The 40,742-nt window shown below is 66.5% G+C and carries 36 protein-coding genes and 1 tRNA gene; 13 read left to right on the top strand and 24 right to left on the bottom strand.

What is annotated here, in order from left to right:
- On the bottom strand, positions 1-410 hold a 410-nt coding region (locus B4L36_RS09155; protein ID WP_292955767.1), incomplete at its 3' end, for an SAM-dependent methyltransferase.
- Entirely contained in the window at positions 407-1,285 is an 879-nt protein-coding gene (gene lgt / locus B4L36_RS09160; RefSeq protein ID WP_292955770.1) for a prolipoprotein diacylglyceryl transferase, read from the bottom strand. The genes B4L36_RS09155 and lgt, both read right to left, overlap by 4 nt.
- Positions 1,286-1,416: 131 nt before the next feature.
- Here lgt and B4L36_RS09165 point away from each other — a divergent pair, with 131 nt between their 5' ends.
- Positions 1,417-1,665, top strand: a complete 249-nt coding sequence (locus B4L36_RS09165) for an accessory factor UbiK family protein (protein WP_292955773.1) — start codon at positions 1,417-1,419, stop codon at positions 1,663-1,665.
- Here the strand turns inward: B4L36_RS09165 and B4L36_RS09170 are convergent.
- Entirely contained in the window at positions 1,656-1,961 is a 306-nt protein-coding gene (locus B4L36_RS09170; RefSeq protein WP_292955776.1) for a DUF6476 family protein, read from the bottom strand. The two genes, B4L36_RS09165 and B4L36_RS09170, sit on opposite strands and share 10 nt — an antisense overlap.
- Between B4L36_RS09170 and B4L36_RS09175 the strand changes: the two genes are divergently transcribed.
- The 4 genes from B4L36_RS09175 to B4L36_RS09190 all read left to right on the top strand — a co-directional run bounded on the left by B4L36_RS09175 (position 1,960) and on the right by B4L36_RS09190 (position 6,611).
- On the top strand, positions 1,960-2,985 hold the full coding sequence (locus B4L36_RS09175) for an RluA family pseudouridine synthase (RefSeq protein WP_292955779.1): 1,026 nt from the start codon (positions 1,960-1,962) through the stop codon (positions 2,983-2,985). The genes B4L36_RS09170 and B4L36_RS09175 overlap by 2 nt on opposite strands.
- A 149-nt stretch (positions 2,986-3,134) precedes the next feature.
- Positions 3,135-4,043: an RNA polymerase sigma factor RpoH gene (rpoH, locus tag B4L36_RS09180; protein WP_292955782.1), complete on the top strand. Its 909-nt coding sequence runs from the start codon at positions 3,135-3,137 to the stop codon at positions 4,041-4,043.
- Between the two features lie 122 nt (positions 4,044-4,165).
- Positions 4,166-5,191, top strand: coding sequence for a hypothetical protein (locus B4L36_RS09185; protein WP_292955785.1), 1,026 nt, complete (start codon positions 4,166-4,168; stop codon positions 5,189-5,191).
- Between the two features lie 16 nt (positions 5,192-5,207).
- The gene (locus B4L36_RS09190) at positions 5,208-6,611 is read left to right on the top strand and encodes an amidase (protein ID WP_292955788.1); all 1,404 of its coding nucleotides are present in this window, start codon (positions 5,208-5,210) and stop codon (positions 6,609-6,611) included.
- An 85-nt stretch (positions 6,612-6,696) separates the two neighbouring features.
- On the opposite strand, the gene B4L36_RS09195 is transcribed toward B4L36_RS09190, so the two are convergent.
- The 3 genes from B4L36_RS09195 to B4L36_RS09205 form a co-directional block, all read right to left on the bottom strand.
- A complete protein-coding gene (locus B4L36_RS09195) occupies positions 6,697-7,362 on the bottom strand; it encodes a thiamine diphosphokinase (protein ID WP_292955791.1) in 666 nt (221 codons plus the stop codon).
- A complete protein-coding gene (locus tag B4L36_RS09200) occupies positions 7,359-7,571 on the bottom strand; it encodes a DUF2842 domain-containing protein (protein WP_292955794.1) in 213 nt (70 codons plus the stop codon). Before B4L36_RS09200 ends, B4L36_RS09195 begins: the two co-directional genes overlap by 4 nt.
- Positions 7,572-7,689: 118 nt before the next feature.
- Positions 7,690-8,982 carry an adenylosuccinate synthase gene (locus B4L36_RS09205; protein ID WP_292955797.1) on the bottom strand — a complete coding sequence of 431 codons (1,293 nt, stop codon included), beginning with the start codon at positions 8,980-8,982 and terminating at the stop codon, positions 7,690-7,692.
- A 137-nt stretch (positions 8,983-9,119) separates the two neighbouring features.
- On the opposite strand from B4L36_RS09205, the gene B4L36_RS09210 reads away from it, so the two are divergent.
- The gene (locus tag B4L36_RS09210) at positions 9,120-9,932 is read left to right on the top strand and encodes a cyclase family protein (RefSeq protein ID WP_292955800.1); all 813 of its coding nucleotides are present in this window, start codon (positions 9,120-9,122) and stop codon (positions 9,930-9,932) included.
- A 67-nt stretch (positions 9,933-9,999) separates the two neighbouring features.
- Here B4L36_RS09210 and B4L36_RS09215 read toward each other — a convergent pair whose 3' ends face one another.
- Positions 10,000-10,218 (bottom strand): SlyX family protein, encoded by a 219-nt coding sequence (locus B4L36_RS09215; protein ID WP_292955803.1) that lies wholly within the window; start codon positions 10,216-10,218, stop codon positions 10,000-10,002.
- Between the two features lie 53 nt (positions 10,219-10,271).
- Here B4L36_RS09215 and hisS point away from each other — a divergent pair, with 53 nt between their 5' ends.
- From hisS to hisG, 3 genes are read left to right on the top strand one after another with little or no spacing between them, the layout of a single operon-like run.
- Positions 10,272-11,753, top strand: coding sequence for a histidine--tRNA ligase (gene hisS, locus B4L36_RS09220; protein ID WP_292955806.1), 1,482 nt, complete (start codon positions 10,272-10,274; stop codon positions 11,751-11,753).
- Positions 11,753-12,808, top strand: coding sequence for an ATP phosphoribosyltransferase regulatory subunit (locus B4L36_RS09225; protein ID WP_414692166.1), 1,056 nt, complete (start codon positions 11,753-11,755; stop codon positions 12,806-12,808). The genes hisS and B4L36_RS09225 overlap by 1 nt, the downstream gene beginning before the upstream one ends.
- The gene (gene hisG, locus B4L36_RS09230; protein ID WP_292955812.1) at positions 12,805-13,512 is read left to right on the top strand and encodes an ATP phosphoribosyltransferase; all 708 of its coding nucleotides are present in this window, start codon (positions 12,805-12,807) and stop codon (positions 13,510-13,512) included. Before B4L36_RS09225 ends, hisG begins: the two co-directional genes overlap by 4 nt.
- A 75-nt stretch (positions 13,513-13,587) precedes the next feature.
- On the opposite strand, the gene B4L36_RS09235 is transcribed toward hisG, so the two are convergent.
- The 7 genes from B4L36_RS09235 to dusB form a co-directional block, all read right to left on the bottom strand.
- A complete protein-coding gene (locus tag B4L36_RS09235) occupies positions 13,588-15,216 on the bottom strand; it encodes a TrkH family potassium uptake protein (RefSeq protein WP_292955815.1) in 1,629 nt (542 codons plus the stop codon).
- 12 nt (positions 15,217-15,228) lie between these two features.
- Complete coding sequence (trkA, locus tag B4L36_RS09240) at positions 15,229-16,605, bottom strand: Trk system potassium transporter TrkA (protein WP_292955818.1); 1,377 nt, start codon at positions 16,603-16,605, stop codon at positions 15,229-15,231.
- A 618-nt stretch (positions 16,606-17,223) separates the two neighbouring features.
- Entirely contained in the window at positions 17,224-18,615 is a 1,392-nt protein-coding gene (locus tag B4L36_RS09245; protein WP_292955821.1) for a sigma-54-dependent transcriptional regulator, read from the bottom strand.
- On the bottom strand, positions 18,612-20,888 hold the full coding sequence (locus B4L36_RS09250) for a sensor histidine kinase NtrY-like (protein ID WP_292955824.1): 2,277 nt from the start codon (positions 20,886-20,888) through the stop codon (positions 18,612-18,614). Before B4L36_RS09250 ends, B4L36_RS09245 begins: the two co-directional genes overlap by 4 nt.
- A gap of 73 nt (positions 20,889-20,961) precedes the next feature.
- Complete coding sequence (locus B4L36_RS09255; protein WP_292955827.1) at positions 20,962-22,416, bottom strand: sigma-54-dependent transcriptional regulator; 1,455 nt, start codon at positions 22,414-22,416, stop codon at positions 20,962-20,964.
- 11 nt (positions 22,417-22,427) lie between these two features.
- Complete coding sequence (locus B4L36_RS09260; protein ID WP_292955830.1) at positions 22,428-23,546, bottom strand: two-component system sensor histidine kinase NtrB; 1,119 nt, start codon at positions 23,544-23,546, stop codon at positions 22,428-22,430.
- On the bottom strand, positions 23,543-24,574 hold the full coding sequence (gene dusB / locus B4L36_RS09265; RefSeq protein WP_292955833.1) for a tRNA dihydrouridine synthase DusB: 1,032 nt from the start codon (positions 24,572-24,574) through the stop codon (positions 23,543-23,545). The genes B4L36_RS09260 and dusB overlap by 4 nt, the downstream gene beginning before the upstream one ends.
- A 230-nt stretch (positions 24,575-24,804) precedes the next feature.
- Between dusB and B4L36_RS09270 the strand changes: the two genes are divergently transcribed.
- Positions 24,805-26,187 (top strand): L-serine ammonia-lyase, encoded by a 1,383-nt coding sequence (locus tag B4L36_RS09270; protein ID WP_292955836.1) that lies wholly within the window; start codon positions 24,805-24,807, stop codon positions 26,185-26,187.
- A 134-nt stretch (positions 26,188-26,321) separates the two neighbouring features.
- On the opposite strand, the gene B4L36_RS09275 is transcribed toward B4L36_RS09270, so the two are convergent.
- The 5 genes from B4L36_RS09275 to B4L36_RS09295 all read right to left on the bottom strand — a co-directional run bounded on the left by B4L36_RS09275 (position 26,322) and on the right by B4L36_RS09295 (position 31,249).
- The gene (locus B4L36_RS09275) at positions 26,322-26,609 is read right to left on the bottom strand and encodes a DUF2484 family protein (protein ID WP_292955839.1); all 288 of its coding nucleotides are present in this window, start codon (positions 26,607-26,609) and stop codon (positions 26,322-26,324) included.
- Positions 26,606-28,033 (bottom strand): UDP-N-acetylmuramate--L-alanine ligase, encoded by a 1,428-nt coding sequence (murC, locus tag B4L36_RS09280; RefSeq protein WP_292955842.1) that lies wholly within the window; start codon positions 28,031-28,033, stop codon positions 26,606-26,608. Before murC ends, B4L36_RS09275 begins: the two co-directional genes overlap by 4 nt.
- Positions 28,033-29,115: a UDP-N-acetylglucosamine--N-acetylmuramyl-(pentapeptide) pyrophosphoryl-undecaprenol N-acetylglucosamine transferase gene (locus B4L36_RS09285; protein ID WP_292955845.1), complete on the bottom strand. Its 1,083-nt coding sequence runs from the start codon at positions 29,113-29,115 to the stop codon at positions 28,033-28,035. The genes murC and B4L36_RS09285 overlap by 1 nt, the downstream gene beginning before the upstream one ends.
- Positions 29,115-30,278 (bottom strand): putative lipid II flippase FtsW, encoded by a 1,164-nt coding sequence (ftsW, locus tag B4L36_RS09290; protein ID WP_292955848.1) that lies wholly within the window; start codon positions 30,276-30,278, stop codon positions 29,115-29,117. The genes B4L36_RS09285 and ftsW overlap by 1 nt, the downstream gene beginning before the upstream one ends.
- 128 nt (positions 30,279-30,406) lie before the next feature.
- The gene (locus B4L36_RS09295) at positions 30,407-31,249 is read right to left on the bottom strand and encodes an urea carboxylase-associated family protein (RefSeq protein ID WP_292955851.1); all 843 of its coding nucleotides are present in this window, start codon (positions 31,247-31,249) and stop codon (positions 30,407-30,409) included.
- Positions 31,250-31,345: 96 nt separating this feature from the next.
- Between B4L36_RS09295 and chrA the strand changes: the two genes are divergently transcribed.
- Positions 31,346-32,527 carry a chromate efflux transporter gene (gene chrA, locus B4L36_RS09300; RefSeq protein ID WP_292955854.1) on the top strand — a complete coding sequence of 394 codons (1,182 nt, stop codon included), beginning with the start codon at positions 31,346-31,348 and terminating at the stop codon, positions 32,525-32,527.
- Between the two features lie 226 nt (positions 32,528-32,753).
- Here the strand turns inward: chrA and B4L36_RS09305 are convergent, their stop codons facing one another.
- Positions 32,754-36,392 carry a vitamin B12-dependent ribonucleotide reductase gene (locus tag B4L36_RS09305; RefSeq protein ID WP_292955857.1) on the bottom strand — a complete coding sequence of 1,213 codons (3,639 nt, stop codon included), beginning with the start codon at positions 36,390-36,392 and terminating at the stop codon, positions 32,754-32,756.
- 807 nt (positions 36,393-37,199) lie between these two features.
- Here B4L36_RS09305 and B4L36_RS09310 point away from each other — a divergent pair.
- Positions 37,200-37,919 (top strand): MauE/DoxX family redox-associated membrane protein, encoded by a 720-nt coding sequence (locus B4L36_RS09310; RefSeq protein WP_088663459.1) that lies wholly within the window; start codon positions 37,200-37,202, stop codon positions 37,917-37,919.
- 18 nt (positions 37,920-37,937) lie between these two features.
- On the opposite strand, the gene B4L36_RS09315 is transcribed toward B4L36_RS09310, so the two are convergent.
- The 4 genes from B4L36_RS09315 to pdxH form a co-directional block, all read right to left on the bottom strand.
- Positions 37,938-38,014, bottom strand: a tRNA-Pro gene (locus B4L36_RS09315).
- Between the two features lie 61 nt (positions 38,015-38,075).
- Positions 38,076-38,591, bottom strand: coding sequence for a DUF192 domain-containing protein (locus B4L36_RS09320; RefSeq protein WP_292955860.1), 516 nt, complete (start codon positions 38,589-38,591; stop codon positions 38,076-38,078).
- Between the two features lie 3 nt (positions 38,592-38,594).
- Positions 38,595-39,122: a cold-shock protein gene (locus B4L36_RS09325; protein ID WP_292955863.1), complete on the bottom strand. Its 528-nt coding sequence runs from the start codon at positions 39,120-39,122 to the stop codon at positions 38,595-38,597.
- Between the two features lie 166 nt (positions 39,123-39,288).
- Entirely contained in the window at positions 39,289-39,930 is a 642-nt protein-coding gene (gene pdxH, locus B4L36_RS09330; RefSeq protein WP_292955866.1) for a pyridoxamine 5'-phosphate oxidase, read from the bottom strand.
- A 330-nt stretch (positions 39,931-40,260) separates the two neighbouring features.
- Here pdxH and B4L36_RS09335 point away from each other — a divergent pair.
- Positions 40,261-40,742: SDR family oxidoreductase (locus tag B4L36_RS09335; protein WP_292955869.1), on the top strand; the 482-nt coding region annotated here is incomplete at its 3' end.

Consider the following 40,742-nt stretch of genomic DNA (forward strand, 5'->3'; position numbering starts at 1 on the left):
ACGTGATCGAGATGCCGGATCGCGCCCAGCCGGTCTTTCTGGACCTGGCGTAGAAAGGGCGATGCCTCGATCAGCGCCACCTCGGCCGCGTCCGACATGCCGGGCACGGCCCGGATCGCACGCAGCATGTCCGCCATCAGCGTCCCGCGTCCCGGCCCCGGCTCGGCCAGGGTAAAGGGCGCGGGGCGGCCCTGATCCATCCAGGCCTGCGCCAGGGCGAGCCCGCATAACTCGCCGAAGATCTGAGAGATTTCCGGGGCGGTGGTGAAATCGCCCGCGGCCCCGAAGGGATCGCGGCTGGCATAATAGCCATGACGCGGATGCATCAGGCACAATTCCATGTAATCGGCCAGCGTCATCGGCCCGGCGACGCGGATACGCTGTGCGATCACGCGCGCCAGCGGCGTCATGCGATGGCGGGGCGACGTCTGGCCCAGAGGACGAAGAACAGACCCACCAGCAGCATTGGCAGCGACAGAAGCTGACCCATGCTCAGCCCGATCACCGGCCCGCCGATCACATGGCCCAGCGGATTGTCGGGCGTGATGAATTGCGGATCGGCGACCCGGAAAAATTCCACGAAGAAGCGGGCCAGGCTGTATCCGACAAGGAACACCCCGAACAACAGGCCGGGCCGCCGCAGGCCGCCGGCGCGCAGCACGGCCCAGAGGATCAGACCCAGCAGCAAGCCCTCCAGCCCGGCCTCGTAGAGCTGGCTGGGATGGCGGGCGCAGATCCCTTCGACGCCCGGACAGGATTGCGCGGCCTCGCCGGGAAAGATCACGCCCCACGGCATGTCGGTCGGCCGGCCCCAGAGTTCGGCGTTGATGAAATTCGCGATGCGGCCGAAGAACAGCCCGATCGGGGCCACGACCGACATCGCGTCGGCCACGCGCAGAGGCGGGATGTCGTGGCGCCTGCAGAAGATCCACGTGGCCAGGATGACGCCCGCGAAGCCTCCGTGAAAGCTCATCCCGCCCTCCCAGACCTTGAGGATCTCGGCGGGGTTCGAAAGATAATAGCCCGGCTGATAGAACAGCACGAAGCCCAGGCGGCCGCCCAGGATCACGCCCAGGATGACCCAGGTCAGCAGATCGTCGACCGCCTCCGGTCGCATCGGCGCCCGGTCGCCCCAGACCGCGTCGTTGCGCATCATGCGTATCAGCAGCCGCCAGCCCAGCAGCAGCCCCGCCAGATAGGCCAGCGCATACCAGCGCAGCGACAGCGAAAGGCCGCCCAGATCGATGGTGAAGATCTCGGGCGAAATGTCGGGAAAGGGAATCATGGGGGCCTCGCGGAATGCGGGGCGCACGCTAGCGGCGCAGGATGCGGTGTCAACCGGCGCTTCGCCGCACCCCGCGGCGTTGAAGCCCGCGCCGCCACGCCCATATAAGGTCGCAAAGGCAGGAGCGATTCATGACCACGCAGAACAAGTTCTTCGACGATATCTCCAAGATGATGACCAACGCGATGGGCGTGGCCCAGGGTGCGAAATCCGAGGCCGAGACCGCGATGAAGGGCTGGGTCGATCGCTGGCTGGCGGATCGCGACTTCGTGACACGGGAAGAATTCGATGCCGTGCGGGAAATGGCGATCAAGGCACGGACCGAGAACGCCGCGCTGAAGGCGCGCCTGGATGCGCTGGAAAAGACGGTTCAGGGCTGAACCCGATCGCGCAACGCGCCCATCCGGTCATAGAGCAGCACCTCGCCCGTCTGGGTGACGACGACGATCCAGTCGCGGGCGAAGGTGACGGCCTCGGCGCGCGCATCCTCGGGCAGCGAGATGGTGGCAGGCAGGTCCGGCAGCACGGGTTGGCCAAGGCGCAGCCAGAGCAGTCCGACCAGCGCGATCACGCCCAGGCCCATGACCACCGCCAGTCCGGTGACCAGTCGTTTCAGGAAGCGCAGTTCCGGAACCGCTTCCGCAGCGTCGCTCCATTGCCTATCATCGTTGCCCATGTCGACCCTTCTGATCACCATCCCGGCCAATCCGCCCGACCGGCTTGATAAGGCGCTTGCGCTGGCAGTGCCAGAGGCCGCTGCTCTGTCGCGGTCCCGTCTGGCGCGCCTGATCGCCGAGGGCGCCGTCAGCGGCCCCGGCGGCGTTGCCCGCGACGGCAAGGCGCGGGTGGCCGAGGGTCAGCAATACCGCATCGCCCTGCCCCAGATCGCCGCGGTCGAGACGCGGCCGGAACCCATTCCTTTGACCATCGTTCACGAGGATGCCGATCTGATCGTCATCGACAAGCCGCCGGGCATGGTCGTGCATCCCGCGCCGGGCAGCCCCTCGGGCACCCTGGTCAATGCCTTGCTGGCGCATTGCGGCGACAGCCTGTCCGGGATCGGCGGGGAAAGACGGCCCGGCATCGTCCACCGCATCGACAAGGACACATCGGGGCTGCTGGTTGTCGCCAAGTCCGACCGCGCCCATCACGGGCTTGCCGCGCAGTTCGAGGCGCATACGGCGCAGCGCCGCTATCTGGCGCTGGCCCATGGCGTGATCGACGCCGCCGACCCGCGTCTGCGCGGCACGCCCGGCCTGACCTTCGAGGATGGCGGCGTGCTGAAGATCGCCTCGCGGCTGGCGCGCCATGCAACCGACCGGCAGCGGCAAGCGGTCTGGTTCGACAAGGGCCGCCATGCCGTCACCCGCGCCAGAATGATCGAAAGCTTTGGCCGGCCTCCCTCGGCGATGCTGGTCGAATGCCGGCTGGAGACCGGCCGCACGCACCAGATCCGCGTCCATATGTCTCATGCCGGGCTGGGGCTGATCGGCGATCCGGTCTATGGCGGTGCGCGCCGGGCCTCGATCCGGTCCCTCGGAGAGGCGGCGGCAGAGGTTCAGGCCTTTCCCCGGCAGGCCCTGCACGCGGCGCATCTGGGCTTTGACCATCCCGTCAGCCAGCAGGCGCTGGCCTTTGACAGCCCTCTGCCGCAGGACATGCAAAGATTGCTGGACCGTCTGCGCGGCGCGCCCTCTTGACGGCAACGTGAACCGCGCCCAGATTGCATTGCACGAAATACCCGACAGATTGTGTCACGACCTCGTCTGTTCCCAGGCTGCGCGGCCCGGCGCCCGGAACCGCAATCGCGCCGCCTGCGTTTCCCGGACTCTGCGAAAGGCCCTTTGCGATGGCGACTTATGCGAATTTACCGGCCCCCTCACCCGAACAGGGTCTGAACCGCTATCTTCAGGAAATCCGCAAGTTTCCGCTGCTGGAACCCGAAGAAGAATACATGCTGGCCAAGGCGTGGGTGGATCATGAGGACAGCGAGGCCGCCCACAAGATGGTGACCAGTCACCTGCGGCTGGCCGCCAAGATCGCCATGGGCTATCGCGGCTATGGTTTGCCGCAGGCCGAGGTGATCAGCGAGGCCAATGTCGGGCTGATGCAGGCGGTCAAACGATTTGATCCCGAAAAGGGCTTTCGCCTCGCGACCTATGCGATGTGGTGGATCCGCGCCTCGATTCAGGAATATATCCTGCGCTCGTGGTCGCTGGTGAAGATGGGCACGACCAGCGCGCAGAAGAAACTGTTTTTCAACCTGCGCAAGGCCAAATCCAAGATCGGCGCGCTGGAAGAGGGCGATCTGCGCCCCGAGAACGTGGCCCAGATCGCAACCGACCTGAACGTGACCGAACAGGAGGTCATCGACATGAACCGGCGCATGTCGGGTGGCGATGCCTCGCTGAACGCGACCGTCGGCTCGGCCGATGGGGATTCGACGGCGCAGTGGCAGGACTGGCTAGAGGACGAGGATGCCAATCAGGCCGACGCCTATGCCGAAAGCGAGGAACTGGACACCCGCCGGCAGATGCTGATCGCCGCGATGGATGTGCTGAACGATCGCGAGAAGGACATCCTGATGGAGCGTCGCCTGCGCGACGATCCCATGACGCTGGAAGACCTGTCCGGCCGCTATGATGTCAGCCGCGAGCGGATCCGCCAGATCGAGGTTCGCGCCTTCGAGAAGTTGCAGGATCGGATGCGGGTCCTGGCACGAGAGAAGGGGATGCGGGTGCCGGAAGGGGCCGAATAGCCTCGGCCTCGGGCCGGTTTGGCGCTGCGGCGGAAAGCATGGCGCGGCGATCCGCGCTTCGCGCCGATTGACCTGAAATCCCATCGCGCTATGGTCATCGCGAGGCAGGAAGACCAGACAGGATGACCGCGCTCAGCGAATTTCAACGGCTCGAGGCTCAGGGCTCGTGGCGCGAGTCGCCGGACGCCCGGCTGCGCGAGGTTGTCGTCTCTTTCGGCGACGCGACGCTGATGCTGTCCGATCCGAAATCCGACACGCCGCTGTCTCACTGGTCGCTGCCCGCGGTGACCCGCCTCAATCCGGGCAAGAGCCCGGCCATCTTTTCCCCCGGCCCCGACGATCGCGACGAAACCGTCGAGATCGAGGATCCGGTCATGATCGAGGCCATCGCCCGTGTGCACCGCGCCATCGCCTCGCGCCGGGCCCATCCGGGGCGTCTGCGCGACGGGCTGACCGTGGTTGCGATTCTGGCGATGCTGGCTGCACTGGTCTTCTGGCTACCCGATACGCTTGTCCGCCACGCGGCCCGGATCGCGCCGCCCGCCCAGGCGCGCCAGATCGGCGAGGCGGTTCTGGCCGATGTCGAACGCAGCACCGGCGCGGTCTGCAAACGCCAATCCGGACAGGCGGTGCTGGACTGGCTGACGCCACGACTGCTTGGCGACGAGGCGGCGATCCGCGTCGTGCCGGGACCATTGAACACGGCGCTGCGCCTTCCCGGCGACCTTTACGTCATGGGGGCCGATCTGCTGGTCGGCGCCTCCGGCCCCGAGGCAGCGGCGGGTCATCTTCTGGCCGCCCGGCAGGTCGAAACCGACAAAGAGGCCCGGCAGGAGGCCCTGGGCTATGCCGGATTGACAACCGCCCTGCGGCTGATGACGCTGGGTTCCCTGCCCGAGGGGGCGATGACCGGCTATGGACCGACCTTGCTGTCAAATCACGCATCGCGCCGGGGCGACGATCAGGCGCTGCTGGCCCAGTTTGCCCGCGTCGGAATCTCAAGCCAGCCCTATGCCCGTTCGATCGACCCGACCGGAGCCTCGGTCCTGCCTCTGATCGAGGGTGATCCCTTCCGCAGCGCCACGCCGCCGAAACCGCTGCTGACCGACCAGCAATGGCTGGCGCTGCAACAGATCTGTGCCGGATGATGCCCGAAAGGATCAGATGACCGACCCGACCAGTCTCGACGCCACCGATCTCTCTGCGGCCATCGCCGACGGAAGGCTTCGTGCCGAGACCGTCATGACGGCGTATCTGGACCGGATCGAGGCACTCAATCCCGGTCTCAACGCCATTGTCAGCCTGCGGCCGCGCGACGAATTGCTGGCCGAGGCCCGCCGGGCCGATACCGCCCCGCGCAGGGGCTGGCTGCACGGGATGCCGGTCGCGATCAAGGATCTGGCCGCCGTCAAGGGCATCCGCACGACCTGGGGCTCGCCCATCTTTGCCGATCACGTGCCGCAGGAAGACGATGTGGTCGTGGCGCGAATGCGCGCGGCCGGGGCGATCTTCATCGGCAAGACCAATACGCCCGAATGGGGCCTTGGCTCGCACACATTCAACGAGGTCTTCGGCGCCACGCGCAACCCCTACGATCCCGCGCGCACGGCGGGCGGGTCATCGGGCGGCGCGGCGGCGGCGCTGGCCGCGCGGCTGCTGCCGGTCGCGGACGGATCCGACATGATGGGAAGCCTGCGCAACCCGGCCGCCTTTTGCAACGTCTACGGGTTCCGCCCTAGCTGGGGGCTGGTGCCGGGCGAACCGCAGGGCGACGGCTTCATGGCCACGATGGCGACGCTGGGTCCGATGGGACGCAGCCCCCGCGATCTGGCGCAATTGCTGTCGGTCATGGCCGGACCCCACCCCGCGGTTCCCCTTGGCCGCGAGATGCGCGACGACGACGACGCGCTTGACGGCCGCATCGAGCGGCTGCGCATCGGCTGGCTGGGCGACTGGGGCGGCGCCTATCCCTGCGAGGACGGGATCGTGTCGCTCTGCAGCGCCGGACTGGATGTCCTGGCCGATCTGGGCTGCGAGATCGTGCCCCTGAACCCGCCCTTTCCCGCCGAAAAGCTGTGGCATTCGTGGATGATCCTGCGCGCCTTTCTCAACGCGGGCAGCAAGCGGGCGCTTCATGACGATCCGGTCAGGCGTGTACTTCTGAAGCCGGAGGCGATCTGGGAAATCGAGCAGGGCCTGACCCTGAGTGCCGCCGATGTCTATGCCGCCAGCGAGATTCGCAGCCAATGGTATCGCCGCGCCGCGAAACTGTTCGAGCAGGTGGATGTCATCGCCCTGCCCTCGGCGCAGTTCTGGCCCTTCCCGGTCGAATGGTGCTGGCCGCATCAGGTGGGCGGCCGTCCCGCCGATACCTATCACCGCTGGATGGAAATCGTCGTTCCGGTCAGCCTTGCCGGCCTGCCCTGCCTTTCGGTGCCGGTGGGCTTCGGCGCCTCGGGTCTGCCGATGGGGATGCAGCTTGCCGGAGCGACCGGGAAGGATGCCGCGATCCTGCGACTGGGCCAGGCCTGGCACCAGGCAACCCGCTGGCCCGATCGCCGCCCTTGACGGCGATCCTGACCTGGCGGATTTCAACGATCGCGACTTTCCGATCTTCGGAGCGGCAGCCGGCGGCCGAAGCCCCGCCGGCGCCTCAGCCGGTGGGCAGGCGCAATGCCGTCAGCACCGTGGCCAGCGCGTTTCGCGGAAGCATGACCAGCATCCGGCCTTCGATCCGCAGGGTTACCAATCCCGTGGCCATGTTCGATGTGCCGACGCGGCCGGCGGGGTCGAACTCGATCCCCTCGATTGGCCATTCAAGCCCGGTGCTGACACCGCGGGCCGGTCCCATGGGAAACAGCGAAACCCGCGTGCCGGGCATCAAGGGCAGCGTCGTCCGCGAGGGCGCGCGGAAGATCACATCGTCCCGGGACAGCATCACCACCGGCGGTCGGGGCGCTCGCGCCATCAGCGACAGCGCGGCCAGCGTGTGATCGACGCGCAGGCCGGTAAAGCCCACGGCAAGGACGAAAGGCGCCGCGATCCGGCCAAGGCATTTGCCGAAATCGGTGCTGTCCTGTTCGGCCACGCGCACGACGCGATCGGCGGGAACCATGCTTTCGGCGCCGGAACTGATCGAATCCAGATCGCCGATGACCCAGTCGGGCCGTCGGCCCAGGGCCAGCGCACGATCCGCGCCGCCATCGGCCGCGACCAGGGTCGGCGCAATGGCCAGCGCGGTCAGCAGGTCGGGTTTCGCCACCGCGCCGCCGCCGATCACGGTTACCCCGCGATCCGCGATGACGACCGGCGCAATCATTCCTCGCGCCCGATTCCGGTGAATACGCGCCGCAAGGGCAGGATCCAGATCACTCCCAGCAGGACATAGACCGCCAACTCGATCCAGATCGGCTGCCGGCCCCAGCGATCATCCATCCAGTTGACGAGAATCACCGCCACGATGATATAGGCCGGCAGACCCAGAACGAGGATCAGCAGCGACAAACGCTTGCGTGTCTTCAATCTCATGCCCGCTTCCTGCCCATTCTCGAAAAACACGACCCTCGGCCTGCTTTGGTCCGCCAAGTATCCCACGGGGGTCCAGGGGTGTGAAACCCCCGGCGGTCGCGGGACGCAGGGCCCCGGTTCAATCCGCGAAGGGATCGGTCACGAGAATCGTATCGTCGCGTTCGGGGCTGGTCGACAGCAGCGCAACCGGACATCGGATCAGTTCTTCGACCCGGCGGACATATTTCACCGCCGCCGCCGGCAGATCGGCCCAGCTTCGCGCGCCCTCCGTCGATTCCGCCCATCCCTCCATCTCTTCATAGATCGGCACCACCTTTGCCTGCAAGGCCGCCGCCGTCGGCAGGTAGTCATAGTGCCGGCCGTCGATTTCGTAGCCTGTGCAGATTCTCAGCGTCTCGAACCCGTCCAGCACGTCCAGCTTGGTCAGCGCGATGCCGTTCATGCCGCTGATCGCGCAGGTCTGGCGCACCAGTACCGCGTCGAACCAGCCGCAGCGCCGCTTGCGCCCGGTGACGGTACCGAATTCGTGGCCCCGCTCGCCCAGCCGCTGACCGTCGGAATCGTGCAACTCGGTCGGGAACGGGCCCTCGCCGACCCGCGTCGTATAGGCCTTGACGATGCCCAGGACGAAATCGATCGCGCCCGGCCCCATCCCGGTGCCCGAGGCCGCCATGCCCGAAACGGTGGTGGAACTGGTCACATAGGGATAGGTGCCGAAATCGATGTCCAGAAGCGAACCCTGCGCGCCCTCGAACAGGATCCGCTTGCCGGATTTGCGCGCCTCGGCCATGACCTTCCAGACCGGACCGGCATAGGGCAGCAGCTTGGGGGCGATGTCCAGCAGCTTGGCCTTCAACCCGGCCCGGTCGATCGGCTCGGCGCCCAGGCCCTGTCGCAGCGCGTCGTGATGGGCCAGAAGCCTGTCCAACCGCGCCTCCAGCGTTTCGTCGTCGCCCAGATCGGCGACCCGGATGGTGCGGCGGCCCACCTTGTCCTCGTAGGCCGGGCCGATCCCGCGGCCGGTGGTCCCGATCTTCGCCTTGCCGGCCGCCTCCTCGCGCAACTGGTCCAGATCCTGGTGCAGCGGCAGGATCAGCGGCGTGTTCTCGGCGATGATCAGGCTGTCTGTGTCGATGCGGACGCCCTGCGCGGCCAGCCTGTCGATCTCGGCAAACAGCGCCCAGGGATCCAGCACGACGCCGTTGCCGATGACCGCCAGCTTTCCCTCGCGGACGATGCCCGAGGGCAGAAGCGACAGCTTGAACACCGTCTCGCCGATGACCAGGGTGTGTCCGGCATTGTGGCCGCCCTGAAAGCGCGCGATCACGTCGGCCCGTTCGGACAGCCAGTCGACGATCTTGCCCTTGCCCTCGTCGCCCCATTGCGCGCCGACAACCACCACATTGGCCATGAGCCGGTCCTTCCCTTGCCCGAAAATCACCGCCGCAGGGTCTAGCGCATGGCCGTGCCGGGGAAAAGCGGCGATTTCCTTTGGCGCGGGGGCGGCACCGTGGAATAATACGCGCAACCATCAGGGAGACCCGCGCCATGTGTCACGCCTGTATCGTCGAATCGGTCAAGTCGAACATGCTGTCCCGCCGCTCGCTGTTTTCGGGCGCGACCGCGGGGGCAGCGGCCCTTGCCATGGGTGCCGCGGCGGCCCGACCGGCCCTGGCCCAGTCATCGGGCAAGGTCGTCGATCTGACCCATCCCTGGGACGGCGATTTTCCGACCTTCGACGGCAAGCCCGGAATTCTCTACGAGCCCGACAAGATCCTTGATCGCGACGGCTATCAGTTGTGGAAGCTGACGATTTTCGAACATTCCGGCACCCATGTCGACGCGCCGCTGCATTTCTCGGCCGATGGCGCCTCGGTCGATCAGTTGCCGGCCGCCGGCCTTGTCTGTCCGCTCTGCGTGCTGGACCTGAGGGCGAAGGCGTCCGAGGATGCCAATGCCATGGTCCAGCCCGAGGATATCGAGGCATGGATATCCGCCAATGGCGAGATCCCGGCCGGCGCTGTGGTGGCGATGCATTCGGGCTGGGCCGCAAAACTGGCCGAGACCGCCTATCGCACCGACAGCGACGGAAATTTCGCCTTTCCCGGCTTTTCGAAGGCCGCCACGGACATGCTGGCGGGGATGGACGTGGCCGGGATCGGAGTCGATACGCTGTCGCTGGATCCCGGCAATTCGGCCGATTTCGCGGTTCACAATTCGTGGCTGCCGGGCGGCCGCTACGGGATCGAGAACCTTGCGGGGCTGGACCAGATGCCGGCCGCCGGCGCCACGATCTTCGTCGGCGCGCCCAGCCACAAGCGTGGCACCGGGGGACCTGCGCGCATCATCGCAGTGGTCTGAAGGGCCTCGCCCTCGGCGCGTGCCGCGCCTTACCCCCGGGTATTTGCGCAACGAAGAAAGCGCCGGATCAGTAATGCGGTGGTCGCTGGTCGGCCAGCGGGATCGATCCGCCCGCATCCAGTTCGCGTTCGGCCGCTGCCTGCATCAACAGAGTGACGCGGCGGCCGAGACGCGCGATTTCGCCATCCCGGGCCGCGATGACCTCGCTGAGATCCTCGATCATGCGGGCCTGGTGAGCCAGCGCCTCTTCCAGGGCATCCAGCCGGGCCGCCACATCCTTGTCCATGTCACTCCCTTCCGCTACAGCAGCCACGGATTTGGCCCCGAAAGGCAAAGACCATGGCGAAGGATCAGAAAAAACAGCCGCGCCCCAAGGCCGAGACGCCAAAGGGCTTTCGCGACTATTTTGGCGCGGATGTGACCGAGCGCAAGGCGATGCTGGACCGCATCGCCGAAATCTACCATCGCCACGGCTTCGATCCCCTGGAAACCAGCGCCGTCGAGACGGTCGAGGCCCTCGGCAAGTTCCTGCCCGATGTGGACCGACCCAATGCCGGCGTCTTTGCCTGGCAGGAAGAGACGGTGCCGGGCGGCGGTTCGGGTGACTGGCTGGCCCTGCGCTATGACCTGACGGCACCGCTGGCGCGCGTGGCCGCGCAGTTCCGCAATGATCTGCCGACCCCTTACCGGCGCTATGCGATGGGGCCGGTCTGGCGCAACGAAAAGCCGGGGCCGGGGCGGTTCCGGCAGTTCTATCAATGCGATGCGGATACGGTGGGCAGCGCCTCGGTCGGTGCCGATGCCGAGATCTGCGTGATGCTGGCCGATGCGCTGGAGGCGGTGGGCATCGCGCGCGGCGACTACATGGTGCGGATCAACAGCCGAAAGGTCCTGAACGGCGTGCTGGAGGCCGCCGAGGTCCGCGCCGAACAGGCCGAAAGCGTGCTGCGCCAGATCGACAAGTTCGACAAGGTCGGCCGCGAGGGCGTGCTGGCGCTGCTGACCGCCGGACGCAAGGATGACAGCGGCGCCTTTATCGAGGGTGTCGGATTGTCCGACGCCCAGGCCGCGCCGGTGCTGGCCTTTCTGACCTCCGGTGGCGACAACAATCAGGCCACGCTGGACAATCTGCGCGCCGCCGTGGGTGGCTCGGCCATCGGTGCCGAAGGGGTCGAGGAACTGGCGCAGATCGCCGCGATGCTGGAGGCGATGGGTGTAGGCGGCGACCGCGCCGTCATCGACCCTGCGGTGGTGCGCGGCCTTGGCTATTATACCGGTCCGGTCTTCGAGGCCGAACTGACCTTCGAGATCCTCGACGAAAAGGGTCGCAAGCGGCGATTCGGATCGGTCGCGGGCGGCGGCCGCTATGACGGGCTGGTCGAGCGGTTCACCGGGCAGAAGATGCCCGCGACCGGGGTCAGCATCGGCGTGGACCGGCTGCTGGCGGCATTGAGGGCCAGGGGATTGTCGGGCGCCGCAGCGGATGGTCCGGTCGTGGTGACGGTGATGGATCGCGACCGGATGGCCGATTATCAGGCGATGGCATCGGAACTGCGCGCCGCCGGTATCCGGGCCGAGGTCTATCTGGGCAATCCGAAGAATTTCGGCAACCAGTTGAAATACGCCGACAGGCGCGGCGCTCCCGTGGCCGTGATCCAGGGCGCTGACGAGGCCGCGCGCGGCGTGGTTCAGGTCAAGGATCTGAACCTCGGCGCGAGGATCGCGGCCGAGGCCAGCCACGAGGAATGGAAATCCCAGCCGGCACAGACCGAGGTTCCGCGCCACGGGCTGGTTGCCGAAATCCGGCGGATCCTCGGATGATCCCCAAGCGTGACAGGCAGGCCGTGGGCCAGCGCCTGCTGGCCGCGTTCCGAGAGGCGGGTGCGGCCGAGATCGCGCCCGACATCCTGCTGCCCGCCGAAACGCTTCTGGATCTTTACGGCGAGGATATTCGCGCCCGCGCCTATGTCACCACCGACCCGATCCGGGGCGAAATGATGCTGCGGCCGGATTTTACCGTCCCGGTCGTGCAGGCACATATGGAAAACGGGGCCGAGCCTGCGCGCTACTGCTATCTGGGCGAGGTATTCCGCAAGCAGGACATGGGCGAGCATCATCCGAAAGCGCCCCGCGACGCCGAGTATCTGCAGGCCGGGTTCGAGATGTTCAGCCGCGATCCAACCGCCGATGCCGAGGTCTTCGCGTTGTTCCATCGGCAGCTCGCGCCCTATGGGCTGACGGCAGAGACCGGCGATATGGGGCTGCTGATGGACGCCGTGCGTGGCCTGCCCCTGCCGCAGCCACGGCGCGAGGCGCTGCTGCACCACATCTGGCGGCCGGGACGGTTCCAGCGCCTGCTGACGCGGTTCTCGGCCCCGGTTCCCGACAGGGATTTTCCCGATCCGCCGGCGGTATGGTCCGGCCTGCGAAGCCGGGCCGAAATGCAGGCGCGCATCGACCGGTTGCGCCAAGACATGCGGGTGGACCCCCTGCCGCGATCATGGATCGAGCGGCTGGAACAGTTGTTCGCCCTGCGTGCATCGGCGCCCGACGCCATCACCGCCCTGCGCGCGCTTGCCGTGGACATGCCGGCGATCTCGGCCTCGGTCGCGCGCATCGAGGCCCGTTTCGCCGCCATCGCGGCGCGAGGGATTGCGCCGGCGGGGATCATTTTCGATCCCAGCCACGGCCGCGCCAATCTGGAATATTACGACGGGTTCACCTTCAGCTTCCTGTCGGACCGTCCGGGCTGGCCCGCCGTCGCCTCGGGCGGGCGCTATGATGCGCTGACCAGAATCCTGGGCCGCGGCCGCGAAATTCCGGCCGTGGGCGGCATCATCCGCCCCGGCCTCATCGCCGAAATGGAGGCGTCATGATCCGGCTGGGCGTGCCGTCGAAGGGGCGGCTGATGGAACAGGCATTCTCGTGGTTCGCCGCCCGCGGGGTCGGCCTGGCGCGGACCGGATCCGAGCGTGACTATACCGGCCGGGTCGAAGGCGCCGAGGGCGTGTCGCTGGTGCTGCTGTCGGCCGGCGAAATCCCGCGCGAACTGGCGGCGGGCCGGATCGATCTGGGTGTCACCGGCACCGATCTGGTGCGCGAGAAGCTTGCGGGGTGGCGCGATCTGGTGATCGAGATCGCGCCGATGGGCTTTGGTCATGCCGACCTGATCCTCGCCGTGCCGGAATGCTGGCGTGATTGCGAGACGCTGGACGATCTGACCGCGATCGCCCGCGATTTCCGCGCGACGCATGGTTTCAGGCTGCGCGTCGCGACCAAGTATCATCGGCTGGTCCGGGCATGGCTGGCCGCGCATGAGGTGGCCGACTACCAGCTTGTCGACAGTCAGGGCGCGACCGAGGGCACAATTGCCAACCAGACCGCCGAGGCCATCGCCGACATCACCTCGTCCGGGGCGACGTTGCGGGCCAACAACCTGAAGATCCTGTCCGAGGAACCGATCCTGCGCTCTCAGGCAACGCTGTTCGCGGCGCGCGCGGCGATGGGTCCGGAACTGGCAGGGTTTCTGGCGCAGCTTGGTACGGACCTGCAGAACGACAGCCTGCCCCCCAATCCGTGACGCGGGGCTTCAAGGCCGACATGGCTGAGTGATGAACCGCTCTTTCCCGGCCATCCCGCGCATCGCCACCCCGCTTCAGCGCCGCCAGAATTCGGGCGAGAACAGCGCCAGAATGGCCAGAATTTCCAGTCGGCCGACGACCATGGCGCAGGCCAGCACGATCTTGGTCATCGCGGGCAGGCCCGACCAGCCCTCCCACGGGGCCGAGGCGATGCCGGCGCTGGCCTCGAAGGCGGGCGTCAGCGGGATCGCGCCGGCCAGTGGCCCGGTATTGGTCAGCGCCGCGATCGACAGGATCGTCGCGGTCTCGAACTCGATCTGCTGGATCGAGACAAGCGCGACCGTCACCGCGATGGAACTGGCAAAGAGCATGAAGAAGATGAACGCCAGATAGGCGCCTTCGCGCCGTAGCCGACGCGCGATCCGCCCGCCGCCCGAAACCGATGAGGGATGGATGATGCGTTCCAGTTCCCGTTCGCCGTGGCGGGCCAGTGAATAGACGCGCAACAGCTTGACCCCGCCCGCCGTCGTCGCGACGCCACCCCCCATCAGCGCCAGCCCGGCAAGGATCAGGCCCGGCGAGGACAGGCCCGACCAGGCCCGCGATCCCTGCCAGTCGACCGAATTCCAGCCGGTCGTGGTCAGGTAGCTGAGCGCGTTGAACATGCCGCCCCAGAAGGCGGCCAGCCCGTTGCGCAGATCAATCAGGCTGGGCAGCGCCGGGTCGTTGCCCACACCGGCCTCGATCGCGCCGATGAAATGGCGCAGAAACAGGGCCGCCGCGACCAGCGCGATCAGGCCCACCGCCATCTTCAGCTCGGGATCCTCGATCAGCCGGCGGGTGGCGCGCAATTCGCCGCCCCCCGGCCAGAAGCGCCGCGACAGGGCGGGGATCAGGAACAGGAACACCGCCATCTCGCCGGCGATGCCCGAACGTTCGCCGGAGGGACCGATGACCGGGGTGATCCCGCTGGTCGACAGCGTGCCCATCGCGCGCGTCAGCGCCAGGATCGAGCTGTCGCCCAGCAGCAGCAGGATCATCCAAAGGGCCAGTGTCAGGCCGGCATAGACAGGAAAGACCTGCATCGCGGCGCGGACCAGCCGGTAGGCAGGATCGGCCAGTTCCGTGTGGAAGATCGGCGAGGACAGATGCGGTTGCCGCACGCGCGGATCCGACGATCGGGGCAGCTGTTCGAAATCCTCGCTGCGGCCATAGGGCGTGGACATGATCTCGAACCCGCCGACCCGCAGCGGTGCCAGAATGGCGATGGCGGCGACCAGCATGAAGAAGCCGCCCATCCAGCCGACCATCGCCCGCCACAGATGCAGCGGCATCGGCAGAAGATCGGCGGAATAAAGCGAGGCGCCGGTCGTGGTCAGCGCCGACACCATCTCCCACCAGGCATTGAACAGACCGGTATCGGGCAGGCTTTCGGCCAGGGGGATGGCCAGGATCAGCGGCATCAGTCCCATCACCGCCAGCATCGACAGCAGCGTGTCGCGCGAACGCGGCCTGCGGCGGTTGGCCGATGTGGCCAGCGCGATCATCCCGGTCACGATCAGGACCAGAAGCGCCGCGTAGAGAAAGTTGCGCGCGATCGCGTCCTGATTGATGACCGAGGCATAGATGGCCGGAACCAGCATCGCCAGCCCCGACAGGACGGATAGCAGGATCAGCAGCGGCAGGCGCAGGATCAGGTTCATTCGCCTCGCGCCTCAGAAGAAGTCGATCGAGACCTGCAACAGGCGCTCGACCTCGGGCACGTCATGGGTCAGGGCGAAGATCAGCACGATGTCGCCTTCTTCGATGCGGGTGTCCGGGGACGGCTTCAGGATCCGGTCGCCCTTCTGCACCGCGCCGATCAGCGCGCCCTCGGGAAAGTCGATATCGCGGATGGCGCGGCCGGACATCGGGCTTGTGGACAAAACCTGCGCCTCCATCACCTCGGCCTCGGCATCGCCGATGGAATAGATGTCGCGCACCCGGCCGTGGCGAATATGGCGCAAGATGGTCGAGACGGTGGTCGCGCGGGGATTGATATAGGCGTCGATGTCCAGCGCGCCCATCAGGGACACCAGCGTCGGGTCGTTGATCAGCGATATCACCATCTTCGCGCCGGCCTGCTTGGCCCGGACGGCCGCCAGGATGTTGGTCTTGTCGTCATCGGTCACCGCCAGAACCGCGTCGGCCACGGGCACCGACGCCTCTTCCAGCAATTCCGCCGACAGCCCGTCGCCGTTCAGCACGATGGTCCGTTCCAGCCGGTCGGCAGCGTATTCGGCCCGTGCGCGGTCATGTTCGATCAGCTTGGCGCGGATCCGGCCCGGCCGCGCCTCAAGCGTCCGGGCCACGGCAAGCCCGACATTGCCCGCGCCGATGATGGCGACCCTTTCCTGCTTCTGTGGCGGCTTTCCGAAGATTTCCAGCGTCCGCGCGACATCCTCGAAATGGCTGAAGATATAGACCTGATCGCCCGCGAAAAGCTGGTCGCCCGGATCCGGCGTGAACAGCCGCCCGCCCCGGCGGACCCCGGTGACGATGGCGCGCAGGCTGGAAAAGATCTCGTTCAACTGGCGCAAAGGCGTGTTCAGCGCCGGACAATCCTCTTCCAGGACAATGCCCAGAAGCTGGATCTTGCCGCTCATGAAGGTCTCGACATCGAAGGTCGAGGGCGCCGACAACCGTTGCAGCGCGGCCTTGGCGACCTCGCGTTCGGGGCTGATGACGACATCAATGGGCAGATGATCGGTGCGGTAGAGATCGGAATAGATCGCATCCAGATAGGCACCCGAACGCAGCCGGGCGATCTTGCGCGGAACCTGAAAGACCGAATGGGCGACCTGGCAGGTGACCATGTTCACCTCGTCCGAATGGGTCGCGGCGATGATCAGGTCGGCGTCGCGCGCGCCGGCGCGATCCAGCACGTCGGGATGGCTGGCAAATCCGGTGACGCCCTGGACATCCAGCGCATCGGTCGCGCGCCGGATCAGTTCGCCGTTATTGTCGATCACGGTGACATCGTTGCGTTCGCCGGAAAGATGCCGCGCGATCTGCCAGCCGACCTGCCCTGCCCCGCAGATGATGATCTTCATGCCCGTTCCTCAAGCCGTCGCAAAAGCGCCGCACACCTGCCTAAGCCCGCCGCAGGCGCGGTGCAACCTTCCCTTCGCCGCCGGGCGTGGCGTGGGCTTGCAGGGTCTGCAAAATGCAACCAAAAGTTGCCAAAATGTCGAGTCTTTCTTGTCTTGGCCTCTCTGCTGCATTAACCATGACTTGTCTGAGAACCTGCAACGTGGGCCGCGTTGCAAAGATGCTGACCTCGGGACGATCCGGCGGCGAATTCAGCCGCTTCAGCGCAGGCACCCGGCCGCTGACAGCCGACCCCTTGCCGGGGGCAGGCGACGAAGCGGATCGTGTTGCCGAACGCCGAAACGGCGTTCCGGACCGAGCCGCCCGACATCGATAAGGAGATGGAGAATGCCAACCTTGTCCGACCACGGTTTCGTCTGCTCCCTGGGACGGACATCGCGCCGCATCATGTTTGCTTCCCCAGAACGCCATTTCCCGTCGGGCTGACTTGGGCGCGGTCGATGGCGATGTTTGGCAGCGTGCCATCGACCGCGTTTCCTGTCGTCGTTCTTTCCCTTCTCGCAGAACAGCCCGCAAAGGCCCGTCAGGCCCGCGCCGTTTCTCGCGCTTGACCGCGGCACCTATTTGCCCGTCATGACCTCGTCCTCGGCGCGCATTCCGCCGACCACGCCCAGCGATTTCAGCTTGCGGTGCAGGGCGCTGCGCTCCATTCCCACGAATTGCGCGGTGCGGCTGATATTGCCGCCAAAGCGGTTGATCTGGGCCAGAAGATATTCCCGTTCAAACATCTCGCGCGCCTCGCGCAGCGGCATGGCGGTGATCTGCGGACCAAGGCTCAGCGCGTCGCTGTTGTCGGGCGTAGCCCCCTGCGGCTCCAGTTCCGAGGGCTGGATCGGACCGCTGCCCTCGGCAAGGATCAGAACCCGTTCGATGACGTTGCGCAACTGGCGGATATTGCCCGGCCATCGCATCGATTGCAGCGCCGCGACCGTATCCTCGGGCAGATCGCGCGGGGTCAGGCCCTGCGTCTTGTGGCATTGTTCGATGAAGGCACGGGCCAGCAGCGCGATGTCGTCGCGTCGTTCGGCCAGCGACGGCACCGCGACCGGCACCACGTTCAGCCTGTCGTAAAGCTCTTGCCGAAAGCGGCCGGCCTCGATCTCGACAGGCAGATCGCGGTTGGTCGAGGAAATCACCCGCAGGTCGACCCGCACCTTGTCGGACCCGCCCGACCGTGCGAATTGCTGTTCCGTCAGCACCCGCAAGATCTTGGACTGGGTGCCCAGCGGCATGTCGCCGACCTCGTCGAAATAGATCACCCCGCCATGGGCCTGTTCCAGAAGGCCCGGCTCGATCCCGCGGTCGGGCGTTTCGCGGCCGAACAGAACCTCTTCCATCCGGTCTGGTTCGATCGTGGCGCAAGGAACGGTGATGAAGGCCGCATTGGCGCGCGGACTGTGGGCATGGATATAGCGGGCCGAGATTTCCTTGCCCGTTCCCGGCTCGCCCGACAGCATCACCCGTCCGTTCGATCTGGCGACCTTGTCCAGATTGTCGCGCAGACGTTTGAAGGACGCGGATTGGCCCAGCATCTCGGCGGTCCGGTCGCCGCCCCGGCGCAGGCTGCTGTTCTCGCGCCGGAGGCGGCTGGTTTCCATGGCCCGGTTGATGACCACCATCAACTGGTCGATGTTGAACGGCTTCTCGATGAAATCATAGGCGCCCTGCCGGATCGCGGCCACCGCGATCTCGATATTGCCGTGTCCCGAGATGATGATGACCGGCACGTCCGGGTTGTTGCGCCGGACCTGTTTCAGGATGTCGATCCCGTCCATCCGGCTGTCCTTGAGCCAGATATCGAGGATCATCAGCGCGGGTTCGGCGGCGTTCAGCGCGCCGACGGCCTCGTCTGAATTTGCCGCGAGACGTGTCTCGAAGCCCTCGTCCCTCAGGATGTCCGCGATCAGTTCGCGAATGTCGCGTTCGTCGTCGACGATCAGAATGTCGCTCATATCGTTCCCGCCTCGTCAGTTTCTCTGGTTTCCTTGTCGCGGCCCTTGCGCCCCGTGCCGCGAACCGGGTGCCGTTCGCGCGGCAGCCGGATTTCGGCAACCGCGCCCGGATGATCGGGCGCATCCGTCAGCGACAGGCTGCCGCCATGTTCCTCGACGATCTTCTTCACGATGGGCAGGCCAAGCCCGGTTCCCTGCGCCTTCAGCGTCACATAGGGTTCGAACAGGCGCGACCGATCGGCGGGCAGGCCGGGGCCGTTATCGGCGATCGCGATCGCAACCATGTCGGCATCGGCGCGCAAGGTGACCGCGATATGCGCGGTCCAGCCCCGGGGCGCGGTCGTTGCGCGTTCCTCGACCGCCTCGCCGGCATTCTTCAGAAGATTCGTCAGCGCCTGACGCAACATTCCGGGATCGCAATCCACGACCACCGGCTGATCGGGGATGCTGACCTCCAGTGCGCCGCCAAGCGCGTCCTGCTGCAGCAGCACGACCTCGCGCAGAAGCGCCGCCAGATCCGTCTCCGCCCGGTCTGGTTCGGGCATCCGCGCGAAGCGGCTGAATTCGTCCACGATCCGGCGCAGATCGCTGGTCTGGCGGATGATCACCTCGACATACTGATCCAGCGCGGCCTTGTCCTCGGGGGCCGCGAGCGGTGTGAACTTGCGCCGCAGGCGTTCGGCCGAAAGCTGGATCGGGGTCAGCGGGTTCTTGATCTCGTGGGCCACGCGCCGGGCCACGTCACCCCAGGCGGCCATGCGCTGCGCGCTGACCAGTTCAGTCACGTCATCGAAGGCCACGACATAGCCTTCCAGATTGCCGTCGGCTCCGCGCCGCACCGCCATGCGGACCAGCAGGCTTTCGATGCGCCCCTCGCGCGCCAGCCGGACCTCGTCCTGCACGGCCTCGGCCACCGATGCCGACAACCGGTCGAACAGCGGCGCGAATTCCGGCACCGCCTCGGACAAGAGCGCGTCGATGTCGCCGCCGGGATCCAGCCCCAGCAACCGCGTGGCCGAGCGGTTGACGAAATCGATCTCGCCCGCCGCGTCCAGTCCGATCACCCCGGAAGTGACCGAAGTCAGCACATTGTCGAAAAGCCGACGCTGATCGTCGCTGGCCCGATAGCTGTCCACCAGTTCCTGCCGCTGCGCCTTCAATTGCCGGGTCATGCGGTTGAAGCTTTCGCCCAGGGTCTGGATCTCGTCGCCGGTATCGGGCTCGGGCACCTGGACGTCCAGATCGCCGCGCCCGACCCGTTCGCTGGCCAGGGCCAGCGCGCCGATGGGCCGCGACAGGCGGCTGGCGAACCACAGCCCCATCCAGATCGCGGCCGCGACCAGCAGCAGCGCGAAGCCCAGATAGACCAGCGAGAATTCGAACAGAACCTGCCCGCGCGTCTGTTCCAGTTGGCGGTAATCGCCCACCGTCGCGCGGGTATCGTCAAGCAATCCCAGAAGGTTGCCGTCCACGTCCCGCGTGACATAGAGATAGCGGTCAACCAGCGGCGGCAGCGCCACCAGCGCGCGGAATTCGTTGTTCTTCCAGTCCTCCAGCAGCACCAGCCCGTCGCGCTGCGCGCGATCCAGATCCTCCGCGGTCGGCTGTTCGTACCAGAACAGATAGCTGCGTTCGCCGCGCGCGCGGATCTCGCCCGCGCCGTTGATGATATAGGCCTCGCGCAGCCCGCGCTGGATCAGGGCCTGGCCCTGGACCAGCAATTGCCGCATCTCGGCATCCTCGATCATCGGATTGACACGTCCGGCCTGCGTCAGCACCCCGGCCAGCGCGCGCGCGTCCTCGGTCAGATCGCGACGATGTTCTTCCTGATAGGCCTCGGCCGCGGCCTGCGAGGTCGTCACCACCTGCTGCACCCGCCCCGAGAACCAGCCCTCGAGACCGATATTGACCAGAAAACCCGCGAACAGCGCGACCAGCACCGTCGGCACCAGCGCCAGACCCGCGAAGATCGCCACCAGCCGCGCATGAAGACGGGATCCTGCCGCCGAAGCCCGCCTGGCCGCGATCAGCCGTGCCATGCGCAGCACGACAAGACCCAGAAGAACGATCAGATAGACAAGATCCAGCAGCAGGATCAGCCGCAGCATCCGGCTGGCCGCGCCCTGGCTGAATGGACCAAGCACGGTCATCGTTGCCACGGCCAGCACCGCGCCCAGCCCGAGAACGGACCAGGTCAGGAAACCACGCCATTGCCGCGGCAAGCGGATGCGCGCCAACCTGTCCCAGCTCAGCCCTGATGCGGACCCTGCCATAACCCCCACTCGCCGTCTCTCGCGGCTTTGCTGTTGCCGGGCCGTAACTGCGGCGCGGCACCCTGTGGCGGTTTTACATCAGTTTGCGGCGCCGTGTCACCTCGATATTCAACTCGGTCAGCTTCTTGCGCAGCGTATTGCGGTTGATGCCCAGAAGATCGGCGCATCTCAGCTGATTTCCCCCCGTCGCATCCAGCGCGACCTGAAGCAACGGACGCTCGATCTCGCGCAGGATGCGGTCATACAGACCCGGCGGCGGCAGCGCGTCGCCGTGCAGATCGAAATAGCGTTGCAGATGCGCCTCGACCGAATCCGACAGCCGCGCATTGCCCGGCGGCAGCGGAACCGCGGCGGCAGTGCCCGGCGCGCCGTCGCGGAGCGCGGCGGTTTCGGTCGCGACAGAGGCCATGCCTGCGCCGCCCCCCTGCTGGTTCAGCGCCTCGCGCATTTCGACGGCGGTGACGACCGGGCCGGCGGCGATCAGGGCCAGCCTGCGCATCATGTTTTCCAGCTCGCGGACATTGCCGGGGAAGGGATGGGCGCGCAGGGCCGCCGCCGCCTCGTCGGAAAGGCTGCGTTCGGGCAGGCCCTGGGCCGCGGCGCGTGCCAGCAGATGCGCGGCCAGCGGCAGGATGTCATCGACCCGTGCGCGCAGCGGAGGCACCGAGACGGTGACGCCGGCAAGCCGGTAATAGAGATCCGATCGCAGTCGTCCCGATGCCACATCGGTCTGCGGATCAGGGCCGGTCGTGGCCACGATGCGCGGAGCCTGCGCCCGATCGGGGCCGGTTTCCATCGCCTCGATCAGCCCGATCAGACGGGCCTGCGCGCCCTGATCGAAGCCTGCCGGGTTCTCGATCACGATCGAGCCTCCGCGCGCCTTCTCGGAGGCGCGGCCAATCGCCTCTGGTCCGGCATCGGCCGAGGTCAGCACCGCCAGCCCCCGGCCGCGCCGGTCCGACAGGTCGTGAAAGGACCGCGCGATGGTGGTCTTGCCGACGCCCGGCTCGCCCGCGATCAGGACCGGCAGATCGGCGTTCAGGATGCGCGCGACCATGCGGAACAGGTTTTGCATGGCGGGCGCATGACCGATCAGCGGCATCGCCGGATCGGCGCCCTGGCGCGGCGCGGGGTCAGGTTCGGGTGCGGGTTCCGATTTGCGCGGGCGGCGTGACAGGGCAAGGTTCGCCTTGCTCATCAGGTCGGGCAGATCGAAGGGCTTGGGCAGATATTCGAACGCCTCGGCCTCGGTCGCACGGATCGCGGTGACGATGGTGTTCTGGGCCGAGATCACGATCACCGGCAGATCGGGCCGCGCCTGCCGGATGGCGGGGATGCGGTCGATGCCGTTGCCATCGGGCATCATCACGTCGGTGATGACCAGATCGCCGCGCCCCTCCTCGACCCATTTCGACAATTGCGCCAGGCTGCCGGTCGCGTGAACCCGGCAGCCCGCGCGGGTCAGCGCCTGGGTCAGCACCGTGCGGATGGTGCGGTCGTCGTCGGCGATCAGAACGGTTCCGTCCATGGCGTCGGTCCTTATGCCTTGGGAAGCGAGATGCGGAATACGGTGCGGCCGGGGCGGCTGTCCACGCGGATCAGCGCGCCGTGGTCGGTGATGATCTTGCTGACCAGCGCCAGGCCAAGTCCGGTGCCGTTCTCGCGGCCCGAGACGAAAGGCTCGAAGATCTGATCGGCGATCGCCAAGGGCAGTCCGGGTCCGTTATCCTCGATCGCGATCTGCAGGGGCAGCGGCCGACCCGTCGGGTCGGCTTCATCGGGTGGCAGGCGCAAAATATGGTCATAATGGCTGTGCAGCCTTATCACCGGCAATTCGGTGCCTTTCAACGCCTCGGCCGCGTTCTTGACGAGGTTCAGACAGACCTGCGTCAGCTGGTCGGGATCGGCCAGGGCGGGCGGCAGCGACGGGTCGTAATCGGCCACGATCTGTACCCGCCTGCCAAAGCCCACCTGGGCCGAGCGGCGCACCTTTTCCAGCACGTCGTGGATGTTGACCGGCCGCAGTTCGGGCGGCGAGGTATCGCCGAACCGTTCCACCTGTTCCAGCAGGGCCGCGATGCGGCGGGTCTCGCTGACGATCATCTCGGCCATCTCGCGATCCTCGGCCGAGGCGTTCATGCCCATGATCTGCGCCGCGCCCCGGATGCCTGCCAGCGGATTCTTGATCTCGTGGGCCAGCATCTCGGACATGCCGATGGCGCTGCGTGCGGCGGTGCGCACGGCGCGGTTCTGATACTGCATTCCATGGTCGTCCAGCGGCACAAGCAGCAGCATGACGGCGCCGCCGGCCTCGCCCGCCGGCGCGGCATGGACGGCGGCGCGGCGATCCTGATGCCCACCCGCACGATCGCCGATCTCGAACAGCACATCGGCGTGATACAGCGCCTCGTCGCCCCGCAGCACCCGACCGATCAGCGCCCTGAGCGAGGGGCGGATGCGCACCCGCTTGCCCATCGATTCACCCTCCAGCGCCTTGCCGATGGTCGAATTGCGCGAGACGTTGAGCCAGATCTCGGCCGAATCGTTCATTGCCGCCACCCGGCCCTTGGCGTCCAGGATCAGCGCCGGCAGAGGCATGACCATCCATCCCGGCCCCGGCGCGGCCTCGCGGAAATCGGCCGGGCGCGGGCTGGTCATGCGGCGCGGTCCCCGCGAAAGGACGCGGATCCGCCGTCGGGCACGGCCTCGGCAAAGGCGCGGCGGATCAGCGCCGTGGCGGCGGCCGGGCTGTCTGCGCGCAGCATCTCGGCCCGCAGCGGTGCACTTGCGGCCTCGGCATACCAGCCCAGATGCTTGCGCGCGACGCGCAGACCCAGCTCGGCCCCGTAGAAGTCCAGGATATCGTGATAATGATGTTCGACCGCGTCGGCCAGGGCCGGGCCTTGCGGGATTTGCGGCGCGGGCGTGCCCCAAAGCTCGTGCGCGATCCGCGCCAGCCGCCAGGGCGCGCCCTGCGCCCCGCGACCGACCATCACCGCCTCGGCCCCCGAGGCCGCCAGCGCCGCCCGCGCGCTGGCCGCATCCACCACATCGCCATTGGCGACCAGTGGCGGGCGGCCCGCGATGTCGGCCACGGCGCGGATTCGCGCCCAATCCGCGCGGCCCTTGTAGAACTGCGTCCGCGTCCGGCCGTGAACGGTCAGCATCCGGACCCCCGCATCGGATGCGCGACGCGACAATTCGGCCGCATTCAGGCAATCCTCGTCCCAGCCCAGCCGCATCTTCAGCGTTACCGGCACCGACACCGCGCGCACCACCGCTTCGATCAGGGTCAGCGCATGATCCGGATCGCGCATCAGCGCCGCGCCCGAAAGCCCGCCGGTCACCTTCTTGGCCGGGCAGCCCATGTTGATGTCGATGATGGCCGCGCCCATTCCCTCGACGATGCGCGCGGTCTCGGCCATGGGGCCTGCCTCGCGGCCGGCGATCTGGACGCTGACGGGCAGCGCGCCTTCGGTCAGCGCCTTGGCGCGGATGGCGGCGCGGGTCGAGGGGCGGGGTGTCACCATCTCGGTCGAGGCGACCATTTCGCTGACCATCAGCCCGGCGCCGTGTCGCGCCACCGCCCGGCGAAAGGGCAGATCGGTGATTCCCGCCATGGGCGCAAGAAACACCGGCGGTCCCAGTCGCGTGTCGCCAAGGCGGATCGGTTCGGGCTGCTGCATTCTGTTGTTCCTTCACCTTGCTTGGGGCAGTCGCAAGGATGCTGCGGCGATGATCACTTGCGCCCGAGACGACACCGGCGCAACTGCCTTCATAATACGCATTCCGCCCGTTTAGAAGGCAGGTCCAGGCGACCGCTGGTGTCGCAAGCGGGGGCCCTGCGGGTCGCATCCTGACTGGCCATCGGACGTCGCGCGTGATTGGATCGGGCCAGCTTGGCCAAGGGGGCGGGATGTTTCTGTCGGTGTTCGATCTGTTCAAGGTGGGTGTCGGCCCGTCCTCGTCGCATACGATGGGGCCGATGGTGGCGGCCGCGCGGTTTCTGGCCGCGCTGCGCGACCAGCCCTTCCGCGCCCACGGGCTGACGGCCAGCCTGCATGGCAGCCTGGCCTTTACCGGCAAGGGTCATGCCACGGATCGCGCCACGATCCTGGGCCTTGCGGGCTTCGAGCCTGCGACGATGCAGGCCGAGGCGGCCGAGGCCGCGCTGGCCCGCAACCGCGAAACCCGGACCCTGACGCCGCCCGGCCTGCCCGAGATGGCCTTCGATCCCGAACGCGATCTGCAATTCGATTATGACAAGCCGCTGCCCGGCCACGCCAACGGCATGACCCTGTCGGCAAGGGACGCGCAGGGCGATGTGATCTTTCACCGAATCTATTATTCGGTCGGCGGCGGCTTCGTTCTGACCGACGAGGAACTGGCGCGAAAAGGCAACGAGGATCGCAGCGACGCGGTGTCGAAAGTGCCCTTTCCCTTCGCCAGCGCCGCCGAAATGCTGGCCATGGCTGAAAAATCGGGCATTTCCATTGCCGCCATGAAGCGCGCCAACGAACTGGCCTTCCGCAGCGAATCCGAACTGCGCGAGGGGCTGGACCGGATCTGGCGGGTCATGCGCGACTGCATGGATCGCGGCTTGTCGGCCACGGGAAACCTGCCGGGCGGGCTGAACGTGCGCCGCCGCGCGCGCGGCATCCACGAAAAGCTGATGGCGGAACGTGGTATGAACCTGACCGCGCCGCACGTCATCAATGACTGGATGTCCACCTATGCCATGGCCGTGAACGAGGAAAACGCCGCCGGAGGACAGGTCGTCACCGCGCCCACCAACGGCGCGGCGGGCACGGTTCCCGCCGTGATCCGCTACTGGCTGGATCATGTTCCCGGCGCGACCGAACGCGATCTGCCCGATTTCCTGCTGACCGCAGCGGCGATCGGCGGCTTGATCAAGCACAATGCCTCGATCTCGGGCGCGGAATGCGGCTGCCAGGCCGAGGTCGGCAGCGCCTCGGCAATGGCGGCCGCCGGGCTGGCGGCGGTCCTCGGTGGCACCCCTGGCCAGGTCGAGAACGCAGCCGAGATCGCGCTGGAACATCATCTGGGCATGACCTGCGACCCGGTGAAGGGGCTGGTCCAGGTGCCCTGCATCGAACGCAACGGCCTGGGTGCGATCAAGGCGGTCAGCGCGGCCAGCCTGTCGCTGCGCGGCGATGGCACGCATTTCGTGCCCCTGGACGCGGCCATCGAGACCATGCGTCAGACCGGACGCGACATGTCCGAGAAATACAAGGAAACCTCGCTGGGCGGACTGGCAGTGAACGTGCCGAACTGCTGAGACCGGCTTGCCGGCAGCGGCTTCGCGAAAGCCCGGGCGATCGACCATGTCGGCGCGCACGCGCCCCCGACCTGCCGGCGCCGGCATGACCGCGGGCTGCCGCGGCGCCGTTCCGGTTGCCCGGGCGATCGGTGTCAGGGCTGGGGCGGGGCCGGCGGCTGGCCGTGGCGCGCGTCGGGCAGGCCGTGGGTGCCGCAATCGCGCAGGGGCTGACGCAGCAACAACCACAGTCCAAGGGCAAAGGCCCCCACACCGACGAGCGGACCCCAATACAGCGTCAGCCAGCCCAGAACCGGCACGCCCAGCACGATCATCGTCCAGAAGGCGACAAAACGATGCCTTTGGCGCAAGTATGGGATCAGGCTGGCCAGGAGAACCCAGGCGGCCGCCGCCGCGACCGAACCGATGGCAAGCAGTGTCACGCGGCCCGTCCTTGCAGACGCGCCGGAAGCGCATTGGCCCAGCCCGAGATCGTGCCCGCGCCCAGGCAGACCACCATATCGCCCGGCCGCGCCTGTTCGCGGACCAGCCGTTCCAGATCATCCTCGTTCAGGATCGCGCGCGCGTGGCGGTGACCATGGGCGATCAATCCGGCCACCAGATCGTCGCGGGTGGCGCCGGGGATCGGATCTTCGCCGGCGGCATAGACATCGGCGATGGCGACCACGTCGGCCTCGTTGAAACAGGTGCAGAAATCGTCAAAGAGGCTGGACAATCGCGAAAAACGGTGCGGCTGGTGGACCGCGATCACCCGACCCTCGGTCGCCTGGCGGGCGGCTTTCAGCACCGCCGCGATTTCTACCGGGTGGTGGCCGTAATCGTCGATGATGGTGACGCCGCCGACCTCGCCCACACGGGTGAATCGCCGCCCCACGCCGCCGAATTTCGCCAGCGCCTCGCGGATCTCGGCCTTCTTCATGCCCAGATGGCGCGCCACGGCGACGGCGGCGAGGCAGTTCGAGACGTTGTGGTCGCCCGGCATCGGCAAGGTGCAGCGCTCGATCATCTCGACCGCGCCCTTGTCGTTGGGGCCTTCGCCCTGCAGCGCGATGTCGAAATGCGCGATGCCCTTGTCATAGGTCAGGTTCATCGCCCGCACATCGGCCTGGGCATTGAATCCGAAGGTCACGACGCGGCGTTCGGTCAGCCGGCCGACCAGCGACTGAACCTCGGCATGATCGGTGCAGCAGACCGCAAGACCATAGAACGGGATCGAGGATGCAAAATTGTAAAAGCCCTGCCGCAGCGCATCGAAGCTGCCCCAATGTTCCATGTGTTCGGGGTCGATATTGGTGATGATGGCGATGTCGGTGGGCAGGCGATTGAAGCTGCCGTCGCTTTCGTCGGCCTCGACCACCATCCATTCGCCCGCGCCCGCCCGCGCATTGCTGCCATAGGCGTGGATGACGCCGCCATTGATGACGGTCGGGTCCAGGTTGCCCGCGTCCAGCAATGTCGCGACCATGGTGGTGGTGGTGGTCTTGCCATGGGTGCCGGCGATGCAGATGTTGGATTTCATCCGCATCAGTTCGGCCAGCATCTCGGCCCGGCGGACGACCGGCAGGCCGCGGCGGCGGGCCTCTTCCAGTTCGGGGTTGCCCTTCTTGATCGCGGTCGAGATGACCACCACGCCGGCCTCGCCCAGGTTTTCGGCGCGCTGCCCTTCGAATACGGTCGCACCCAGGGTTTCCAGGCGGTCGGTGATCTTCGAGCGTTTCGCATCGCTGCCCTGGACGCGGTAGCCCAGCGTCATCAGCACCTCGGCGATCCCCGACATGCCGATTCCGCCGATGCCCACGAAGTGAATGGGACCAAGTTCACCGGGCAGTTTGGTGGCGGCATTCATCAGGCAATCTCCGTGACAAGGTCGTAAAGGCGGCGCGCGGCATCGGGACGGGCCAGCGACAGCGCGGCCGAGGCCATGGCGCGCGCACGCGCGGGATCGGTCAGGATCGCCTGCATGTCGCGCGCAAGGGTTTCGGGGTCAAGCGTCGATTCGGCACGCAGCAGCGCGGCGCCGGCATCGGCCAGGGCCCGCGCATTGGCGGATTGGTGGTCGCCCGCGGCAGCGGCGAAGGGGATCAGGATGGCGGGCCGGCCGATCACCGTGATGTCGGCGATGGACGAGGCACCGGCACGGCTGATGACCAGTTGCGCCCGCGCCAGCCTTTCGGGAACATCGGCGAAGAAGGGCTGCACATCCGCCGTTACGCCCGCCGCATCATAGGCGGCGGCGACCCGATCCGCGTCCTCGGAGCGGGCCTGATGGCTTAGGCGCAGCCGGGTGCGCAGATCGGCGGGCAAAACGGCAATGGCGGCGGGAACCATGTCGGACAGGACGCGCGCGCCCTGACTTCCGCCGATGACCACGAGGTTCAGACCGCCTTCATCGGGATCGGCATAGGGACTGGCCGCGTGGTCCAGGACCGAGGCGCGGACCGGATTGCCGGTATGGATGCCCGCGACCCCTCGCGGCAGCGCGGTCGGCCAGATACCGCAGGCGATGCGATGGACACGCGCCGCGAAAAGGCGGTTCACGCGGCCCATGACGCCGTTCTGTTCGTGGATCATGCGCGGCAGCCCCATGCTGAGCGCCGCCGACAGGGCGGGAATCGTCGGATAGCCGCCGAAGCCTATGACGACCGAGGGCCGGTCGCCGGCAAAGGCGCGGCGCGCGGCCATGATGCCTGCAGCGATCGTGAAGGGCGCGGTCAGCTTGCCAGGAATGCCCCCGCGCGCCGTGGTGGCTGCGGGAACGATGCTGCGCTGGACCGCGTCGGGAAAGGCCCCGGCATAGCGCGCGCCGCGTTCGTCGGTGGACAATGCGACGCGCCAGCCCTCGGCCAGCATCAGCTCGGCCAGGGCCTGGGCGGGAAACATGTGCCCGCCCGTGCCGCCGGCCGCGATCAGCGCAAGCGGTGCGGCCATCAGCGGCCTCGCCGCAGGATCTCGGCCATTTCGCCCTGTGGGCGGGCCCGGGTCAGCGCCAGCAGCATTCCCATCGTGATGCCGGATGCGATCACCGATGAACCGCCATAGCTGACGAAGGGCAGCGTCATGCCCTTGGCCGGCAGCAGCCGGACCGCGACGCCCATGTTGATCAGCGCCTGCACGCCAAAGGCGCAGGCCAGCCCGGTGCCCGCGATGCGGGCGAAGGGATCGCGTTCCCGCAGCAGACGCAACAGCGAGCGGCTGACGATGGTGGCGTAAAGCAGGATGATCGCCAGAACCATGATCGTGCCATATTCCTCGGCCGCCACCGCGATGATGAAGTCGGTATGGGCGTCGGGCAGCGACCACTTGACGGTGCCTTCGCCCACGCCGACGCCGAAGAAGCCGCCTTCCTGAATCGCGTTGGTGGCATAGCCGATCTGCGTGCGGGGATCGATCTCGGGGTTCAGGAATCCGTTGATCCGGCGGGCGAAGTGTTCCGAAGCCCCATAGGCGAAAAGACCGCCCAGGCCAGCGATGCCGGTAACGCCCAGCAAAAGCACCATCGGCGCCCCGGCCACGAAATACATCACCAGCCAGGCAAACAGCACCAGCGAGGCCTGCCCGAAATCGGGTTGCAGGGCCAGAAGCAGGACCACCACCATCGCCGTGAAAAAGGAATACAACCGGCCCGGCGGGCCTCCGACCTCCTGGCTGGCGGCCATGAACCAGGCCGAGAGCGCGACGAAGCCCGGCTTCAGGAACTCGGACGGCTGGATCGAGACAAAGCCCAGGCTCAGCCAGCGCGTCGCGCCCTTGCCGAAATCGGTGCCGAAGAAAGGCAGCGCCCCGAGCAATGCGAAGGCCGCGATGAAGCCAAGCACGCCCAGCCGCCGGACCTGCCGCGGCGACAGCATCGAGACGACCAGCATCACCAGCAGCGCCAGACCGCCAAAGATCGCCTGGCGCTGGACATAGTAGAATCGCGGCAGGTCGTTCTTTTCGGCCAGCGGCACCGATGCCGCCAGCCCCAGAAGAAGGCCTGTCGCAAAAAGCCCCACCACGCAGGCCAGCGCCCACCTGTCCAGGGTCCGCCACCAGCGTGGAAGAATCGGATCCCCCGCCCTCGCGGGGGTCGTGCCAAAGACCATCTCGGTCATGGGAATACCGCCGTCACTGCCTCTGCCTCGTCCGGTTTTCCCGGATCTGAGACAGAGAATAGCGCGGTTTTCCGCCCCGCGCTACAGCCGAATGCAGCCTTTGCACGCATAAGTTGAATTTACGCGCCTCAGCGCGCGCCATGGCTGCGGTCATAGCCGTTCGGTGGCGGCGGCGACCAGCCTGCGGGCGTCCGGGCGGGCCGGAACATCTGCACCGAAAGCGGATAGCAGCGCGCCGCATCCGAGGAATGTTCGGCCGAACAATCCCCGCCCGGACAGGCGGACAGCGCCCCCAGCAGGTCGATTTCGGCGAAGAATTCCAGATAATCGCCGGGCCGGACGGGGCTGGCCTTCATGAAATATCGCCCGGAATCACGGGCGAAGCCGGTGCACATGAAGACGTTCAGCACATCGTGAACATGGGCCTCGGCCTGTTCCGGCGTCAGGCCCCGCGCCCCGGCCAGTGCGCGGATCAGGTTGGAATGGCAGCAATGATGATAATGCCCGCCCGTCAGCAAATTATGCGTATAGGGATCGCAGCGTGTGCCGATCACATCGTGGACGCTGCCGCCGAAATCGTCGATGCCATACCAGGCCAGCGTGTCCTCGGTGATCGTGGCCATCGGCCGCAGGCCTGGGAACGAGGACCACAACCGGTCGCCCGTGCTCAGATGGCTGCCATGCAGGGCCCGGGTCTTGCCGGAATAGAAGCGTTCCGACAGATCCGCCGACCACAGGTTCAGATCCCCGACCTGGGGTCCCTCGATGCAGAGGATGCGGAAGAAATGGCCGGCGGGCACGGTGAAACAGCGCGCCTCACGAGGCGGGACCACGATTTCGTCCACCTGCCGCCAGCCGTTTCGCGCGGCCAGAAGGCCGGGCAGATCCGGCTGCGGCAGTGTCTCGACGGGATAACAGTCGACAGGGATCGCGGCGCGGCGTGCCCCTGCATCATCGGGTTGGTCCTGCATCGTCTTTCCCCCTCTTCATCACGCGCGATCCATCCACGGCAGCGCCACGATCCACCAGGCATTTTCCCGCCACGCGTTACCATTATGATCGCGCCGATGACCGATTCGCACCGCCTGCCCGAAATCGCCCGCGCTTTTCTGCGCCTCGGCCTGACCAGTTTCGGCGGCCCCATCGCCCATCTGGCCTATTTCCGCGAGGATCTGGTCCTCCGCCGCAACTGGATCACTGATGCCCGCTATGCCGAGATCGTCGCGCTGAGCCAGTTTCTGCCTGGTCCCGCCTCGTCCCAGACCGCCTTTGCCCTGGGCTGGCAGCGCGGCGGCGCGACGGGGGCGTTGACGGCGACGCTGGCCTTTACCCTGCCCTCGGCGCTGGCGATGATTCTGCTGGCGGCGACGGTCGGCGCGGCGCCGCCCGACGAGGGGCTGGCCGGCGGCCTGATTGCCGGGCTGAAGATTACCGCCGTGGCGATCGTGGCCCACGCGGTTTTCGGCATGGCGCGCGTGCTGGCGCCGTCGGGCGCGCGGGCGGGGATCGCGCTGGCCGCGCTGGCGTCGCTGTCGGCGATGCCGACCGCCGCCTGGATGCAGGTCGTGGTCATCGCCGGCGGTGCGCTTGCGGGTCTGCTGCTGCGGGTGGCACGCCTGGCCGAGGCACAGCCTCAGCAGCCGCTGCGCGGCCCGTCGCGGCGCAACGCGGCGCTGTGCGCGATCCTGTTCGGGGTCTTGCTGCTGCTTTCGCCGCTGCTGGTCGGTGCGGGCATTCCGGCCCGGATCGCGGAGGTCTTTTACCGCGCGGGGGCATTGGTTTTCGGCGGCGGCCATGTGGTGCTGCCACTGCTCGAAGCGGGAACCGTGCAGGGCGGCTTGGTGCCCGAGGCCAGTTTCCTGGCCGGCTATGGCGCGGCGCAGGCCATGCCGGGGCCGCTTTTCACCTTTGCCGGCTGGCTGGGACAGATCGCGGGCGGCCCGGCGGGCGCGATCATCGGCCTGATCGCGATCTTCCTGCCGGGATTTCTGCTGATGGCGGCCGCCCTGCCCTTCTGGTCGGCGATTTCGGCCAGTCACCGGGCGCGCCACGCCGGCGCCGGCGCGAACGCGGCGGTCGTGGGCGTGCTGGGCGCGGCGCTTTATGATCCGGTCTTTACAGGCGGCGTCACGCAATCCGGGGATTTCGCGCTGGCGGTGACCCTGTTCCTGATGCTGTCCTTGTGGCGGCGACCGGCCTGGCAGGTCGTGATCACGGGCGCGCTCGGCGGGATGGCGCTGGCGCTCTAGCGGTCCGGATCAGCCGGGGTCAGGACCGGCCAGTCCAGGCCGGCATCCGGCCATTCGCGAATGAAAGACCCCCCGCGTCTCGCTGCCACGGCGCGGGGGGCTGGGGTCAGGCTGCGCCTCTTGCCGGACGCATCTGCTTCGATAGGGGCGCGAGAGGGAGGAGGGAAACCCGCGACCTGGCCTGACATGGCAATGCGTGGCCTGCGACAGGCCCCGCGCAGTCGGTTCAGCTACAACCTGAGGTGCCGCCGCAGGTGTTGCACTTCATGCAGGTGCCGTTGCGGACCAGCGTGTAATTGCCGCATTCGCCGCAAGGATCGCCCTCGTAGCCCTGCATCTTGGCCTTTTTGCGCTGGTCGATCGGCGCAGCCGCGACCGGGGCGGCCTGAAAGCCGGCGCCGCCTTCGGCCATGCCGGTGGCGACCGCCGTCCTCGAAGCGCCGCCCTGCAGCACCATCAGGTCCTGCGGCAAGCGTTTGCGCAAATATCCGGCGCTGCTGATCTGCTTCAGCATGGTCAGCGATTTCAGTTCGGCCTGCTCGGTCACCGGGGCCAGGTTCTGACCCTCGTGTTCGCCGCCACCAAGATCGTCGAATGACGCCCCTTCCGGCTTCACATGGGCCAGATCGGTGCGGTCGAGATAGCTGACCGCCAGTTCGCGGAACACGTAATCCAGGATCGAGGTGGCGTTCTTGATGCTGTCATTGCCCTGAACCATCCCCGCCGGTTCGAACCGGGTGAAGGTAAAGGCATCGACAAATTCCTCCAGCGGCACGCCGTATTGCAGGCCGACCGATACGGCGATGGCGAAATTGTTCATCATCGCCCGGAAGCCCGCGCCTTCCTTGTGCATGTCGATGAAGATCTCGCCCAGGCCGCCATCATCGTATTCGCCGGTCCTCAGATAGACCTTGTGGCCGCCGACGATGGCCTTCTGGGTATAGCCCTTGCGCCGCTGCGGCAGTTTCTCGCGGTGGCTGCGCACGGCCTCCTTGACGATGATCCGCTCGACGATCTTTTCGGCGACGATTGTGGCCTTTTCACGGGCGCTGCCGGTGGCGAGGATTTCCTCGGCCTCCTCGTCGTCTTCGACCAGGGCCGCGGCCAGCGGCTGCGACAGCTTGGATCCGTCGCGGTACAGGGCATTGGCCTTGATGCCGAGGCTGTGCGACAGCTCGTAGGCGGCCAGCGCGTCGGCGATGGTGGCGCTGTTGGGCATGTTGATCGTCTTGCTGATCGCGCCCGAGATGAAGGATTGCGCGGCGGCCATCATGTGGATGTGGCTGTCCACGGACAGATACCGCTTGCCGCGCTTGCCGCAGGGATTGGCGCAGTCGAAGACCGGCAGATGTTCATCCTTCAGGAAAGGCGCGCCTTCCAGCGTCATCGTTCCGCAGACGTGATCGTTGGCGGCGTCGATCTGCTGCTTCGAGAAGCCCAGATGCCGCAGCAGATCAAAGGCGGGATCGTTCAGCTTGTCGGCCGGGATGCCCAGCGTCTGCCTGCAGAAATCCTCGCCCAGTGTCCATTGGTTGAAGACGAAGCGGATATCGAACGCCGTGGCCAGGGCGGCCTCGACCTTCTCGATCTCGCGCGGGCCGAAACCGTGCCCGGCCAGCGCGGTGTGATTGATGCCGGGGCAATTGCCAAGGCTGGCATGGCCCACCGCATAGGCGATGATTTCCTCGATCTGGGCGGATGCATAGCCCAATGTGTCAAGCGCGGCCGGGACCGACTGGTTGATGATCTTGAAATAGCCGCCTCCGGCCAGCTTCTTGAACTTGACCAGTGCGAAGTCGGGCTCGATTCCGGTCGTGTCGCAATCCATGACCAGCCCGATCGTGCCGGTTGGCGCAATGACGGTCGACTGGGCGTTGCGGAACCCGTGATCCTCGCCCAGCGTCAGCGCTTCGTCCCAGGCCTCGCGGGCCAGTGCGACCAGACGCGGATCGGGGCAATTGCCGGCATCCAGCGCCACGGGGCGGACATTGATGCCGTGATAGGCCTCGGTTCCGTGGGCCGCGGCGCGGTGGTTGCGAATCACGCGCAGCATGTGCTCGGCGTTGCGCCCGTATCCGGGAAACGCCCCCAGCTCCGACGCCATCTCGGCCGAGGTGGCATAGGCAATGCCGGTCATGATCGCGGTCAGCGCGCCGCACAGCGCGCGGCCCTGATCACTGTCATAACCCAGGCCCATGTTCATCAGCAGGCCGCCGATATTGGCATAGCCCAGGCCCAGCGTGCGGTAATCATAGCTGCGCTGCGCGATCTCCTTGCTGGGGAATTGCGCCATCAGCACGCTGATCTCCAGCGTCACGGTCCACAGCCGCGTGGCGTGGACATAGGCATCGGCGTCGAAACGCTCGCCGGTCCAGAAGCTCAGAAGGTTCATCGAGGCCAGGTTGCAGGCCGTGTCGTCGAGGAACATGTATTCGCTGCACGGGTTCGATCCGCGGATGGCGCCGTCCTCGGGGCAGGTATGCCAGGCATTGACGGTATCGTGGAACTGGATTCCCGGATCGGCGCAGGCCCAGGCGGCATGACCGACCTGATCCCACAATTCGCGGGCGCTGACGGTCCTGGCGACCTTGCCATCGGTGCGGCGCAGCAGCTCCCACGGCCTGTCATCGCGGACCGCGTTCAGGAAGGCGTCGGTGACGCGGACCGAATTGTTGCTGTTCTGTCCCGAGACGCTGACATAGGCCTCGCTGTCCCAGTCGGTATCGTAGGTCGGGAATTCGATACTGTCGAAACCCTGACGGGCATATTGCAGCACGCGGTTGATATAGGTTTCGGGTATCATCGCCTTCTTGGCACCCCGGATCGCAGCTTTCAGACCGTCATTGACGGCCGGGTCGGTCGCATCCTCGATGCTGCCGTCCCAGGCGCCGATGGCGGCGAAGATGTCGTTCAGCTTCGCCTCGTGGGCCTTGGACCCGGCGACGAGGCTGGCGACCTTCTGTTCCTCGATGACCTTCCAGTTGATGAAAGCTTCGATATCGGGGTGATCCATGTCGCAGATCACCATCTTGGCGGCGCGGCGGGTGGTGCCGCCCGACTTGATCGCGCCGGCCGCCCGGTCGCCGATCTTCAGAAAGCCCATCAGGCCGCTGGACCTGCCGCCGCCCGACAGGCTTTCGCCCTCGCCGCGCAGACTGGAGAAATTGGTGCCGGTGCCGCTGCCATATTTGAACAGGCGCGCCTCGCGGACCCACAGATCCATGATCCCGCCCTCGTTCACCAGATCGTCGCCAACCGACTGGATGAAGCAGGCATGGGGCTGGGGATGTTCATAGGCGCTGGCCGACTTGACCAGCTTGCCGGTCCTGAAATCGACATAGAAATGCCCCTGCGACGGGCCGTCGATGCCATAGGCCCAGTGCAGGCCGGTATTGAACCATTGCGGGCTGTTGGGCGCGGCCATCTGTCGGGCCAGCGTGAAGCGCATCTCGTCATAATAGGCGCGGGCGTCTTCTTCGTTGGAAAAATACCCGCCTTTCCAACCCCAATAGGCCCAGGCCCCGGCCAGACGGTCAAAGACCTGTCTGGCGCTGGTCTCGCCGCCGTAGCGCTGGCTTTCGGGCAGGGCCTCCAGCGCATCGGTATCGGCCACGCTGCGCCACAGGAAATCCGGCACGCCCTTTTCCCTGACCCGCTTCAGCAGCAGGGGCACGCCGGCCTTGCGGAAATATTTCTGCGCGATGACGTCGGCAGCGACTTGGCTCCAGCTTTCGGGGATCTCGATATTGTCGAGCTTGAACACCACGGTGCCGTCCGGGTTGCGGATTTCCGAGCCGGTCCGGGTAAAGTCGATCCCGGCATAGGCATCCCGCCCGGCGGTGGTGAATTTGCGTTCGATCTTCATATCGTCCCCGCGCCCCTCGACGTCCCTGACGGGCGACTGCCCCGCCCTTGCTTGTTGATTGCCCTAGGTGTCCCGCGGCCCCCGCACGCGCGCCCTTCTTCGATCAAGGCGCACCGCCACCGCGCCAGACCCCCCGGAACAGGGCGTCGGCCGGCGCCTATGGGCGTCCGAACTGATCTTGGCTGGCAATGTATCTCTGCGCCGAGGCCCACTAGATGTAGTGGAGGCCCCGTTGATGCACACAAACTGACGCAAATTCCGCGCATCGGTCAACTTGATTTTCGTCTACGGAGCACCCGGATTTTGTTTGACGCGGGCCATTGCGGCGCTGCCGGGGGGAGGCTGCTCGATTCCTCCACAGCCTGTGAACGAAACCCCTCACATTTTGCCCCGCCCTGCCGGATCGGGGCGATCGTGGGTGAAAATTGCCGTGATCGCGGGACTTAGCGGCTGACCTAGGGTCGCCCGCGCGGTCCGGCGCAGGGGCGCCCGATGCCGGTATTCGCGCGGCTGCCCACAGGCCCACAGCCCGCCGCGCCCATTTCCTCGGCAGCGCGGAAATTCCCCGCCCCCCGGCGCGATCCGCCGCCCGGTGTTGCCGAAATTTCACAACGTCGCGGAACCTTCCAGCGGCGTAGGCCCGTTGATCCGCTGCATATCGGCAGATTCAGCCCGCGCCCCCGCCCTTGGCGATTCGCGCCCCTGCCCCCGCCGCCCGCTCAGGAGACCCAGATGAAAGACGCCAGCGACCACACCCACACCCCGCCCGCAGACCGCGCCCACGGCAAAACCGCCGTGCTTTACCGGATGGTGATGGACAAACACGTCTGCCCCTATGGCCTCAAAAGCAAGGATCTGCTGGAGCAGCAGGGCTACACGGTCGAGGATAACTGGCTCGAAACCCGCGAGGCGACCGATGCCTTCATGCAAAAACACGGGGTGGAAACGACCCCGCAGACCTTTATCGACGGCACCCGCATCGGCGGCTACGACGACCTGCGCGCCCATTTCGACAAACCCCTGCCCGATGAGGACGAAACAACCTATCGCCCGGTGATCGCGATCTTTGCCTGCGCCGCGCTGATCGCCTTTGCCGTGACATGGCGGGTCGAAGGCACCCTGCTCAGCCTGCGGGTGTTCGAACTGTTCATCGCCTTTGGCATGACCCTGCTCGGGCTGCAAAAACTTCAGGATGTGGAAAGCTTCTCGTCCATGTTCCTGAATTACGACCTGCTGGGACAACGCTGGGTGCGCTACGCCTATATCTACCCCTTCGCCGAAACGGCGGCGGGCGTGCTGATGATTTCGGGCGCGTTGACGTGGCTGTCGGCGCCGGTGGCCCTGTTTATCGGGACGGTCGGGGCGATCTCGGTCTTTTACGCCGTCTACATCCAGAAACGGGAACTGAAATGCGCCTGCGTCGGCGGCGGCTCGTCGGTGCCGCTGGGCTTCATCTCGCTGACCGAAAACCTGATGATGGTGGTGATGGGGCTGTGGATGCCGATCCGCGTCTACCTCATCGGCTGACGTCTGGATCTGGCTGAATGGTCGGGGCGATAGGATTCGAACCTACGACCTACGGTACCCAAAACCGTCGCGCTACCAAGCTGCGCCACGCCCCGACTGGCGCGATCTCTACGCGCTGCGGACGAGGTTGAAAAGCGTCTTTCGACCGGGTGCCGTTCAGTTTTCGGGCAAGCTTTGGGTTTCGCCCTCGGGACAGGCCCATGCGGCCTCGGCGCCAAAGGCCGGGTGCCGCATTTCGGCCCCCGCCTCAATCCCCAGCGCGCCGGACAACCCACCATTGATCTCCAGCACCGCGACGATGTCGTCGCCGCCGGGGATCGGGGTCAGATCCTGCGGGATCGCGTTTTCATGGACCTTGCGCACCACGCCATCCGCACCGACAAAAATCATGTCGAGCGGGATTAGCGTGTTCTTCATCCAGAACGCAGCCGTTTGCGGCTCGGGATAGAGAAATATCATCCCGGTGGAGCGGGCCATGCGGTCCACATGCATCAGCCCCTGCGCGCGTTCTCTCGGGTCGTCGGCGACCGCGACGCTGAACCGCGCCGTGCCAAAGTCACCGCGCAGATCGACCTGTTCGGGGCTACAGACCGGGGCGGCCATCACCGGCGCTGCCTGAAACAGCACCCACATCGCCACGAAGGCTCCGATCGTCACGCCCGCCTTGCCCATAGGTCACTCCCCCTTCAGCGCCATCTCCCAGGAACAGACCTGTGTGGCCATCTTGCCACGGCGCCCCTCGACCACACGCAGTCCCACGGCCTCGCCCGGTTGCAAATCTGCAAGACCGGAGCGGCGCACGACCTCGATATGGACAAAAATGTCTTCCGCCAGACCAAAGATATTGGCGAAACCGAATCCCTTGGCCTTATCGAACCACTTCACGCGGGCCGGTTCCAGAGGCAGCGCGTTGAGCACTTCGGGGTCAAGTGCCGCAACGTCCTCCATCGGGGGGGCATCGTGGGTTTCGGGCGGTTTGATCCGCACGACCTCGACCGCCTGAACACCGCGCGGCGTCTCCTGCACGATGATCTCGACGCCCGCGCCATCCGCGACAGAGCTTTGCCCGAAATTCCGTAGCACGTTGGCATGCAACAGAATGTCGGGTCCGCCCTCATCGGCGACGACGAAGCCAAAGCCCTTGGCCGGGTCGAACCATTTTACGCGTCCGCTGAGTGGTCGCGGACAGGATTCATCTTTCATCGACACGAATTCTTCTTTGTTCAGGGCGCACCGGACAGGTCCGGAACACCAGTTGGTCGGATCCCGCGCCGAAATATGACGACGTCATCCGTATGTGAGTGGCAGGTTGAATGAACCTTAAAAAACAGCAGAGTTCCAGAGGTTTGTCATTCACGAAGCGCGAATGTCAGGGATTGAGGCGCTCTACCGCCCAAGTTGACGCGGGCGACAGGCGGGTCCAGCGAAACCGGTCATGCAGACGGAACGCGCCGTCGGCCCAGAACTCGATCTCGAATGGGTCGATACGGAACCCGCCCCAGAATGGCGGGCGGGCGGGATTGGGTCCGTGGGTCACACCGGCCTCCGCAACCCGTGCCATCAGCGCACCGCGCGATGACAGCGGCTTGCTTTGATCGGACGCCCACGCGCCCAGCCGGCTTTTGAGCGAGCGCGACGCGTAATAGGCGTCGGCCTTCGCGCCATCCTCGCGCCGGGTCGTGCCCCGCACGCGGATCTGACGCCGCAGCGATTTCCAGTGCATGACGAACGCGCATTTCCCGGCGGCGTCGATCTCCTGTGCCTTAACCGATCCGTAATTGGTGTAGAACACGAACGCGTCGTCCGAGATTTCTTTCAGCAGCACCATGCGCGCATTGGGCGCGCCTTCGGCATCCACCGTGGACAGGGCAATGGCGTTGGGATCGTTCGGCTCCGCCTGCTCGGCCTCCGCCAGCCACGCGCGCGCGATCGCAAAGGGATCGCTGCCTGCGAAAATGCCGCTACGCTCGGCATCCTGCCCGTCGCGCGTTGCGCTGTCGTCGGTCGTCATTCTGCTCACCTCGGTCTCCTGCCGCCGTCCGGGCCCCTGCGTTAATCGCCTCGGACCCGTTGAACCTAAATCACCTGCCCTCAAACCAAACTTCGTCCGCGGAACCAAGTATTCAAGTTTACGCATGACATCCTCTGCCGGATCATTCCTATAAGCTTAAAGTTTATACGCCGCGTTTTCAGGGGCCCGCGCCCGGCTCGGCACCCTATTGCCGACCGGCACCCCGGAGCCTCGGCCAAACCTCGCCCGCGCCGCGCGCCCTTGCATGACGGGCCTCGCTTGGCCTAAAGGTCGCTGACACAGGCGGTCAAAGGCAGGCGGGAAGACGCGATGACGCAACTCATGCAAGGCAAACGCGGGCTGATCATGGGCCTCGCCAACGATAAATCCATTGCGTGGGGCATCGCCCGCGCGCTGGCCGATGCCGGGGCCGAACTGGCGCTCACCTATCAGGGCGACCAATTCCGCAAGCGGGCCGAGCCACTGGCCGCGCAACTGGGCGTGACGGAACTGCACGAATGTGACGTCACGGACGAAGACAGCCTCGACGCCGCCTTCGCCGCGCTGGAAAAATCGTGGGGCAAGCTCGATTTCTACGTTCACGCCATCGGCTTTTCCGACAAGGGCGAGCTGCGCGGGCGCTATGTCGACACCTCCGCCGACAATTTCCGCTCCACGATGGACGTGTCGGTCTATTCCTTCACCTCCTGCGTGCGCCGCGCCGAGAAGCTGATGACCGATGGCGGCTCCTGCGTGACGCTGACCTATTACGGCGCCGAACGCGTGATGCCGCATTACAACGTGATGGGCGT

It is taken from the genome of Paracoccus sp. UBA889, from assembly GCA_002294185.1.
GTDB lineage: Bacteria > Pseudomonadota > Alphaproteobacteria > Rhodobacterales > Rhodobacteraceae > Paracoccus.

What these genes read in the sequence shown, in the direction of transcription:
- B4L36_RS09260 (WP_292955830.1), bottom strand. Translation starts at nt 23,546, where the DNA reads ATGACCAGCCCGCGCCCGGCCGATTTCCGCGAGGCCGCGCCGGGGCCG.
- B4L36_RS09165 (WP_292955773.1), top strand. Translation starts at nt 1,417, where the DNA reads ATGACCACGCAGAACAAGTTCTTCGACGATATCTCCAAGATGATGACC.
- B4L36_RS09185 (WP_292955785.1), top strand. Translation starts at nt 4,166, where the DNA reads ATGACCGCGCTCAGCGAATTTCAACGGCTCGAGGCTCAGGGCTCGTGG.
- ftsW (WP_292955848.1), bottom strand. Translation starts at nt 30,278, where the DNA reads ATGACCGAGATGGTCTTTGGCACGACCCCCGCGAGGGCGGGGGATCCG.
- B4L36_RS09170 (WP_292955776.1), bottom strand. Translation starts at nt 1,961, where the DNA reads ATGGGCAACGATGATAGGCAATGGAGCGACGCTGCGGAAGCGGTTCCG.
- lgt (WP_292955770.1), bottom strand. Translation starts at nt 1,285, where the DNA reads ATGATTCCCTTTCCCGACATTTCGCCCGAGATCTTCACCATCGATCTG.
- hisG (WP_292955812.1), top strand. Translation starts at nt 12,805, where the DNA reads ATGATCCGGCTGGGCGTGCCGTCGAAGGGGCGGCTGATGGAACAGGCA.
- B4L36_RS09310 (WP_088663459.1), top strand. Translation starts at nt 37,200, where the DNA reads ATGGTGATGGACAAACACGTCTGCCCCTATGGCCTCAAAAGCAAGGAT.
- B4L36_RS09305 (WP_292955857.1), bottom strand. Translation starts at nt 36,392, where the DNA reads ATGAAGATCGAACGCAAATTCACCACCGCCGGGCGGGATGCCTATGCC.
- B4L36_RS09195 (WP_292955791.1), bottom strand. Translation starts at nt 7,362, where the DNA reads ATGATTGCGCCGGTCGTCATCGCGGATCGCGGGGTAACCGTGATCGGC.
- murC (WP_292955842.1), bottom strand. Translation starts at nt 28,033, where the DNA reads ATGAATGCCGCCACCAAACTGCCCGGTGAACTTGGTCCCATTCACTTC.
- B4L36_RS09205 (WP_292955797.1), bottom strand. Translation starts at nt 8,982, where the DNA reads ATGGCCAATGTGGTGGTTGTCGGCGCGCAATGGGGCGACGAGGGCAAG.
- B4L36_RS09250 (WP_292955824.1), bottom strand. Translation starts at nt 20,888, where the DNA reads ATGGCAGGGTCCGCATCAGGGCTGAGCTGGGACAGGTTGGCGCGCATC.
- B4L36_RS09215 (WP_292955803.1), bottom strand. Translation starts at nt 10,218, where the DNA reads ATGGACAAGGATGTGGCGGCCCGGCTGGATGCCCTGGAAGAGGCGCTG.
- B4L36_RS09320 (WP_292955860.1), bottom strand. Translation starts at nt 38,591, where the DNA reads ATGGGCAAGGCGGGCGTGACGATCGGAGCCTTCGTGGCGATGTGGGTG.
- chrA (WP_292955854.1), top strand. Translation starts at nt 31,346, where the DNA reads ATGACCGATTCGCACCGCCTGCCCGAAATCGCCCGCGCTTTTCTGCGC.
- pdxH (WP_292955866.1), bottom strand. Translation starts at nt 39,930, where the DNA reads ATGACGACCGACGACAGCGCAACGCGCGACGGGCAGGATGCCGAGCGT.
- hisS (WP_292955806.1), top strand. Translation starts at nt 10,272, where the DNA reads ATGGCGAAGGATCAGAAAAAACAGCCGCGCCCCAAGGCCGAGACGCCA.
- B4L36_RS09270 (WP_292955836.1), top strand. Translation starts at nt 24,805, where the DNA reads ATGTTTCTGTCGGTGTTCGATCTGTTCAAGGTGGGTGTCGGCCCGTCC.
- B4L36_RS09235 (WP_292955815.1), bottom strand. Translation starts at nt 15,216, where the DNA reads ATGAACCTGATCCTGCGCCTGCCGCTGCTGATCCTGCTATCCGTCCTG.
- B4L36_RS09210 (WP_292955800.1), top strand. Translation starts at nt 9,120, where the DNA reads ATGTGTCACGCCTGTATCGTCGAATCGGTCAAGTCGAACATGCTGTCC.
- B4L36_RS09325 (WP_292955863.1), bottom strand. Translation starts at nt 39,122, where the DNA reads ATGAAAGATGAATCCTGTCCGCGACCACTCAGCGGACGCGTAAAATGG.
- dusB (WP_292955833.1), bottom strand. Translation starts at nt 24,574, where the DNA reads ATGCAGCAGCCCGAACCGATCCGCCTTGGCGACACGCGACTGGGACCG.
- B4L36_RS09255 (WP_292955827.1), bottom strand. Translation starts at nt 22,416, where the DNA reads ATGGACGGAACCGTTCTGATCGCCGACGACGACCGCACCATCCGCACG.
- trkA (WP_292955818.1), bottom strand. Translation starts at nt 16,605, where the DNA reads ATGAAGATCATCATCTGCGGGGCAGGGCAGGTCGGCTGGCAGATCGCG.
- B4L36_RS09200 (WP_292955794.1), bottom strand. Translation starts at nt 7,571, where the DNA reads ATGAGATTGAAGACACGCAAGCGTTTGTCGCTGCTGATCCTCGTTCTG.
- B4L36_RS09245 (WP_292955821.1), bottom strand. Translation starts at nt 18,615, where the DNA reads ATGAGCGACATTCTGATCGTCGACGACGAACGCGACATTCGCGAACTG.
- B4L36_RS09285 (WP_292955845.1), bottom strand. Translation starts at nt 29,115, where the DNA reads ATGGCCGCACCGCTTGCGCTGATCGCGGCCGGCGGCACGGGCGGGCAC.
- B4L36_RS09295 (WP_292955851.1), bottom strand. Translation starts at nt 31,249, where the DNA reads ATGCAGGACCAACCCGATGATGCAGGGGCACGCCGCGCCGCGATCCCT.
- rpoH (WP_292955782.1), top strand. Translation starts at nt 3,135, where the DNA reads ATGGCGACTTATGCGAATTTACCGGCCCCCTCACCCGAACAGGGTCTG.
- B4L36_RS09175 (WP_292955779.1), top strand. Translation starts at nt 1,960, where the DNA reads ATGTCGACCCTTCTGATCACCATCCCGGCCAATCCGCCCGACCGGCTT.
- B4L36_RS09190 (WP_292955788.1), top strand. Translation starts at nt 5,208, where the DNA reads ATGACCGACCCGACCAGTCTCGACGCCACCGATCTCTCTGCGGCCATC.